52 protein-coding genes and 1 tRNA gene (2 of these 53 cut by a window edge) are annotated in these 57,171 nt (G+C 65.5%); 30 read left to right on the plus strand and 23 right to left on the minus strand.

The genetic code is table 11. The annotated features are described in order from the left end of the window. Nucleotides 1-134 carry the beginning of a DUF7562 family protein gene (locus LDH66_RS07515; protein WP_226480433.1) on the minus strand. It extends 163 nt beyond the left edge of the window, so 134 of the gene's 297 nt are visible here — the first part of the coding sequence; its start codon is at nt 132-134; its stop codon lies off the left edge, out of view. Nucleotides 135-271: 137 nt separating this feature from the next. On the opposite strand from LDH66_RS07515, the gene LDH66_RS07520 reads away from it, so the two are divergent. Then, nucleotides 272-751 (plus strand): RNA-binding protein, encoded by a 480-nt coding sequence (locus tag LDH66_RS07520; protein ID WP_226480434.1) that lies wholly within the window; start codon nt 272-274, stop codon nt 749-751. 120 nt (nt 752-871) lie between these two features. On the opposite strand, the gene LDH66_RS07525 is transcribed toward LDH66_RS07520, so the two are convergent. Then, complete coding sequence (locus LDH66_RS07525) at nt 872-1,636, minus strand: DUF1028 domain-containing protein (RefSeq protein WP_226480435.1); 765 nt, start codon at nt 1,634-1,636, stop codon at nt 872-874. A 188-nt stretch (nt 1,637-1,824) separates the two neighbouring features. Here LDH66_RS07525 and LDH66_RS07530 point away from each other — a divergent pair, with 188 nt between their 5' ends. Then, entirely contained in the window at nt 1,825-2,187 is a 363-nt protein-coding gene (locus LDH66_RS07530) for a cell division protein SepF (RefSeq protein WP_226480436.1), read from the plus strand. 241 nt (nt 2,188-2,428) lie between these two features. Here the strand turns inward: LDH66_RS07530 and LDH66_RS07535 are convergent, their stop codons facing one another. After that, nucleotides 2,429-2,623, minus strand: a complete 195-nt coding sequence (locus LDH66_RS07535) for a cold-shock protein (RefSeq protein WP_226480437.1) — start codon at nt 2,621-2,623, stop codon at nt 2,429-2,431. A 437-nt stretch (nt 2,624-3,060) separates the two neighbouring features. On the opposite strand from LDH66_RS07535, the gene LDH66_RS07540 reads away from it, so the two are divergent. The 4 genes from LDH66_RS07540 to LDH66_RS07555 all read left to right on the plus strand — a co-directional run bounded on the left by LDH66_RS07540 (nt 3,061) and on the right by LDH66_RS07555 (nt 8,022). Beyond that, nucleotides 3,061-5,448, plus strand: a complete 2,388-nt coding sequence (locus tag LDH66_RS07540) for a rhodanese-like domain-containing protein (RefSeq protein WP_226480955.1) — start codon at nt 3,061-3,063, stop codon at nt 5,446-5,448. Then, nucleotides 5,449-6,750 (plus strand): Coenzyme F420 hydrogenase/dehydrogenase, beta subunit C-terminal domain, encoded by a 1,302-nt coding sequence (locus tag LDH66_RS07545; RefSeq protein ID WP_226480438.1) that lies wholly within the window; start codon nt 5,449-5,451, stop codon nt 6,748-6,750. A gap of 182 nt (nt 6,751-6,932) precedes the next feature. Next, nucleotides 6,933-7,595: a helix-turn-helix domain-containing protein gene (locus tag LDH66_RS07550; RefSeq protein ID WP_226480439.1), complete on the plus strand. Its 663-nt coding sequence runs from the start codon at nt 6,933-6,935 to the stop codon at nt 7,593-7,595. A gap of 52 nt (nt 7,596-7,647) precedes the next feature. After that, nucleotides 7,648-8,022, plus strand: coding sequence for a VOC family protein (locus tag LDH66_RS07555; protein WP_226480956.1), 375 nt, complete (start codon nt 7,648-7,650; stop codon nt 8,020-8,022). 38 nt (nt 8,023-8,060) lie between these two features. On the opposite strand, the gene LDH66_RS07560 is transcribed toward LDH66_RS07555, so the two are convergent. Next, nucleotides 8,061-9,269 (minus strand): MFS transporter, encoded by a 1,209-nt coding sequence (locus LDH66_RS07560; protein ID WP_226480440.1) that lies wholly within the window; start codon nt 9,267-9,269, stop codon nt 8,061-8,063. 271 nt (nt 9,270-9,540) lie between these two features. Here LDH66_RS07560 and LDH66_RS07565 point away from each other — a divergent pair, with 271 nt between their 5' ends. The 3 genes from LDH66_RS07565 to citZ all read left to right on the plus strand — a co-directional run bounded on the left by LDH66_RS07565 (nt 9,541) and on the right by citZ (nt 14,146). Continuing rightward, complete coding sequence (locus LDH66_RS07565) at nt 9,541-10,596, plus strand: TAXI family TRAP transporter solute-binding subunit (RefSeq protein WP_226480441.1); 1,056 nt, start codon at nt 9,541-9,543, stop codon at nt 10,594-10,596. 46 nt (nt 10,597-10,642) lie between these two features. Next, nucleotides 10,643-12,715: a TRAP transporter permease gene (locus LDH66_RS07570; protein ID WP_226480442.1), complete on the plus strand. Its 2,073-nt coding sequence runs from the start codon at nt 10,643-10,645 to the stop codon at nt 12,713-12,715. 282 nt (nt 12,716-12,997) lie between these two features. Further along, complete coding sequence (gene citZ / locus LDH66_RS07575; RefSeq protein WP_226480443.1) at nt 12,998-14,146, plus strand: citrate synthase; 1,149 nt, start codon at nt 12,998-13,000, stop codon at nt 14,144-14,146. Nucleotides 14,147-14,367: 221 nt separating this feature from the next. Here the strand turns inward: citZ and LDH66_RS07580 are convergent, their stop codons facing one another. Continuing rightward, on the minus strand, nt 14,368-14,709 hold the full coding sequence (locus LDH66_RS07580) for a DUF8060 family membrane protein (RefSeq protein WP_226480444.1): 342 nt from the start codon (nt 14,707-14,709) through the stop codon (nt 14,368-14,370). Continuing rightward, nucleotides 14,706-15,758 (minus strand): DUF7490 domain-containing protein, encoded by a 1,053-nt coding sequence (locus tag LDH66_RS07585; RefSeq protein ID WP_226480445.1) that lies wholly within the window; start codon nt 15,756-15,758, stop codon nt 14,706-14,708. The genes LDH66_RS07580 and LDH66_RS07585 overlap by 4 nt, the downstream gene beginning before the upstream one ends. Nucleotides 15,759-15,866: 108 nt before the next feature. Between LDH66_RS07585 and LDH66_RS07590 the strand changes: the two genes are divergently transcribed. The 3 genes from LDH66_RS07590 to LDH66_RS07600 all read left to right on the plus strand — a co-directional run bounded on the left by LDH66_RS07590 (nt 15,867) and on the right by LDH66_RS07600 (nt 19,189). After that, the gene (locus tag LDH66_RS07590) at nt 15,867-16,313 is read left to right on the plus strand and encodes a gamma-glutamylcyclotransferase family protein (protein WP_226480446.1); all 447 of its coding nucleotides are present in this window, start codon (nt 15,867-15,869) and stop codon (nt 16,311-16,313) included. A gap of 255 nt (nt 16,314-16,568) precedes the next feature. Beyond that, a complete protein-coding gene (gene ilvA / locus LDH66_RS07595) occupies nt 16,569-17,780 on the plus strand; it encodes a threonine ammonia-lyase (RefSeq protein WP_226480447.1) in 1,212 nt (403 codons plus the stop codon). 185 nt (nt 17,781-17,965) lie between these two features. After that, nucleotides 17,966-19,189: a serine hydrolase domain-containing protein gene (locus LDH66_RS07600; protein WP_226480448.1), complete on the plus strand. Its 1,224-nt coding sequence runs from the start codon at nt 17,966-17,968 to the stop codon at nt 19,187-19,189. Here the strand turns inward: LDH66_RS07600 and LDH66_RS23265 are convergent. Further along, a complete protein-coding gene (locus LDH66_RS23265) occupies nt 19,174-19,461 on the minus strand; it encodes a HalOD1 output domain-containing protein (RefSeq protein ID WP_226480449.1) in 288 nt (95 codons plus the stop codon). The two genes, LDH66_RS07600 and LDH66_RS23265, sit on opposite strands and share 16 nt — an antisense overlap. A gap of 323 nt (nt 19,462-19,784) precedes the next feature. On the opposite strand from LDH66_RS23265, the gene LDH66_RS07610 reads away from it, so the two are divergent. From LDH66_RS07610 to LDH66_RS07620, 3 genes are all read left to right on the plus strand, one after another. Continuing rightward, nucleotides 19,785-20,171 carry a Rid family detoxifying hydrolase gene (locus tag LDH66_RS07610; RefSeq protein WP_226480450.1) on the plus strand — a complete coding sequence of 129 codons (387 nt, stop codon included), beginning with the start codon at nt 19,785-19,787 and terminating at the stop codon, nt 20,169-20,171. A 7-nt stretch (nt 20,172-20,178) separates the two neighbouring features. Beyond that, nucleotides 20,179-20,442, plus strand: a complete 264-nt coding sequence (locus LDH66_RS07615; RefSeq protein ID WP_226480451.1) for a DUF7981 family protein — start codon at nt 20,179-20,181, stop codon at nt 20,440-20,442. A 27-nt stretch (nt 20,443-20,469) separates the two neighbouring features. Further along, nucleotides 20,470-20,550, plus strand: a tRNA-Ser gene (locus LDH66_RS07620). Nucleotides 20,551-21,001: 451 nt separating this feature from the next. Here LDH66_RS07620 and LDH66_RS07625 read toward each other — a convergent pair. Together LDH66_RS07625 and LDH66_RS07630 are read right to left on the minus strand one after the other, a co-directional pair. Then, nucleotides 21,002-21,520 (minus strand): hypothetical protein, encoded by a 519-nt coding sequence (locus LDH66_RS07625; RefSeq protein ID WP_226480452.1) that lies wholly within the window; start codon nt 21,518-21,520, stop codon nt 21,002-21,004. Nucleotides 21,521-21,571: 51 nt separating this feature from the next. Continuing rightward, complete coding sequence (locus LDH66_RS07630) at nt 21,572-22,630, minus strand: inorganic phosphate transporter (RefSeq protein ID WP_226480453.1); 1,059 nt, start codon at nt 22,628-22,630, stop codon at nt 21,572-21,574. Between the two features lie 527 nt (nt 22,631-23,157). Here LDH66_RS07630 and LDH66_RS07635 point away from each other — a divergent pair. Continuing rightward, nucleotides 23,158-23,910, plus strand: coding sequence for an SOS response-associated peptidase (locus LDH66_RS07635; protein WP_226480454.1), 753 nt, complete (start codon nt 23,158-23,160; stop codon nt 23,908-23,910). Between the two features lie 106 nt (nt 23,911-24,016). Here LDH66_RS07635 and LDH66_RS07640 read toward each other — a convergent pair whose 3' ends face one another. Beyond that, complete coding sequence (locus LDH66_RS07640; protein WP_226480455.1) at nt 24,017-25,651, minus strand: ABC transporter permease; 1,635 nt, start codon at nt 25,649-25,651, stop codon at nt 24,017-24,019. 231 nt (nt 25,652-25,882) lie between these two features. Between LDH66_RS07640 and LDH66_RS07645 the strand changes: the two genes are divergently transcribed. From LDH66_RS07645 to LDH66_RS07655, 3 genes are all read left to right on the plus strand, one after another. Next, nucleotides 25,883-26,434, plus strand: coding sequence for a gluconate 2-dehydrogenase subunit 3 family protein (locus tag LDH66_RS07645; protein ID WP_226480456.1), 552 nt, complete (start codon nt 25,883-25,885; stop codon nt 26,432-26,434). Further along, nucleotides 26,431-28,068: a GMC family oxidoreductase gene (locus tag LDH66_RS07650; protein ID WP_226480457.1), complete on the plus strand. Its 1,638-nt coding sequence runs from the start codon at nt 26,431-26,433 to the stop codon at nt 28,066-28,068. The genes LDH66_RS07645 and LDH66_RS07650 overlap by 4 nt, the downstream gene beginning before the upstream one ends. 64 nt (nt 28,069-28,132) lie before the next feature. Beyond that, nucleotides 28,133-28,888, plus strand: coding sequence for a dolichyl-phosphate hexose transferase (locus LDH66_RS07655; RefSeq protein WP_226480458.1), 756 nt, complete (start codon nt 28,133-28,135; stop codon nt 28,886-28,888). A 93-nt stretch (nt 28,889-28,981) separates the two neighbouring features. Here LDH66_RS07655 and LDH66_RS07660 read toward each other — a convergent pair whose 3' ends face one another. From LDH66_RS07660 to prf1, 7 genes are all read right to left on the minus strand, one after another. Then, nucleotides 28,982-30,022 (minus strand): pentapeptide repeat-containing protein, encoded by a 1,041-nt coding sequence (locus tag LDH66_RS07660; RefSeq protein ID WP_226480459.1) that lies wholly within the window; start codon nt 30,020-30,022, stop codon nt 28,982-28,984. 87 nt (nt 30,023-30,109) lie between these two features. Then, entirely contained in the window at nt 30,110-32,326 is a 2,217-nt protein-coding gene (locus LDH66_RS07665) for an ArnT family glycosyltransferase (RefSeq protein WP_425492909.1), read from the minus strand. A 16-nt stretch (nt 32,327-32,342) separates the two neighbouring features. Further along, nucleotides 32,343-33,467: an extracellular solute-binding protein gene (locus tag LDH66_RS07670; protein WP_226480461.1), complete on the minus strand. Its 1,125-nt coding sequence runs from the start codon at nt 33,465-33,467 to the stop codon at nt 32,343-32,345. Nucleotides 33,468-33,492: 25 nt separating this feature from the next. Continuing rightward, on the minus strand, nt 33,493-34,659 hold the full coding sequence (locus tag LDH66_RS07675) for an alpha-1 4-glucan-protein synthase (protein WP_226480462.1): 1,167 nt from the start codon (nt 34,657-34,659) through the stop codon (nt 33,493-33,495). A gap of 7 nt (nt 34,660-34,666) precedes the next feature. Then, the gene (locus tag LDH66_RS07680; protein WP_226480463.1) at nt 34,667-35,845 is read right to left on the minus strand and encodes a lysylphosphatidylglycerol synthase transmembrane domain-containing protein; all 1,179 of its coding nucleotides are present in this window, start codon (nt 35,843-35,845) and stop codon (nt 34,667-34,669) included. A 112-nt stretch (nt 35,846-35,957) separates the two neighbouring features. Next, on the minus strand, nt 35,958-36,887 hold the full coding sequence (locus tag LDH66_RS07685; RefSeq protein WP_226480464.1) for an NAD-dependent epimerase/dehydratase family protein: 930 nt from the start codon (nt 36,885-36,887) through the stop codon (nt 35,958-35,960). Nucleotides 36,888-37,089: 202 nt separating this feature from the next. After that, nucleotides 37,090-38,349, minus strand: a complete 1,260-nt coding sequence (prf1, locus tag LDH66_RS07690) for a peptide chain release factor aRF-1 (protein WP_226480465.1) — start codon at nt 38,347-38,349, stop codon at nt 37,090-37,092. Nucleotides 38,350-38,541: 192 nt separating this feature from the next. On the opposite strand from prf1, the gene minD reads away from it, so the two are divergent. Together minD and LDH66_RS07700 are read left to right on the plus strand one after the other, a co-directional pair. Beyond that, nucleotides 38,542-39,393 carry a cell division ATPase MinD gene (gene minD / locus LDH66_RS07695; protein WP_226480466.1) on the plus strand — a complete coding sequence of 284 codons (852 nt, stop codon included), beginning with the start codon at nt 38,542-38,544 and terminating at the stop codon, nt 39,391-39,393. A 320-nt stretch (nt 39,394-39,713) separates the two neighbouring features. Further along, nucleotides 39,714-40,241, plus strand: a complete 528-nt coding sequence (locus tag LDH66_RS07700) for a DUF8159 domain-containing protein (protein ID WP_226480467.1) — start codon at nt 39,714-39,716, stop codon at nt 40,239-40,241. Nucleotides 40,242-40,354: 113 nt separating this feature from the next. Here the strand turns inward: LDH66_RS07700 and argS are convergent, their stop codons facing one another. Further along, complete coding sequence (gene argS, locus LDH66_RS07705; RefSeq protein WP_226480468.1) at nt 40,355-42,133, minus strand: arginine--tRNA ligase; 1,779 nt, start codon at nt 42,131-42,133, stop codon at nt 40,355-40,357. Between the two features lie 322 nt (nt 42,134-42,455). Here argS and LDH66_RS07710 point away from each other — a divergent pair, with 322 nt between their 5' ends. Continuing rightward, nucleotides 42,456-43,400 carry a glycoside hydrolase family 43 protein gene (locus tag LDH66_RS07710; protein ID WP_226480469.1) on the plus strand — a complete coding sequence of 315 codons (945 nt, stop codon included), beginning with the start codon at nt 42,456-42,458 and terminating at the stop codon, nt 43,398-43,400. 100 nt (nt 43,401-43,500) lie between these two features. Here the strand turns inward: LDH66_RS07710 and LDH66_RS07715 are convergent, their stop codons facing one another. Continuing rightward, on the minus strand, nt 43,501-43,734 hold the full coding sequence (locus tag LDH66_RS07715; protein ID WP_226480470.1) for a DUF7385 family protein: 234 nt from the start codon (nt 43,732-43,734) through the stop codon (nt 43,501-43,503). Between the two features lie 175 nt (nt 43,735-43,909). Between LDH66_RS07715 and LDH66_RS07720 the strand changes: the two genes are divergently transcribed. The 5 genes from LDH66_RS07720 (at nt 43,910) to LDH66_RS07740 (ending at nt 49,891) form a co-directional block, all read left to right on the plus strand. Beyond that, a complete protein-coding gene (locus LDH66_RS07720) occupies nt 43,910-44,554 on the plus strand; it encodes a hypothetical protein (protein WP_226480471.1) in 645 nt (214 codons plus the stop codon). 241 nt (nt 44,555-44,795) lie between these two features. Further along, entirely contained in the window at nt 44,796-47,759 is a 2,964-nt protein-coding gene (gene uvrA, locus LDH66_RS07725) for an excinuclease ABC subunit UvrA (protein WP_226480472.1), read from the plus strand. A 136-nt stretch (nt 47,760-47,895) separates the two neighbouring features. Continuing rightward, on the plus strand, nt 47,896-48,312 hold the full coding sequence (locus LDH66_RS07730; protein ID WP_226480473.1) for a DUF7994 family protein: 417 nt from the start codon (nt 47,896-47,898) through the stop codon (nt 48,310-48,312). 78 nt (nt 48,313-48,390) lie between these two features. Further along, complete coding sequence (locus LDH66_RS07735; protein ID WP_226480474.1) at nt 48,391-49,407, plus strand: DUF7972 family membrane protein; 1,017 nt, start codon at nt 48,391-48,393, stop codon at nt 49,405-49,407. 88 nt (nt 49,408-49,495) lie between these two features. Then, nucleotides 49,496-49,891: a hypothetical protein gene (locus LDH66_RS07740; RefSeq protein ID WP_226480475.1), complete on the plus strand. Its 396-nt coding sequence runs from the start codon at nt 49,496-49,498 to the stop codon at nt 49,889-49,891. A gap of 94 nt (nt 49,892-49,985) precedes the next feature. Here the strand turns inward: LDH66_RS07740 and LDH66_RS07745 are convergent, their stop codons facing one another. Both LDH66_RS07745 and LDH66_RS07750 read right to left on the minus strand, forming a co-directional pair. Further along, on the minus strand, nt 49,986-50,390 hold the full coding sequence (locus LDH66_RS07745) for a CBS domain-containing protein (RefSeq protein ID WP_226480476.1): 405 nt from the start codon (nt 50,388-50,390) through the stop codon (nt 49,986-49,988). A gap of 526 nt (nt 50,391-50,916) precedes the next feature. Continuing rightward, entirely contained in the window at nt 50,917-51,708 is a 792-nt protein-coding gene (locus tag LDH66_RS07750; RefSeq protein ID WP_226480477.1) for an IclR family transcriptional regulator, read from the minus strand. 165 nt (nt 51,709-51,873) lie between these two features. Here LDH66_RS07750 and LDH66_RS07755 point away from each other — a divergent pair, with 165 nt between their 5' ends. Next, entirely contained in the window at nt 51,874-52,785 is a 912-nt protein-coding gene (locus LDH66_RS07755) for a CoA transferase subunit A (protein WP_226480478.1), read from the plus strand. Then, complete coding sequence (locus LDH66_RS07760) at nt 52,785-53,540, plus strand: CoA-transferase subunit beta (RefSeq protein ID WP_226480479.1); 756 nt, start codon at nt 52,785-52,787, stop codon at nt 53,538-53,540. Before LDH66_RS07755 ends, LDH66_RS07760 begins: the two co-directional genes overlap by 1 nt. Before the next feature lie 229 nt (nt 53,541-53,769). On the opposite strand, the gene LDH66_RS07765 is transcribed toward LDH66_RS07760, so the two are convergent. Next, nucleotides 53,770-55,776: a TRAP transporter permease gene (locus LDH66_RS07765; protein WP_226480480.1), complete on the minus strand. Its 2,007-nt coding sequence runs from the start codon at nt 55,774-55,776 to the stop codon at nt 53,770-53,772. A gap of 7 nt (nt 55,777-55,783) precedes the next feature. Beyond that, nucleotides 55,784-56,842 (minus strand): TAXI family TRAP transporter solute-binding subunit, encoded by a 1,059-nt coding sequence (locus LDH66_RS07770; RefSeq protein ID WP_226480481.1) that lies wholly within the window; start codon nt 56,840-56,842, stop codon nt 55,784-55,786. Between the two features lie 188 nt (nt 56,843-57,030). On the opposite strand from LDH66_RS07770, the gene LDH66_RS07775 reads away from it, so the two are divergent. After that, nucleotides 57,031-57,171: the beginning of a CaiB/BaiF CoA transferase family protein gene (locus LDH66_RS07775; RefSeq protein WP_226480482.1), read on the plus strand. 1,038 nt of this gene lie beyond the right edge of the window; only the first 141 of its 1,179 coding nucleotides appear in the window; the start codon lies at nt 57,031-57,033; its stop codon lies off the right edge, out of view.

The following is a 57,171-nucleotide window of genomic DNA, read 5'->3' on the forward strand; positions in this document are numbered from 1 at the left end:
AGGTGTTCGAAGGTCTTGCCGTCGCGATCCCAGCGGTCACCGTGCTTGTCGTACTCGCGGGCCTCGTCGCGCGGGCGCTCGGTGCCACAGGCCAGACAGGTGACCGTCTCCGTCCGGTTCCGAGAGGGCCACATACACGGTCCGACGGCGTGGTCACACTTAGCGATTGGCACACGTTTCCCCCGTCCTGACGGTCAGGCCAACCGATTCACCGGGGCCGACCGGTCGCCGGAACGGGCCTTTTAACTCCGGACCGCGCGTTGCCCCGGACATGCAGGTCAAGTCTCGACATCACCTCCGTAGCGACGCGGTGTCCGATCTCGAGGAGACGCTCGAGGACCAACTCGGCGTCTCGCCCGAGGGCGACGCCTACGAGCGCGTCGAGTTCGAGGACACCGACTGGGAGGTCGTCCTCATCGACGGCGAGCCACGGGTCGCGTACTTCGACGAGGATCCGTTCCTGACGGTCCGCGGCGCGAACGCCTACGAGCCCGAGAAGCGACTGGTCACCGTCGACGCGGGGGCCGTCTCGTTCGTCAGCGACGGGGCCGACGTGATGCGTCCGGGGATCACCGAGGCGACCGAGGACATCTCGCCGGACGATCTGGTCGTCATCGCGGAGGAATCGCACGGCAAAGTGCTCGCGGTCGGCCGCGCCCGCGTCGACGGCGCGGAGATGGCCGGCGACGAGGGGAAGGTCGTCGATTCGCTCCACCACGTCGGCGACGAACTCTACGAGTTCACGGGATAATTCGTCCGCGACCGTCGAATCGATCGCTGCTGATCGATCGCTTCTGCCGAGTCGCACTCGCTCGAGCGACCGCGCCGTCGGAGTCCGAGTCGTGCGGGCCGTGCGAGTCGATCGAACGCCTCACTCCGAGGCCGCGTCGAGCGAATCAGCTTCGAACGCGCCTTCGTACTGCGCGAGGGTGTCCCTGTAGCCCCGTTCCGCGAGCTCGTAGGTCTCTCGGAGGTCCGCGATCGGCGTCTCGGTCGCGTCGAGCCGCAGGTCGTTGTACGGCGGTTCGACGGCGTGTGACTCCGTCGTCTCGACGACCACCGCCGCGCTCTGGACCGACAGCTCCTCGCGTTTGTCTCCGCCCTCGAGGTCGCCGGCCGCCAGCGCATCGATCAGCCGCTTCGCGAGCGGATCAGTCTCGACGTCTTCCGTGACGGCGCTCGGGCCCGTCGAGGGGTCCGTCTCGTCGTGGACCGCGTTCGCCGCGTAGGCGTCGGCGGCCGCCTCGAGGACGGCCTCGCCGGTCAGCATGTTCCCCGCGACGGTGTAGTGATCGCCCTCGCGGTGGCCGTATTCCTCGACGCACTCGTCGCCGGAGAACGCGAAGGTCGTCTCGCTGTCGACGCCGTGTAGCTGGCGCTGGGGCGCGCCGTCGTCGGCGTTGAGCAGGGCCTGCAGGGCGTCGTCGATCGCGAGGCCATCGTCGACGTACTCGATTCCGCGCTCGCCGAGTTCGACGTTGACGAGACTCTGAGTCGCGACGGCGCCCCGATCGCTGACGAACGGACAGAGCGTCCCCACGCCCGGCAACCGCGTCGTGACCGCGACGCCGAACCGGCGGTGTCGGTCACCGCTCTCGGTCTCGTACTCCTCGCGAACGCAGATGCTGAACGTCATAGTTTCCGCGTTAGATGTGGCGGATTAAAAATCTATGGACGACCGGTGCCGTCTCGGTCGTCGGACCGATCCCGTCGACCGTCGATCGCACTCTCGGCGGGTTCGACCCGTCGCCGTCCCGGACAGTCCAGCCGACGGGACCGTGTCTGACGTAAGAACTATACTGACGGCGGCGGTGGATACCGCCAATGGGACTCATGAGCAAAATTCTCGGCGGCAACCAGTCCAGGTCCGTCGAGGACTACTCGGAACTGAACCTCGAGGACGTCTCGACGGGCTCCGCCGAGGCGGCGATGCAGGTACACATCGCGGAGGTCGGCAGTCAAGCTGACGCGATCGACATCAAAGACGCCGTCTACGACGGTGACATCGTCATCGCTGACATCACGCGCCTGCGGACCGAGGACAGTACCGTCGAACACATCGTCGACGAACTCCGGCAGGTCGCCGAGGAGGTCGACGGCGACATCGTCCGAAAGGGCGAGGATCAGATGATCATCACGCCGACCGGCGTCCACATCAGCCGCGAAAAGCTGGGTCAGAAATTATAGCGGTCGTCATCGGCCGGTCGTTCGCTCCGCGGTCGACGCCGAATTGATTGCCGCGGCAGCCGCTTCTCGACAGTCAGACAGCCTCCGAATAGCGGCCGGATCCGCTGTTCTCGTTGGTAGTCACCGCTCCCGGCCGGCTTGCGGCGAACCGAACTAATGACGTCGCTCCCGCTGTCCGTTCGATCTGCATAAAATAAACCGATACTCTCGCGTCGCGTTCAGCGACGCGTTGAACTCGAATTTACGTGCGCTTGACGTTCGTCGCGCGCGGGCCCTTGGGAGCCTGTTCGATATCGAATTCGATGTCTGTGCCTTCTTCGAGATCCGGACCGCCAACATCTTCCATGTGGAAGAAAACGTCATCGTCCGCGTCGTCCGTCTCAATGAAACCGTAGCCGCCTGTGTCGTTGAAGAAATCAACGCTTCCTTTCGCCATTACAAACATACGTAGGGTCGATCGGGGGATAAGGCTTCCGAGAGTCACGCTATCACGACCGTCGGAGCCGTTCGTTCGATGTATGGAGCCAGCCATTCTTGCCGCGTTCTGTGACGATCCCGGCCGGCCGCGACTCCCGCTCGAGCGGCTTCGAACAGTCCGGTCCGTCTCGAGGGGCGAATAAAGGCGGGCCATATCAAGGGTAACGATACTGTCAGGAACGCCGACGCCTCACTGCCGCCGTTCGGGAGCGACGGTATCGCTTACCCGTACGCGTAGCTGAAAGGGGTTCCGAGCGCTACCGCCACTTACACAATGAGAACGGCAGTATCGAATCTTCGACAAGCGGGGCGAGCGACGATTCCGCATCCGCCTCGAGCGGAGGGGGAGACCGACCGCGAGTGTGCGGGTGATCGCTCGTGACTCCCGATCTCGGAATCGTCTCGCCGTCGTGGCTCGCGGCCCACCGCGACGCGGATTCGGTGGTCGTCGTCGACGTCCGCGAGGAGCGAGACTACGGGCGACTGGGTCACGTTCCGGGCGCGGTCAGCGTCCCGGCCGACCGGTTTCGCGATCCGAGCAGCGTCGCCGACGGGAAGCTCCCGGCCCCCGACGACTTCGCCGATCTGGTACGCGAGGCCGGAATCAATCGCACGGACACCGTCGTCGCGTACGGGGACGACGGCGGCGCGCTCGCGGCCCGGTTCCTGCTCACCGCCGCCGTCTACGGCCACGAGGGAGACCTCTTCTTGCTCGACGGCGGTCTCGAGGGGTGGCGCGAGGCCGAGGACCGGGCGCTCACCACTGCTGTCACCGACTCAGAGCCGAGCGCGTACGAGGCGACGCTGCGGGACGACGCGCCGATCGTCGACCGCGAGGGCGTCGAAGCCGCCGTCGAGGGCGACGCGGTCGTCGTCGACACCCGGACCGCCGCCGAGTACGAGCAGTCGCGGGTTCCCGGAGCCGTCCACCTCGACTGGGTAGACCTGCTCGAGGACGGGCGGCTCAGAGACGAGGACGAACTCGAGGACCTGCTCGCCGAGAACGGCATCACGCCGGACGAGCGGATCGTCCTCTACTGTAACACGGCGCGGCGGCTCAGCCACACCTTCGTCGCGCTCCGACACCTGGGTTACGAGGACGTCTCGTTCTACGAGGGGAGCCTGACCGATTGGGTGCGCGCCGAAGCACCGGAGTGGGACCCAGTCGAGTTACAGGAACAGGTCCGATACTACGCCGACAACGGCGGCTTCGAGGCGATGGTCGACGAACTGGGCGAGGACGTGCTCGGCCGTCTGAAGCTGATCGGGCTCTACCACCAGAAACAGCGTGGCTACTTCATGCTCCGGACGCGGGCTCCCGGCGGCGTGTTGACCGCCGAGCAGGCCCGCGCGGTCGGCGAGGTCGCCGACGAGTTCGCGAGGGCCCCCGAGGAGTATGGCGGCCCCGACCAGAACCCGGTCTTCGGCGACGGCTACCTCGACGTGACGACGCGCCAAGACGTCCAGATGCACTGGATCGAGATCGAGGACGTCGCCGAGATCTGGGACCGCTACGACGCGGTCGGCCTCTCGACGATGCAGGCCTGCGGGAACTCCGTGCGCAACGTCGTCGGCTGTCCCGCGGCCGGACTCGATCCCGACGAGACCGTCGATATCCGACCCGTCGTCGAGCGGGTGAGTCAGCGATTCCTCGGCGACCATCACTACGCCAACCTGCCCCGGAAGTTCAAGGTCAGCGTCACCGGCTGTCACGAGGACTGCGCCCGGTCGGGGATCCAGGACCTCGGGCTGACGCCGGCCCGCAAGGACGGCCGCGAGGGGTTCGTCGCGCGGGTCGGCGGCGGCCTCTCGGACGGCCCGCGGGTCGCCAGCGACATCGACCTCTTCGTCGAACCCGAGCAGGTCGACGACCTCGTCGCCGCGATGGCCGACCTGTTCGTAGATCACGGCAGCTACCTCGACACCGCGGTCAACCGCCTGCGATTCCTCGTCGCCGAGTTCGGCCCCGAGGAGTTCCGCGACGAACTCGAGACATACGCCGACTTCGAGTTCGTCGAGCCCGACGAGACCCTGACGATGGAGTACCGGGGCGACCACGTCGGCGTTCACGAACAGGTGGACGGCCGCTCGTACGTCGGCCTGAACGTCCCGACGGGTCGCATGGGCGGCGACGAGTTCGCAGATCTCGCCCGCCTGAGCGGCGAATTGGGCGACGGCGAACTCCGCCTGACGCCCAACCAGAACGTCCTCGTTCCCCACCTGGACGACACGGAACTCGAGGCGCTGCTCGAGGAACCGCTCCTCGAGCGATACAGCCCGGATCCGGGGCCGTTCACGCGCGGGATCGTCACCTGCACGGGCCGGGAGTTCTGTAACTACGGGATCATCGAGACGAAAAACCGGGCGATCAGGTGGGCACGCGAGTTAGACGACTGGGCCGAGGAGGCCGGGATCGCCGACGACCACGAGGCGATCCGGATCCACATGTCTGGCTGTTCGGCCTCCTGTGCTCAGCCTCAACTCGGCGATTTCGGGCTGCGAGGTGAGGTCTACCGCGACGACTACGAGTCCGGGCGGGCGGCCGACCTCGGCCTCGGCGGCGACCTCGGGAACGACGAGTTCATCGACTGGCTCGTCGGGAAGATCCCGATCGACGACGTTCCCGGGGTCGTCAAAGCGACGATGCGGGCCTACGACGCCGACAGCGGGCCCGACGAGTCCTTCACCGAGTGGACGCGCCGGACCGCGAACGCGGACCTGCGGGAGATCGTCACGGATCCGCCGGCGCGCGAGCCGCCAGCCATCGGGACGGAGGTGAGCTGAATGAGCGGCACGCACCGGCCGAGCGTTCCCCGGCAGGGCGTCAAGGGGGTCGGCAGCGACCCGCGCGAACGTGACCGCGACGTCGCCGAGGCCCCCGGCAAGATCTGGTTCCGGGACCTGGACGAGGCCGTCATCGAGGCCGACCGCTGTATCCAGTGTGCCTCCTGTGTCGCCGCCTGCCCCTCCGACTCCATCGGTATCGACGAGGACGAGGGCAGACCGACCCTCGTCAAGATGTGCACCGGCTGCTCGCGCTGCTGGGACTTCTGTCCCCGCAGCGGCCTGCGCTACGAGCGCCACCTCGAGCTCGCGCGCGAGGAACGTCACCTCGATGAGCCGGCGACCTACGCCGCGCGGGCGGACGCCGACGCCGCCGACGCCGGCCAGGACGGCGGCGTCGTGACCGCGCTCCTCGCGGAACTGATCGAGGCCGGCGAACTGGACGGGGCGATCGTCGCCCGCGAGCGCGACGACGAACCGCTCCGCGGCGAGGCGTTCCTGGCGACCTCGCGCGAGGACCTGCTCGACGCCGGCGGCAGCATCTACAATCAGACGATGGGGCTGGGGCAGATCGAGGAGTTGCTCGCCGATGCCGATCTCGAGAGCGAGGCGCACAGTGCCTCGGACAGTCGAGCGGGGAGTGAAACGACCCGCGAGACGGACGATCCGGACCTCGCGCTCGTCGGGACGCCGTGCGTGATTCAGGGCGCGACCGCGCTCGATCGCTACGATCACGCACCGGCCGATCCGATCGCGCTCACGATCGCTCTGATGTGTACCCGCAGCTTCGAGCACGGCCGTCTGGTCTCGCGTCTCGAGGCCTTCGACGTCGATCCCGCGGCCGTCGAGTCGCTCGACATCAGCGACGGACGGCTGCACGCAGTCGACGAGAACGGCGAGACCCTCCTCGAGGAAGACGTCGCGGCGTTCGACGCGGCGGGGCTACGCGGCTGCGACGAGTGCGCCGATTTCGTCGGCGACGCGGCCGACATCAGCGTCGGCAACGTCGGCAGCGAGGAGGGCTACACGACCGCGATCGTTCGGACTGAAACCGGCGACTCCGCATGGGAGCGAGCCGCGGCGACCGGGCTCGAGACGACGGAAATCGACCGGCCGTCGACCCTGGAGAAACTGGCCGACTGGAACCGGCGACGTGCGGAATCGATCCTCCCGCGGGAGTTCGACCCCGAAGGGAGCATCGGGATCCCCTACGAACGCCACCGCGAGGCCTACGACGGGACCGATCGCGAGCCGGAGCCGCTGAATCCGGCCCGCGTCCACCAGTACGAGGAGTGGTGTTGAGACGGCGGTGCGACACCGGGGCGAGCGTTGTCGACGGCAGCACTGAGCGGGCGCTGTCGACGACAGCACTGAGCGAGCGCTGTCGGCGGCGGCGATTCGCCGACCCCCCGCCAGTGTGAAGAATTTTCACCCGGCGGGAATTCCCGTTCGCCGTTATCCCGCGTGCGGCCGTACGAACCGATATGACGGGCTTTCGTGCAACGGTCGTCGTCGACGAACCGGCGGACTGTCCGGTGGCCGACGTCTCCGCCTCCCTCGAGGAACCGGTCGACTCGGTCTCTCGGTCGTCTCAGTCGACGGCCGAGGGAACGGTCGTCGAGGAGTTCGGCGTCGACGCCGACGCCTCGGTCGAGGGGGATCACGACGTCGAACTGACGCCGGTCCAATCCAACGACAGAGAGGCGATCTATCGGTTCGAGCGCGACGGCACCGCCGACTGCGCCTGCGAAGTCATCGAGGGGACGGGAACGCTGGTCTCGTCGGTCCGCGCCCAGAACGGAGCGTTGCTCCTCTCCTTTCGAACCCTCGAACTGGCCGAGATCGCCGAGATCGTCGACGAACTGCGCGCGTACTTCGACGGCGTCGTCGTCGAGGAACTCACGCAGGACCACGAGGGGGTCTCCGCCGATCCGGTCGTCGTCGACCGCGAGGAACTCACGACGAGACAGCGGGAGATCATCGAGACGGCCCACGAGATGGGCTACTTCGACTATCCGAAGGGCGCGAACGCGACGGACGTGGCCGAGGAACTCGGCGTCGCCCGGTCGACGTTTACCGAGCATCTGGCGGCGGCCCAGACGAAGCTGATGGACGCGATCCTCGAGGCGGAGGGGGAGCAGCAGTAATTCGCCGCGCTGTCCCAGTAACCCTTTGACGGACGCCTCCCTTCTCGAGGACATGGACGTCATTCACACGGCCCTGTGGGTATCGGACATCGAGCGGACGCGCGAGTTCTATATCGACGGCCTCGGACTGGAAGAGAACTGGTCGTTCACCGCCGACGACGGCGTCGAAAACGTCTATATCGGCGGCGAGAACGGCGAGTTTCAGTTCAAATACGATCCCGATGGCGGTCCGGAAATCGATTCGGGGACGATGGCCCACGTCGCGGTCGGCGTCGATAGCACCGACGAGACCTTCGAGCAGTTGAGAGAGCGAGAAGATCCGCCGGTGCAGACGGAGCCGACGACGATGGCCGACATCGACGTCCGCGTCGCGTTCGTCGAGGACCCGGACGGCTACGTCGTCGAACTGGTCGAAGAACTCGAGTAGGTGCCGACGGAGCGACGGAGAGCGCGCCTCGCGATCGGCTACGTCTCGGAGGACTCGGCCGCGGCGGGTTCCGCGACGGTCGGCTGCGTTCGAACGACCTGAACGAGGAGGCCGGCCGCGACCGTGACGACGGCGGCCAGGAAGAGCCACGAGGTTCGGTAGCCGACCGTGTCGGCGAGGTAGCCGAACGCGGGTGGCGCGACGAGCGCGCCGCTGGTGAGCGCGAGCTGGCCGCCGGCGGTCGCGCCGCCCATCTCGTCGGCGCGGACGAGCGTCGCCATGACGGAGTAGTAGACGCCGGTGTAGCCGAGGACGAAGAAGCCGAGCACGGAGAACGCGACCGCGGCTCCGAGTTCGGTGGTCGTCGACGCGACGACGACGAACATGACGGCACTGCCCAGCGACTGGGCGACGAGCAATAGTCCGATCCTGACGCGGGGTTCGCCGGGGAGCACGTCGCTCAGCCAGCCCGTTAGCACGCGGCCGACGCTGCCGAACAACTGGACGAGCGCGAGGACGATACCGCCGAACGCGACCGACGCGCCGATCGATTCCTCGACGTAGAGGACGGTGTACCCGGTCGTCGTGAACAGTGCCGCGCCGAGGAATAGTCCCGCAGTCGTCAGAACGAGGTAGGGCCGGTTCGAGAGCAGCGCCCGAAAGTCGGGGTAGTCCGCCGCTTTCCCGCCGCTGTCGCTCGCGTAGCTGTGAGAGAAGAGGACGGCGACGACCAGACCGACCGCCGCGGCGACGAGGAATCCGGCCTGCCAGAAGAGCGCCCCCGCGAGGCCGGTAATGAGGAGCGCGCTGATACCGCTGCCGCCGGTGACGCCGACCTGCTTGATCCCCATCGCGAGGTTCTGGCGGCCCGGCTCGATGTTGTCGAAGACGGCCTTATTCGTTCCGGGAATCGCGGTTCCGTACATCGATCCGAGGACGAACACCGCCGCGAGCAACAGTGCATACGTCGGCGCTCCCGCGACGAGAAGCGTGCCCGCTGCGAGTCCGACGAGACCGAGCGTCAGCGTCAGTCGTTCGCCGAATCGGTCCGTCAGCGCGCCCAGCGGCAACAGGAAGACGGCGTAACCGAGGGTGAGCGTGGTGACGACGACGCCGACCGAGAACCGAGAGAGACCGAACGCGTCGCGAAAAAACGGCGTCGCCGCAAAGATCGTGTAATAACAGATGCTCGCGGAGATCTGCCACGTCGTGACGAGAAGCACCGTCTTCCAGTACGACCGATCCATTGCGCAGTACTGATCGAGAACAAGTTAAAAAAGATGCTATTATGCTCGTCTATGGATAGAGAATAGACCCTAAGTTCAAGAATTATTATAGTATAGATTGAAACAACATAGATTCATCACATGTGTATTTTAACTACTTTCAGGGCCTCTAAACCATGTTCTGGTATGTGTGCCCATAACTAGGGCACAATAAGTGTCAGTTTCAGAAAGTCATGGTTGTTTAGACCATAACAACAGTTATTTATAGTGTTATTCGAAACTGAGGGGCCGTATGTGTGCCAACAGCGGTCAGCGCAGGCGAGACGTTCTAAAAGGCGCAGCGACGGCCGGCGTTATCAGTATGGCCGGCTGTCTCAGCGGCGACAGCGGCGACAAGATCACCGTTACGATCGGTGGGACATCCCAGAACAGTTCGACGCAAGCGGCGGGGCAGGCGCTCGCACGTGCCGCCAGCCAGCACAGCGACACGGTCAACGTCTCCGTACAGGTAACGGACGGCTGGATCGCGAACCTCCAGGAGTACGACAGCGACAACATTCCCGCGATGGGCGTCGATAACAACTCGATCGCGAAGGCGATGGCGGACGAGGGGCCGTTCGCGGACAACCCCGTCGAGACGCTCCCCCACCAGGGCTTCATGTTCACGTCGCTGCAGATCCACATGCTCGGTCTCGAGGACAGCGGCCTCGAGTCGACGGCGGATCTCAAAGAGGGCGGCTACACCATCTATCCCATCCAACCCGGCTTCGGGACGCGACAGCTGACGAAGGAAATCCTCGAGGACGCCGGCGTCTGGGAACAGAACGATATCAACAAGGCCGACACCAGCGACATTCCCGGCCAGGTCGAGGAAGGGAACATCGACGCAATCTGTATGTACGGCGCGAACGGCGTCGAACTCTCCGGCTGGTGTCAGGAGGTCGACGTTCGAAGCGGCGACGGCCTCTACCTGCTCGAGGTCGACGACGAGTTCCGACAGGCCATCGAGGACCACCCCGGCGCGCTGCTCGAGGAGTTCGAGCCCTACGGCTACGAGCAGGACGTGACCGATATCACGGACACGGTCACCTCGTGGTCGCTCGCGGCGCAGTGGGCGTTCGGTCCCGACGTCCCCGCCGAAGCGACCAAGGAGATCGCCCGGCTCTCGCTCGAGCACGAGGACACGCTCCGCGAGGCGGACAAGACGACGCTCGATTTCACGCCCGAAAAGATGACGGAGACGGTCATGGAGGACCTCGAGGTCCACGAGGGCGTCGCCGAATTCTTCGAAGAGAACGACGTCTGGGACGACGCCTGGACGCGCGGTGAAGCCGAGTCCGGCGAGTAATCGACGCGCCGAATCGCCCGGTTCCCCCTTTCGGTAATCCTGACCAATGGTAGCAAACGACGATAACAGCACTGACGATACCCGAGACGGCGACGACGGAGACGTACCGGCTCCCGACGAGAGTATCCTCGAGACCGACGACCCCCTCTCGGTCGCTGACGGGCTCCGAGGCAAGTTCGAATGGGCGGTGATCCTCGGGTCGATCCCGTTCTGGTTGGTGGTCTTCTGGTACTCCAAGACGCAGATGATGGATCGGGGGCGCTACGCGACCCTCTTCCTCGGCGGCGTCCTCATCCTGTATCTGCTGATCGAGCTTCCCGATACGATCGAAGAGAAAAACTGGCTCGAAACGGCGCTGATGACCGTTTCGGGCGGAATCGTACTGACCGGGACGGTGTATCTATTCGCGTCCTATCAGGAGATCGTCAACGTTCGCGCCGGCCACGCCTACGACTACGAGATCGCACTCGCGCTCGCGCTCTCGTTGATGATGATCTACCTCACGTGGCGATCGTTCGGCGTCACCTTCCTGGCCGTCGTACTCGGCGGTATCGGGTACGGGTTCGCCGGCCCGTATCTGGCGGGGACGCTCAGCCACGGCGGGCTCACTATCGAACGAACGCTCCGAATCCTCGCGATCAGCGGCGACGGGTTCTACGGCTTCCTGACGCAGCTCGTCGCGGCGTGGATCGCGCTGTTCCTGCTGTACGCCGGGCTGTTGAAGGCGTACGGCGCGTTCGACCTCATCCTCCGGATCGCCGTCCGATCCGCGAAGTACATCGACTCCGGGATCGCACAGACCGCGGTCCTCGCGAGCGCAATTATCGGCTCGGTCAACGGGAGCCAGACCGCAAACGCCGGCATGACTGGTTCGTTCACGATCCCGCTGATGAAAAAGAGCGGCGTCAAACCCGAGACCGCCGGCGGGATCGAAGCGGTCGCCTCGACGTCCGGACAGGTGCTGCCGCCCGTCATGGGTGCCGGTGCCTTCATCATGGCCTCGCTGATCACGGGCATCACGTACGGGGACGTCATCGTCGCGGGCCTCATTCCCGCGGTAATCCTCGTCGTCTCGATCTTCATCGCCGTCCACTACGTGGCGGCTCCGCAGATCGACAACCCCTCGATGACCGGTCTGTTCGACGACGCACTCAGTCGGCAGGACGTGTTCCTCGAGTCCATCAAGTACGGCGTGCCGTTGCTCCTGTTGGTCTACCAGCTCGGCATCGTGCAGGTGACGGTGATGACGGCGGCGCTGCAGACGGCCGTCGCCATGATCGTACTCGGACTCCTGATCCCGCTCGTCGACGCGGCGCTCGAAGGAGACAGTCTCGGTGCGACGCTGCTCCACACGCTCAAACAGACGCTCGAGGGCTTCCGGCAGGGCGTCATCGTGGTCGCACCGATCGCGATCATTCTGGCAGCGATCAACGGCATCGTCGACATTCTGATGGCGACCGGTGTCCCAACCGCGATCTCGCTCACGCTGATGGACCTCTCCGGCGGCGTCCCGCTGATCGCGTTCTTCCTCGCGATGGTCATCTGTATCCTGCTCGGGCTCGGGATGCCGACGACCGCGTCGTACACCGTCGTCGCCTTGCTGATCGCGCCGACGCTGATCAACCAGTTCCTCATTCCGGACCTCGCGGCTCACTACTTCGTCTTCTACGCGGCCATCCTGGCGGGACTGACGCCGCCGATCGCGACGTGCGTCGCGGTCGCGACGGGGATCGCCGGCGGTGACTTCTGGCGGACCTGCATCGAGGCGATCAAGATCTCCGCACCGCTGTTCGTCCTCCCGTTCGTCTTCGTCTACCATCCGGCGGTCGTCTCCGGCGAGTTCTCCGCGGCCGCGCTGAGCGCGGGCGCGATCGCACTGCTGGGAGCGATCGCGATCATCCACGGTATCAACTATCGCTTCACGTTCGCCCGCGGCGCGACGTTCGGTCTCAGAGTCGTGTTCGCCGTGGCCGGTATCGTCGCCATGGTTCACCCCGAACAGATGATCCAACTCGGTGCGCTCGCCCTCGTCCTCGTCCTCTACGGCGTTCAGACGACGCTCGGACAGTCGGAGCCGACCGGTGCAGTTTCCGGTGCCGGTCGCGGCGGACAGCCCTGACCGCCTTCGACGCACCGTCCTTCAGTACCGTTTCGGATCGCTCTCGTACCAGTAGCTTCCGTCACGTTTCGATTTCGCGACCGATTCCACCGTGGGAGACGACTCTAACGAAAAACGATTATAGTAATCGGGTCGGGTATCGACTGACTATCTGTTCGTTTGATCACGAAAGTACCGTTCGTCTGTAGTCGTAAAAGCGGCAAAACCAGAACATCCGGGGTATCGATCGCCGGCACCGGGCAAACGATAATACTTTTCCATTGGCGTCCGAAATCCCTGACTATGTCTGACGACCTCAAGAAAGGGCTCGAGGGTGTGTTGGTTGCCGAATCGGAGCTCAGCTCGATCGACGGTGATGCCGGTCGACTGATCTATCGCGGCTACACGATCGAAGACCTCGCTCGCGGTGCGAGCTACGAAGAGGTGCTGTACCTGCTCTGGAACGGTCATCTCCCGACCGAAGACGAACTCGAGCCGTTCGCGGACGCGCTCATGGACGAACGAGAGGTCGACGACGACGTCCTCGCGACGATGAAGACGCTCGCCGAGGCTGACGAACAGCCCATGGCCGCGCTGCGGACCGCGGTCTCGATGTTCTCGGCCTACGAACCCGAAGACGACGCCGATCCTGAAGACCTCGAGGCGACGCTTCGAAAGGGTCGTCGGATCACGGCCAAGATCCCGACCGCGCTCGCGGCCTTCGAGCGCTACCGCCTCGGCGAGGAGCCCGTCGACCCCCACCCCGACCTGGGTCTCGCCGCGAACTTCCTCTACATGCTGGCCGGCGAGGAGCCCGACGATATCGCCGCCGAGACCTTCGATCAAGCGCTCATCCTCCACGCCGACCACGGTTTGAACGCCTCGACGTTCACCTCGATGGTCATCGGCTCGACGATGGCCGACATCTACAGTGCCGTCACCGGCGGCATCAGCGCCCTCTCGGGGCCGCTCCACGGCGGCGCGAATCAGGACGTCATGGAGGTCCTCATCGAGATCGACGAGAGCGATCTCGACCACCGTGAGTGGGTCGAGCAGGCGACCGCGGAGGGGCGTCGCATCCCCGGCTTCGGTCACCGCGTCTACAACGTCAAGGACCCCCGCGCGAAGATCCTTCAGGAACGCAGCAAGGAACTCGCCGAAAACGGCGAGGACAAGTGGTATAACTACACCACCACCATCGAGCAGTACCTCACCGAGGAGAAAGGTCTCGGCGAGAAGGGAATCGCCCCGAACGTCGACTTCTATTCCGGCTCGGTCTACTACCAGCTCGGCATCCCGATCGACATGTACACGCCCATCTTCGCCATGAGCCGCGCCGGCGGCTGGATCGCCCACGTCCTCGAGTACCAGGACGACAACCGCCTCATCCGTCCCCGCGCTCGCTACACTGGCCCGCAGGATCAGGAGTTCGTCCCGCTCGCGGACCGGTAACCGGACTCGTTCCCGGCCCGTCGCCCGTTTTTTGCCGCTCGCCACACCGATCGAGAGCGACGGAACGATCGCTGCCGGGTCGCGTCGCCGTGGACCGTCCTACGCGGGACCGATTCGAATCGAGACACGTCTCGGGTCCGCACGAGGGCCACCGTCACGGCGGTGGCCTCGCTCTCGAGACGATTGCACGTCTCGTCTCCGCCCGAACGGGCGTCTTGCGGTCAGTCGTCCCCGTCGCTCAGTTCTCGAACCAGCAGCGACACGCCGATCAGAGACGTGAGCAGGACGGCGAGATTGAACGCGGCCCGTATCAGGGGCTGGTACTTGGGATCGACCCAGAGGTCGATCGCGTCGGCGACGCTCCCGTAGAACTGGATCAGCGCGAAGACTGCCAGGAGCGAACAGACGGCGAGTCCGCCCCAGGCGAGAGAGCGTCGAATTCGGTCGGAGCCGGGATCGAACCCGGTGGTGTCGGCCGGTTCAGACGTCGGATCCGTCTCCGTTCCCCGGTCCGGTCGATCGGTCTCGGCGTCGGTCTGCGTTCGTGTCGATGTCTCAGTCATTGGAACCTCCGTGCGAGCGTGATCGTCGCGAGCAGTGCGGCGGCGGTGACGGCGACGCCGAAACCGGGCGTTCCGTCGGCACCACCGTCACTCGCGTCGTGTCCGCCGGATTCGGAGCGTCCGTCGGCCGCACTGGCGTCGGAGCCACCGGTGAAGTCGCTCACCTCGAGTCCCGCGTCACCGGCCGTCTCGTTGACGGACAGCGATCCCGGGCCGAGATTGGCGACCGATCGATCCGTCCCGACGATGGTGCCGTCGCGCCAGAGGACCGCATCGAGGTAGTAGTCGTACTCCTGTGGCACCTCGAGGTCGACGGTCGGCGACGCGGTCTTCCCCGGCTCGATCGCCGATAGCTCGACGGTCGCGGAGTCGGCGACGACGTTCGAATCCGCCTGTCGAGCGTTCACTTCGAGTTCGAGGTCGGCTTCGGTGTCGTCGCCCGTATTGGTGAGATAGCTGGCGACCTCGAGGGTAGCCGCGTCGTCGGTCGTCGACGCGATGGAATACCCGATCGCGGGGACGTCCGCGAGGCTCCCGCCGGCGTCGCCGCCGAAGCGGTGGAACTCCACGTCGGTGTCGGCGTAGGCCGGGGTCAGCGCGTCGACGCCCTCGACCGTCTGGCTGGCCGATTCGGTACGCCGTCCGTCCCGGTAGACGAGCGTCTCGATCTCGTAGCTGCTCTCCCGAGGGACCGTTACCGCACTCGAGACGACGACTTCGGACTCGTCTTCCAGCGGCTCGACGTCCCGTTCAGTGGTGTCCTCGACGAGTCCGGTCTCCGTATCGGTCGCTCGGTGGACGACGGTGACGTTCGTGACGGGGTCGCCGCGGTGTTCGAGGTGCGTGTCGACGGCGAGCGTGGCGGTGCCGCCAGTGACCTCGTCGGCACTGATCGTGATCTCCGCCAGCGACGCGTGGCCGGCGTTCTCGACGTCGCCGGCCGTCTCCGGTCGGTCGGGAGCGGACACCGCGCCGGCGAGAGCGAGCGTCGTGAGCGTCCCGATCACGACCGCGACCGTCGCGACGGCCAGGAGGGACTCGCGATTCATATCAAGTTCCTTCAATTAGTCGCATAAGTGCTTTGTGTACCTCGCGCGAAACGACTCGCCACGACGTCGAGCGATACGAGCAAGAGGACGGAGCCGGAACCATCCGCCGTGCTCGTCTTCGTCTACGGGACGCTGACCGATCCGGAGCGGGTCGCGACCGTCCTCGAGATAGATCCACCGGACGCGGCGGCGGCGTTCGCCGGCCGAGCGACGCTCGAGGGACTCCACCGAGTCGACGGCCGGTACCCGACGCTCGCACCCGGCGGCAGCGTCGACGGACGACTGCTCGCGGTCGACGACGCGGGCCTCGAGCGACTCGACCGATACGAGGGCGTCGAGAGTGGGCTCTACGTCCGAGTCGCAGTGCCGGTAGTGAGCCGGAGCGATGACCGGCGAGGGGAGTCAAGCAGGACGGCCGACGACCGGTGTTGGGTGTACGTCGGTGAGCCGGATCGGCTCGGCGTCGACGCGACCTGGCCCGGAACCGAACCGTTCCGCGACCGCGTAGACGGTGTCGTTTCGCGAACGGATATCGCGGTTCGACGCCTCGAATGACGTCCGTCCGTCCCGCGTCTGACGCCGATATTTTCCCGCCGCCCGCTTGCGATTTCACTTTCACCGCGGGTGCATGAGTTTTATATGGTCGCGGGCCACTTCTCCACTCGCACGTCACACGCCGTGCATTCCCTGTATTCCCTGTCGTGCCGTCCAGGTTTGACGGCACATCCCTGTCGGGGTCTGCGAGTTCGGCGACGGGCCCGCTCGGTCTCCGACAGTAATCCTTACACCCCACGCCGAGTAGACGGGCGTATGCTGGAACTCGACGCCATTCTCGAGGCGCGCGAGCGAGTCCGAGAGACCTCTCGGCACACGCCGCTCGAGCACTCCCACACCTATTCGGCGATGACCGGGGCCGATGTCCGTCTGAAACTGGAGAACTTCCAGCGGACGGGCGCGTTCAAGATCCGCGGAGCGACGAACCGAATCGCGACGCTCTCCGAGGCACAGAAGGACGCCGGCGTCGTCACCGCGAGCGCCGGCAACCACGCCCAGGGGGTCGCACTCGCGGCCACGCGGTCCGGCGTCGACTCGAAGATCGTCATGCCCGAGCACGCGCCGATCTCGAAGGTCAAGGCGACCAAGAGCTACGGCGCTGAAGTCGTCCTCTCCGGGCGAGACTACAACGAGGCCGCCGAGCGCGCCCACGAGATCGAACGCGAGGAGGGCCGTACCTACGTCCACGCCTTCGATGACGAGTACATCATGGCCGGCCAGGGAACGATCGGCCTCGAGATCCTCGAGGACTGTCCCGACGTCGAAACGGTCGTCGTTCCGATCGGCGGCGGCGGGCTCATCAGCGGCATCGCGACCGCGATCAAGGAGCAAAAACCCGACACGCGCGTCATCGGCGTGCAAGCCGAGGGAGCCTCGAGCGCCGCGAAATCCCTCGAGAAGGGCGAGCGCATCTCCCTCGACGGCGTCGACACCATCGCGGACGGCATCGCGACCCGCAGCGTCGGCGAACGGACCTTTCCCTACATTCAGGAGTACGTGGACGAGGTCGTCACCGTCTCGGATCCCGAGATCGCAGTCGCCCTGGTCTACCTGCTCGAGCGCTCGAAGACCCTCGTCGAGGGGGCCGGCGCGGTCGCGCTCGCCGCCGTCCTCTTCGAGAAATTCGACTACGCGGAGGACGAGATCATCGTCCCCGCGCTCTGTGGCGGCAACATCGATCTGAACACGCTGACCAACGTCATCGTCCGCGGTCTCGTCGAGACCGGCCGCTACCTGAAGATCAGGACCGTTCTCAAGGACCGACCCGGCGCGCTCGAGGACCTCCTAGACATCTTTACCGCCCACCGGGCCAACATCTACGCGATCCACCACGACCGGACCTCCCGCGAGGTCGAGATGAGCGACACCGAAGTCGAGATCGAACTCGAGATGCGCGGCCCCGACCACGTCGATAGCTTCCTCACGGATCTGCGCGACGCGGGCTACGAGGTCGACGTGCTGGCCTGAAAAAATCGAGGAGCCGTCTCGGAGCGGTCGAATCGAATCGCTTCTCCCGCTGATGTCGCTTCGTACCACATCGATCTCGAGACAGACGGAAACGGTCGAAAACAGATCGTATACGGACCATATCGCCACTCTCCATTTCTGTATCACCTCATTGTTAATTATCTATCGCCAGAGATACCGCGTCCATGCAGCGTCGAAAGCTCCTCGGCAGTATCGCAGCCGCAGCGATCGGATCGACGGTATCGACATCGGCATCGGCATCGGCGTCGAAGGGTTCGGCGGACGGAACCGCTTCGAGTTCGGCACGAAACTCCGATATTCTCCCGACGGGGACCGAGCGAATCGCGGAAACGTTCTCCGATCAGCTCGAGCAGGAACTCCATCACGGCGCACAGCTCGCCGTCTACCACGACGACGAGCTCGTGGTAAATCTCGCGGGCGGCACGACCGGCCCCGATGGAGGCGCGGAGCGGACCGATACCCGTCACATCCTGTTCTCGACGACGAAGCCGTACACGGCGGCCGTCGTCCACCACTTGGTCGATAAGGGCCTCGTCGACTACGACGACTACGTCGTCGAGCACTGGCCGGCGTTCGCGAGGGGAGACAAGCGGAAGAAGAACGTGACGATCCGCCACGTCCTCTCGCACCAGTCCGGCCTTCACTCGATTCCGGCGATCGACGATAATCCCGAAGTGTGGGGAATGCCCGACAGGAAAGAGAAACTCGTCGAGGAGGCCGAGCTCCTGTATCCGCCGGGGACGCGCACGGATTACCACCTGCTGAGTTACGGATGGATTATCGACGGTCTCACCCGAAACGTCGTCGGCAGACAGATCGACGAGATCGCAGAGGACGCCATCTTCGAGCCGCTCGGGATGGACGACACGGGAATCGGACTCGAGGGGGACCATGGCGACGTCGCGACCCTCGTCGGGTTCGAACCGTACAGCCAGATCACCGAGCCCGAATCACCGGGGTACAATGCCTACGTCGCCGATCTGTTCAACAGTCCGGGCGTCCAGCACAGCGTCGTCGGTGCTGCCACCGGTATCGGGACGGCCCGTGATCTGGCACGGTTCTACAACTGCCTGCTGAACGACGGCGAAGACGTCCTCAGCGAGCGCGTGACGCGTGCGTTCACCTCGGTGGAGGTCGAACAAGTGGAGGACGGCGAGTACACCCGTCGCGGCCTCGGCGTTCGCTTCGGCGGCAACCCCGGCGACGACTTCGGCGTGACCGCGTCTCACGGCGTCTACGGACACGGCGGACTCGGCAGCATCATGACGTGGGGCGATCCCGACAACGACATCGCGTTCGCATACGTCACGAACGGAATCCGCGACGGCTACGAACACAGCCAGCGCGTCGCCCGGCTCGGTGACACGGTCCGTCACGAACTCTCGTAACGGCGACCGTCGGCGTTACTTCTCGCGAAGATCACTGGTTCGACAGTAATGTACTTGCCGTGCCTGATCGTCACGCGCGAGTCGCTGAAAACGAACGAGACGCGGCCGTGTCGATCGGTGTTCCCATCGCTATCGAACGCGGCCTCTAACGCGTCCGAATCGACCGTTTCGGAGAGTGGCGGAAGCGAATCAACTGGCTTGTTTTCGTAATCACTCACCGCGCGGATAACCGCGATAGTGAGTGAGTTCTTAGCGTCCACCTCGCGCTCCATATCACTAGTTATGGTTCGAAACGGATAACACGGAACGGTTTTCACGAACGGGGACTTTTCGATTGATGGAGTTACAAACAGACACTTTTTCTGGAATTTCGTTTAGTGACTGTGGTGATGTAGTATTCTGTCGGCGACTGGGTTGTGTTACTCCGGCCGAGATGATGAACGAGTGACCCCGATAGTTCTGGGCAATTGATAGCGACTCAATCCCTCATTTCGCCGGCGGTACGTTCTCTCGTCCGGCGTCTCGACATCCCGCGGACGGTACCGCGGATGCGAGTCCGCCTGCTTTTAAGCCGCCGCGCCGCGAGGAATCGAGCGTGAAACGAATCATCGAGACCGACGACGCGCCCGCCGCGGTCGGTGCGTACAGTCAGGCGACCAGTAACGGCTCGCTGGTGTTCACCGCCGGCCAGATTCCCATGACGAACGACGGCGAGGTGCTCGCCGACGAGTCCATCGAGAACCAGACCGATCAGGCCCTCTACAACCTCGACGCCGTCCTCGACGAAGCGGGCGCGTCCGCCGAGGACATCCTCAAAGTCACCGTCTTCCTTGAGGACATCGACGACTTCGAGGCGATGAACGAGGCCTACGCCGACTACTTCGACGACCAGCCGCCGGCCCGCAGCGCCGTCGAGGTCGCCGCGCTCCCGAAGGGCGTCGGCGTCGAGATCGAAGCCGTCGCGTCCGTCGAAGCGGAGTGAGGTCACCGTGAGCGGCTATCCCGCCGGGAAGATGGGGATCGACCCGCGGACCAAATCAGCCGTCCTCTGGGGCGTCATCGGCTGCCTGTCGTTTCTGGTACTCGTTCAGAGCTACGCCCTGCTCGCCGAGCCGCTCGTGACGATCGCGCAAGCGCTTGGGCTCGCACTGCCGGTCGGTCTCGGTGCGGGAACCGGGGCGTACCTGCTCGAGCCGCGGCTCGCGTCGTGGGCGGCCGATCGCGGACCGGGAAACGAATCTCGTAAGCGTTAAACGACGGACGCGGCTATGATGACCTGAGCCAGGATGGCCGAATGGTAAGGCGCACGCCTGGAAAGCGTGTTCCCTTTGGGATTCAGGGTTCAAATCCCTGTCCTGGCGTTTTTGCCGAAATCGACCGACGAGCGGAGCGAGTCGCGATTTCGGTGAAACGCGAACGAAGGAATTTGAATCAGACCAGTCGCAGCGCTGAGCGAAGCGAGGCGATCGTCTGGGCGTGGTTCAAATCCCTGTCCTGGCGTTTTCTGTCGCGAGCAATCCGCGAGCGACGAAAACCCAATAAGGGGATTTGAACACGCGAGTCGCACGCGGTCGAACGGAGTGAGGCCGACCGTCTCGTATCTGTTCAAATCCCTGTCCTGGCGGATACCGTCACTGTAAGTCAGTGAACACATTCGCCGCGACTGCGCGGCGAATGCGTGTAACCGTTACAGTTGACGGTATATTCTGTCGCCAACACCGTGAGCAACGGATAGCTTCCGGATGGCCGACTCGCGACCCAGCATCGGCCACTATCGATCCGACAGGGAGACGGATCCTCGAGTGCGCGACATCATCGGCGGTCCTCGGCGTGTTCGGCGACGCGTTCGTCGATCTGCTCGTCGAGATCGCCGATTTCTTCCTCGACCTGCGCTCGAACTTCATCGCCGATCCGGTCGTCGACCTCGTCGCCGACCTGCTGTTCGACCTCGGCGGCGACTTCATCTTCGACTCGTTCTTCGACTTCCGCCGCGACTTCGTCCGCGACCTGGTCGTCGAGTTCGGCAGCGACCTCGTCCGCAACTTGGTCATCGACTTCCGCCGCGACCTCGTCTGCGACCTGTTCGTCGACTTCCGCTGCGACCTGCGTCTCGGCCTCTCGAGAGACCATCTCTTCGAGGAGCCGCTCGTAGATGGTCATTTTCTCCCAGATTCGAAGCAGGTAGCCGACGACGAGTCCGCCCTCGAACGCCGCGATCCGCGGGTCGACGCGGAACGCGAGGACTGCGAAGCCGGCGATGAAGAGCAATCCGTACACCAACTCGATGTGGAACTGCGTCTGCTTCCCCTGAAATCGACTTCGAACTGCCATCGAACCACCCCTACTAGCTGTTCTCATCGAGCGGGCAAAAACGTGGCCGCCTCACAGGGGGAGCTGGAACCGCCGCGTGACGCTGAACAGCAGGAACGCGGCCACGCCCGCGACCGTCGGCGTCGCGATCCACGTCGCCACGACCCGCTTGACGGTCGTCGGATCGAACAGCTCGAGTTGGTCGGCGGCCCACGTCGACTGTTCCTCGGCAGTGAGCCCCTCGGGCCGAGCGATCGCCTCGAGCGGCACCCTGCGACTCGCCCGGCCCCAGCCGAGACCGATCACGCACGTGGTGAGCATGACGGCAAGGCTCGCCGGGATGCCGGCCCAGCTCAGTCCAGTGATGATCGACGCGGCGATCAGTTCGACGACGAGCGACGCCTCGAGCGAGAGGTCGGTGATGTCCTCGCCGACGGTTCCCATCGTCCGAGGGCCGAGAACGAACGCGCCCGCACCGATTGCCACGCCGCCGAGGGCGACACCGGTGGTCATGTCCATCCGTCCGGATCCCACCAGCGGCGCGACCGCGTTGGCGACGTTCGATGCGCCGGCCGAGAACGCCATATAACACCCGATACCGATCACGGCGAGTTCGGCGAGCCGACCGCGATCCTCGGCGTCGAAGTCGAGCCGGGCCACGATATCGTCATAGAGGTAGCGGCCAATGAACGCGCAGATCCAGAAGGCGAGAATCGGCGCGATGAGCCACCAGATGAAGACGACGCCGACGGTTCGCCAGTCGAGCACGCCGAGCGCCGCTCCCATCCCGACCACCGCGGCGACGGCGGTGATGCTCGTGCTGGTCGATACCTTGAGGACGTTGCCGAGCAGGATGCCGAGGCCGATGAACAGGAGGATACCGATCGACGCACCGAGGGTGAGAGAGTCCCGGGGCACGAACTCCGTTCCTAACGTGTCGACGACGTTGGTCCCGAGGGTGAAGCCACCGAGCAGTACGAACGCGGCCATCAGTCCGGACGCCTGCCGCATCGAGAGGACGCCGCTTCCGGTCGCCGGACCGAACGCCGCTCCGGTCGACGAGCCTCCGATGTTGACGCCGACGAAGACGGCCACGGCTATGCCGACGATGTATATCACCGACAGCGCCATACGTCGGTTCTATGACGCTGCATCTGCAAAAGAACGCCGGTCGACGGGTCGGAGCCGCGATAGTGCGACCGAGTGACGGGCCTATGAACCGGATCCCGTCGACTCGCTGACGACAGCAGACAGCGACGGCTCGTCCGGCGAACGACGGCGAGGACGACGAGGACGAGTTTCGAAAGGGAAGGGTACGGAAGTGGAGCGCGTTACCGCTCGAGTTCGACAGGGGCGTCGGTCGCGATCCAGCAGTCGGGGTCATCCGGATCCCTGAGTTCCAGGCTACCGCTTTGACACACCACCATTTCGTATCGGTCGTCCATGCTGACCCCGACGGTGACTCCACCGAGATCGGATATCGTAACGGGGGGCGTACCGGCCGCTCGAGTCGGAGTAAGCGCGTCATACTACTGTGTGCGGGCGTCGTCCGGTCTGTTATTTCGAGGCGTCGAGCGAGAGATCCGCCTCGAGCGACCCCGGTCGTCCGACCGACCGCGACCGGACGAGCCTTTGTGCTGGCGGCCCGACGGTCGGGTATGTGCGGTCGCTACACGCTCGTCGCCGAGCAGGACGATCTCGAGGCGCGGTTCGACGCCCGGTTTCGGGACGCGGACTTTCCCCCGCGGTACAACATGGCTCCGGGCCAGGAGCTCCCGGTGATCACGAACGAGGAACCGGAGACGTTCCAGCGCCTCGAGTGGGGGCTGGTGCCCTCGTGGGCCGATGACGACAGCGGCGGGCTGATCAACGCGCGGGCCGAGTCCGTCGACGAGAAGCCGAGTTTCGAAGCGGCCTACGAGCGCAGGCGGTGTTCTCGCGAGTCGAGCGAGCGAGAGCGCGACACGCCTTCGGCGGGTCGGTGTCTGGTTCCCGCGGACGGCTTCTACGAGTGGGTCGAGACCGACGAGGGGAAACGGCCCTATCGGGTCTCCTTCGAGGACGACCGGGTGTTCGCGATGGCCGGCCTCTGGGAGCGCTGGGAGCCGGAGACGACCCAGACTGGCCTCGACGCGTTCGGCGGCGGCGTCGACGACGAGAGCGAGCGCGGCCCGCTCGAGACGTTTACGATCATTACGACCGAACCGAACGACCTCGTCTCGGAGTTACACCATCGGATGGCCGTGATCCTCGCGCCCGATGCCGAGCAGAAGTGGCTCTCCGGCGACGCCGGTCGGGAGGTGCTCGAGCCGCGTTCGGCCGACGGGATGCGAGCCGATCCGGTGTCGACGGCGGTGAACGATCCGGCGACGGACGAGCCGTCGCTGATCGAACCGCTCGAGGGGGCGTGACTGAGACGGGCTGCCGTATCGAGTTCTCGGCGACCCGTCCGCGGGTTCGCTGGCACTGACTGACAGCGATCCGTCTGACGGCGCGCGGAAACAGCGGGCGGGCGGCTCAGAGTCCCTCGCGCCCGCCTTGGGTGAGGAGGACGAGCAGCGAGAGGCCGGAGACGGCGAGCAACAGCAGGGCGGGGATGACGGCGTACTGGAAGAACGCCTCGCCCTGTGCCTTCCAGATGATGGTGACGAGGGTTTCGAAGCCGGTCGGCCGCAAGAGGAGGGTCGCCGGGAGCTCTTTCATCGTGGTCAGGAAGACCAGCGCCGCCCCGGCGGTCACGCCCGGCGCGATGAGCGGAAGGGTCACCTTTCGGAACGTGCGAAGCGGCGTCTCGCCCAGCGTGTGTGCGGCCTCGACTAGTTTCGCGTCGACCTGGAGCGTCGTGGTTCGGATCGAGCCGACCGCCTGAGGCATGAATCGGATCACGTAGGCGAACACCAGCAGCGGGATCGTCTGGTAGAGCGCCGGCAGAGCGGTCAGGCCGTACGTCTGGCGGATACCCTCGTAGGCCGTGGCGAAGGAAACGAGCGCAAGCCCGAGGACGATCCCCGGCACCGCGAAGCCGACGTAGGTCGATCGCTCGAAGATCGTCGACAGCGGCGAGTCGTGTCTGGCCGCGACGTACGCGACCGGCAGGGCGACGAGCACGGCCACGAGCGCGGCCGCACCGGCCACGAGCACGGAGTTGACCGCGTACTCGAGTTCGAACGCCAGTGACGGCCGCGCGTCGGGATCGGCGGTCACGAGCCAGAGCCCGAGGATCCAGAGCGGAACCAACAGCGCGATGCCGGTGACGCCCGCGGGCAGCAGTGTCGCCGGCCACCGCCACGCGCCGAGTTCGACGACGGGCTCGCTCGCGCCCTCGGAGCCGTCGCCCTGGACCGTCCGGTCGGGGCGAGCCCACCACTCGAGGACGAGGACGACGAGCACGATGACGAGCAACTGGAGCGAGAGGAAGGCGGCGTAGTCCCGGCCGAAGGAGCGGTATTCGAGGAAGATCTGTTGCGTGAAGACGGGCAGTTGCATGATCGCCGGCGTCCCGAAGTCGGAGACGGCGTACAGCGCCGCGAGCAGACTCCCGGCGACGATCGCGGGGCGGACCTGCGGGAGCGTCACGCGGCGGAAGGCCGTCCACGTGTCGTGGTTCAGGGTTCGAGCGGCGTCGAGGAGCGTCGTGTCGAACGAGAGCAGCGCGGCCCGCACCGTCAGGTAGACGTAGGGATAGGTGTAGAGCGTGATGACGAGCGTCGCGCCCGGTAACCCGTAGATCTCGGGCAATTCTTGGATGCCCAGCGGCTCGAGAATCGACTGGAACTCGCCCTGCGGGCCGAACGCGGAGACGAAGGCGAACGCGCCGATGTAGCTCGGGACGACCAGCGGGAGGGCGGCGACGACGGCCCAGAACCGGCGGAAGGGAAGGTCCGTCTGGACGGTGAGCCACGCCAGCGGGACGCCGATCAGCGCCGACAGCACCGTGACGCCGGTCATGAGCAGGAGGCTGTTCGTGACGACCGTCGCGGTCTGCGGACGGACGAGCATCTCCCAGAGCCGACCCGTCTCGACGGTCGTCGCCTCGAACACGAGATACGTGAGCGGGAACAGCACGCTCACGGCGATGACGCCGGACAGGAGCAGCAGTCCGAGCGGCGGTCCGTCGGTCGTCTCGCGTCGGCGTGAGAGGAGTGATCTCATAGAGCGCTCGTCTGAAGTGATGTGGTCGTGTGTCGCGCGTAGTAGGCCAGTCGGTCGGACGCGGCGGAATAGCTGACGGTTCCCGTCCGCTCATCCGGGTATTCTCGGGGATGACGGTCGATCATGTTCGTCGACTCCGGCCGACAGTAGTCGCAGTCCGCGACGGGTCGGGAGTTACTCGAGCGTCTCGTTCCAACGAGTATAAGGTTTAGGTTTGCCTAATCCCCTTGCATGGAGCTGACCAGGCGAGACGCGGTCGCCGCGCTGGCGGCGCTCGGCGTCGGCGGGGGGACGCTGTCGGGCTGTGCGGCCCCGACCGGATCCGCCCCCGACGGGAGCGACGGCGATCCGTCGGCCGATATCGACACCGAGCGGATTCGCGAGACGCTGGTCGCGGTCGCCGAGGTCGTCTACCCCAGCGAGGTCACCGGCACGGCGACGTTCGTCGAGGCCTTCCTCGAAGGGCGACTCGAGGATCGGTCCCACGCGGCGAACGTCGACGCCGCCGTCGCGGAACTGAACGAGCGCGCCGAACAGTGGTTCGGCGATACGTTTTCGGCCCTGTCACCCGACGACCGGGATCGGTGTCTGCGGGAGGTCGGCGCGGATACCGCGGCGGAAGATCCCGAGGGGCGGCCCGCCGAACGGATGCGCTACTACGTCGTCAACGAACTGCTGTTGGCACTGTACACCTCGCCGACGGGCGGCGAGTTAGCCGGCATCGAGAACCCGATCGGTCACCCGGGCGGACTCGAGAGCTACCAGCGGGGGCCCGGCGCGTGAGCGACGGTCGACCGCCCGCCGAGTCGGCGGAGCCGATCGCCGACGGGGACGCGGATCGGACGCCGGTCGCGGACGCCGACATCTGCGTGATCGGTGCGGGTCCCGCCGGCGGAATCGTCGCGGATCGGCTCGCCGAGGCCGGCCGCGAGGTCGTGATCCTCGAGGCCGGGCCGCGGTTCGATCCGGCCGACAGACTTGCCAGACAGGAGCGGGCGATCAGACCGGCGTACGGCCGGCAGGACGTCTGGGACGGCGATCCGGAGCGCGACGCGTACTCGGCGTCGGGCGAGCGACACTACCCGCTGAACCGCGCTCGGGTCAAGGGCGTCGGTGGGTCGACGCTCCACTGGCAGGGAATGGTGATGCGCCTTCACGAGGCCGATTTCGACTCTCAGAGCGTGCGCGGTGTCGGCGCAGACTGGCCGATCGACTACGAGGACCTCCGACCGTACTACGCGCAGGCCGAGCGGGAACTGGGAATCGCCGGTGCCGCCGACAACCCCTTCGCGCCGCCCCGCGAGGAGCCCCATCCGATGCCGGCGTTTCCGCCCTCCTACAGCGACGGCCTGTTCGCCGAGGCCTGCGACGAACTCGAGATCGCGATGCACTCCGTGCCCAACGCGCGCAACTCCGAGGGCTACGACGACCGCAGCGCCTGCGTCGGCTACGGCACCTGCCGCCCGGTCTGTCCCTCCGGCGCGAAGTACGACGCGACCGTCCACGTCGAGCGCGCTGAGAGCCAGGGCGCGACCGTGATCGATCGCGCGCCCGTCCAGCGACTCGAGCACGACGCCGACTCGATTTCGGCGGCGGTCTACGCCACGCCCGACGACGAGACGCATCGACAGGAGGCCGACGCCTTCGTCGTCGCCTGCGGCGGCGTCGAGACGCCCCGCCTCCTGTTGCTCTCCGAATCGAGTCGGTACCCCGACGGACTGGCTAACTCGAGCGGTCTCGTCGGCCGGTACTTCATGGAGCACTGCTTCGCGGGCACGTTCGGCGTCCTCGACGAGCCGACCCGGCAGAACCACGTCGGCTTCCACACCAGCGAGTCCCACCAGTTCTACGACGACGCCGACGCGGAGTACGCCCCCTTCAAACTCGAGTTCTTCAACTTCGCCGGTCCGTCGCCGGTCGGGATGGCGCTGACCGGCGACGACTGGGGCGACGACCTGCTCGAGCGAATCCGAGACGGGTACGGCGACCACATCGCGGTGGGCGCGCTGGTCGAACAGCTGCCCCGCGAGGACAGCTACGTCGGACTCGACCCCGACAGGACCGACGATCGGGACAACCCCGTCCCCGACGTCCACTGGACCGTCGGCGATCGGGCCCTGCGGACGATCGAGCGAGCGAACGAGATCCAAGAGGACATCTTCGACGAACTGGGGGCCGAAATCACCAGACAGGACGGTCCCGAGCACGTCGTCCCGACCAATCACCACATGGGAACGACTCGGATGGGCACCGACCCCGACGAGAGCGTCGTCGATCCCGCGCTGCGAACCCACGACCTCGAGAACTGCTGGATCGCCTCGAGCAGCGTCTTCCCGACCGCCGGAGCGATGAATCCGACGCTGACGATCGCGGCGCTCGCGCTGAAGGCCGCGGATCACGTCCTCGAAAGTCTGTAATTGCCGCCGCCGATATTTTAGGCAAACCTAAACGCATAAATACGGCGGGCAGAGAGTACCGCCAATGAGTAGCGGAGAACGAACCGAGACGGCGGAGAGAAGCGATGAGCTCGACGAACAGTACACCTTCGACGACGTCAGCGTCGTCATGGGGACCTACAACGAGGAGGAAGCGATCGGGAAAGTGCTCTCGGATATCGAGGACGTCACCGACGGGAAGGCGGAGGTCGTCTGCGTCGACGGCTCCTCGGACGGGACCCCTGAAATCGCCCGCGAACACGGTGCGACGGTCATCGAACAGGAACCGCAGGGGTACGGCGTCGCCGTCCGCGCGGCGATCTTAGCGCCCGATCGGCCGATCGTCGTCACGACCGACTGCGACGACACCTACCCGATGGAGCAACTGCCCGAGTTCCTCGCCCTGATCAACCGCGGTCACGACGTCGTCAGCGGCGATCGGCTCTACCACGGTGCCGACGCGATGCCCGGGTTCAATCGCTTCGGCAATCAGGTCTTCGCGGCGATCGCGAGCCTGCTGATGGGCACTCGCGTCCACGACACGACCACCGGAATGCGAGCCTACCGGCGCGACGTCGTCGAATCGATCGAGTGGACCGAGAACACCGGCCTCTCGGCCGAACTCCTGATCCGCCCGCTGCTTCGGGACTACGACGTTCGGGAACACCCCATCGAGTACCGCGAGCGGGCCGGCCAGACGAAACTCGATCCGCTGAAAGGCGGTCTCGAAATCGCGCGCTCGATCGTCAAGGTCTCGCTCGAGGAGCGGCTCCGAGAGCTGCCACACCGGCCGTCGCAGTAGCGATTCCGCGAGCCGACAGATTGCGTATCGTATTCCGGTTCGACCCCCCGATCGACGGCCTCGAGGGACGATTCGGGTCGGGACGCTATCGGTCTAGTAATGGACGCTTCTCGTCAGGACGAACACCAGCAGCGCCATCAGGAGCGATCCCAGCAGGGTCTCGACGCCGGCGATAGTCCGCGCCGCCCCGCCGACCGGCTGGATGTCACCGTATCCGAGCGTCGCGAAGGTGATGACGCTGAAGTAGAGGCTCGTGAGGAACGCCCGAACGAGGGCGCGGCTGGATGCATCGGTCGGGTCTTCGATCCGGTACGTGACCGCACTGTCGGCCCCGACCTCCTGAATGCCACCGGTCAGCGGATAGAGTCCTGCGCAGACGAGGATCAGGAGCAGCGACGTCGCTACGACCCGCCACGGGCTCGTCCCGTACAGCATGATCCAGCGTGAGCCGGCGAGCTTGAACGCCTGGAGATAGTTTCGGACCCGCCAGGCCTGTCGTCGGCGGAAGTCCATCTCGCGCAGGTAGTAGGTGTGAACCCGCTCGGGGAACGCGTTCTCGTCGTAGAGTCGCTCCAGTTCGCGGTAGACCCACTGTGCGGAGTCGGCTCGTTCCGCGAACTGCTCGGTCGACGCCCGTTCGATCCCGTCCTCGTACGCCGTCCGCTCGCCGAACGACGTCTCGAGGTTGATCCGAACGTCGGTCAGCCCCGCGCGATAGAGTTTCGACCCCCGGAAGTCCGCGCCGCGGAGGTCGGCGAAGACGAACACCGCGTCGTGAAGGTTCGCGTCCCGGAACGACGTTCCGTGCGCATCGACGTCCCGAAACGTCGCTCGGCGGAGGTCCGCCTGCGAGAGATCGGCGCCGTCGAGGACGGCGTCCGTGAAGTCCGCTCCGACGAGGGACTGGCCGGCGAGAAACGACGCTCCGCTCAGCGACGCTCCTCGAAAGTTCGCCCCGTCAAGCCGCTTGCTCGGCTCCGCCCGCTCCCGTTCGTACGCCGCCGTCGGAACGACGGTTTCCGTGTGCCAGATGCACCAATCGGTATCCTCCCACGCGGTTCGCCAACAACAGACCGCGCCGGCGTCGTTCACTCCGCTACTGTTCGTGACGTAACCGCAACGTCGTTGGGTCATACGGGTTCTGGCGAGAAGTCGGTCCCTAACGTTGGTGCCTGATCGACCCGGCGGACGCTCGCCGACCCGCCGACGGCCGGAACGCGTCTACGACGCCGAGTCTCGCTCCTCGAGTCGCGTCTCGAACGTCTCCCACCGGCTGTGTGTCTCCGGCCGGTCAGGGAGGTAGGTCCCCTCGGTGCCGCAGTCGGTGACGAGCCGGCAGCCCGCCCGCTCGGGCGGCCAGATCGCTTGGACGCCGTCCTCGGTCGCGCGGACGGTCACCTCCTGTCGGTAGGTGTACGTCGCGCCCTCCGGCTGGACCTGCGTGATCGTCAGCACGATCTCGTCGGCCCCGTCGAACGACACGGCCTCGTTCGGCGATCGGTTTAGGCGAACGCTGCCGCGGGCGTCGGTAGCGTTCGCCCCTGCGTCGCTTCCGTTCGCCGCGTCGCGCTCGAGGGCCCACCCGACCGACAGTTCGCTGCCGGGGTCGGCGACGGTGTAGTCGGCGACCTCGCCGTCGTTCTCGAGGCGGACCCGCACCCGATCGATCCGATCGGCGATCCCGACCGTGGTGGCCCCCTCGAGTCGCTCGCCGGATCGGACCGAGAGCGGTTCGATCTGGGCGACGATCTCGTCGTCGGGTGTGGCCGTCCACTCGCCTTGATAGCTGTACCGGTAGTGGCTCCGGTTCGGATAGGCGTCGAGGACGGCGAAATCGCGTTCCGGGGACCCTTCGAGCGCGTAGACGACCTCTCCGTCGAGGCCGCCGTCGTTCCGGAGCGCCTGGAACGGGTGGTTCTGCCACTGGCCGTAGGGAGCCGGCAGGAAGACCAGCGCGTTCTCGAGGTCGCGCTCTTCGAACGGTTCGTAGGCGGACTCGAAGCGCTCCGTGTGGACGGCGTTGCGCTCGACCGGCTCCGAGAGGAGAGCGGCGTTCGCCGCGCCGGCGACGAGGAGGCTCGCGAGCAGGACTGCGAGGACGACGGCTCGAGCCGCCCGCGGCGAAGCGACGGTCGCGATCCGGCGTCGGACTGCGGCGTCGCGACACCGTCGAACGGCGGCGACGACGCCGAACCCGGCGAAGATCGAGAGGGGGACGAGCAGGTCGAAGTGATAGAACGGCCCGAACTTCGAGAGGAGCCCGGTGGTCGGGTCGGCCATCCCCGCGTGGACGTTGTAGTTGCCCCAGAACGCGAAGTTCCCGAGCGTGACGGAGACGAAGAGTCCGGCCAGCAGCAGGCCCGCGGTTCGGTCGCTCTCCCAGTCGTCCGCTCCGTCGGCTCCGGGGACGGGGAGCCACCGCCACAGCGCGACGGCCAGTCCGCCCAGCGCGGCGACCGTTCCGAGGAGGCCCGCCGTGAACCAGCGCGTGGCGAAGTACCAGAGCGCGGCCCCGTTCGCCTCGAGGGCGACGGCCGGCGTGTACTCCAGCGAGTGATCGAGGAGTTCGCGGTGGCCGAACCCGGGTCCGTCGAGGGGGGCGAACGCGGCGTACGGGAAGGTGAGCGGGGAACCCGTGACGCGAGCGTTGTACGCGAGCGTCAGCCCGACGAAGGCGAGTCCGACCGCGGCGGTGGCGGCGTTCCGTCGAACGGGGCCCGGAAGGGGTCGAAGTCCCTGTTTCCACCACCGGTCCCGAACCGAGTGCAGCACCGACCGGCCCGCGTGACAGATGAACGGCGCGGCGAACAGGACGGCCGTGTACGGCCGCGCGAAGAAGGCCAGTCCGATCGCCGTGCCGGCCGCGACGGCGTCGCGGAGCCGCCCCCTGCGGACGCCGCGGAGGTACCACACCGCGAAGAGGAGGTTCAACAGCGTCGTCGGCGCGTACGGGAGGAACACCGACGACGTCAGTAACGTCATGGGAGCGGCGGCGAAGACGGCCGCGGCGACGACGCCGACCCATCGGTCGAACACCATCGATCCGAGGGCGTAGACCAGCGCGGCGTTGCCCACCGCGACGGCGACGAGCGTCACCCGCGGCTCGCCGAACAGCGCCATCGAGACGGCGTACATCGCGGGGATGACCGGCGAGTACTTCGAGTAGAGCCGGCCGCCGTCCTGCACGAAGAACCACGGCCGGAACGCGTCGGCGAGCTCGCCGGCCCGGAGCGTGAGCTGTCCCTCGAGCAGCATGGCTGCCTGCAGGAGGTAGACCCCCTCGTCGTCGTTGCTCGAGTGATGGGGGAAGAGCTCAATCGCGAGGATCGCGACTGTGAGGCCGGCGAGACAGACGACGGCGAACGCTGCGAGGTGAGCGCGGCGCGGTCGCTCGCCGAGGGCGTCTCCCGATCGAACCTGCCGAATCGGATCACGGATCACGAGGACTGGCGGGTTAGATGCTGATACCGTCGACGCTGCGCATCAGGTCCAGCGTCGGCTGGAGGTCGGACAGTTCGGACGGGTCGAGATCGGGGACGTTCAGTTCGTTGGTCGGCGGCAGTTCGCCGACGGGTTCGCCCTCCTCGATCAGCGGGTATTCGAACGTCTCCACCGCGAAGAACTCCTGGACCTCCGCCGAGAGCAGGTGGCGGACGAAGTTCTCCGCCAGCTCGGCGTTGTCCGTACTCTCGATGACGGTCGCGCCCGCGACGTCGAACGTCGCGCCCGCGTCGCCCTCGGTGAACACCGTCTCGATCGGCGCGTCCGGGGACCCCTCGAGGACCCGCTGGATGTAGTAGTGGTTCGTGAATCCGGCGTCGATTTCGCCGTCCGCGACGGCCTGACAGACCGCCATCTCGTCGCTGTACGCGGTGATACCGTTGTCGACGACGGCTTGAAGCCACTCGCGAGTCGTCTCCTCGCCCTCGAGCAGACGCATCGCGGTGACGAACGACTGGCAGGAGCCGTAGGACGGGGCCCAGCCGAGGTCGCCCTCGAAGTCGGTGTAGGCGTCGATGCTCGTGGGCATGTCGCTCTCGGAGAACGCCTCCGAGTTGTAGGGAATCGTCCGGACGCGGCCGGAGGTCCCGACCCACTCGTCGGTCCGGAACTCTCCGGGGACCATCTCCAGCACGTCGTCCGAGAGGCTCTTCGACAGCCCCTCGCTTGCGACCTCGCCGAGCGCGGCCGAGTCGACCGTGAAGAAGACGTCCGCGTCGGTGCCCGCACCCTCCTCGGCGATCTGGTTCGCGAGGTACGAGGAGTCGGCGTATCGGGGGCCGTCGACCTCGAACCCGTCGTACTGGTCCTCGAGGCTGCTGATAAGCGTCCCGACGAGGAACTCGTTTCGTCCGGAGTAGATGTGGAGCTCGCCCTCGAGGTCGGGCAGCTCCGCCATCGGCGTCCCGCCGGGCTGGCCGCGGCCTGCACGCCCCGAACCGATCTGGCTGAAGACGTTCTCCTCCTCTTCCTCTTGGTTCCCGATCAACCCTGTGCAACCGGCCAGGCCGGCCATACCGAGCCCGGCCGACCCGGCGAGAAACGTCCGCCGGCCCGTGAAATCGCGTTGCTCCGTCATGTGGTTTAGGCCGGCCTAAATGTACTTATAGGCGTCGATTCCCCGCGACCGGCGTCGCTCGCTCGAGGGCCGAGAGACAGTCGAGCCAGTCGCGCATGTGTTCGCCGACGTAGTTGAAGAACGCACCGTTGTTGTACGCCTCCCAGTCGCCGTCGGCGAGTTCGTCGGCCATCGCCTCGAAGACGTCGGCGTAGTCGTCCGCGTCGCCGCCGACGTCGTCGATGATTCGCCAGAGGTGTTCGTTGAGTTCGAGCCCCGGCACCTCGTTGTTCAGGTCGTCGAAGGTGCTGCGGGGAGCCTTGTTGTGCTCGCAGAGCGGCGCGCCGTTGTAGATCCGCTTGCCGAGCACGTCGCAGGCGCGCTTGAGGAAGACGCCCGACCAGATGTCGTCGAAGCGGCCGACCTCCCACTCGTTGTCGTCCATCGGGAGCTGGTAGAACGCGGGGATGACCTCGCGTCGGAAGGCGAGATTCATCGAGCAGACGGTGAGGTAGTTATTGCGCGCGGCGACGAAATCGTCGCCGAAGTCGTCGCTCGAGGTGCGGGTCTGGGCCTGGCCCTCGAGGTCGCCGTCCATCAGAATGCGGACGGCGTCGAGGTCGGGAACGTTGGTCCACAGCCCCTGCGAGGCGACGACCTCGCCGCCGCCGATCTCGGTCGTCCCGGTCTCGACCGTTTCGTTCATCGCCGAGTACGGGTAGCCGCGCGGATAGAGGCCGTGCTCGTCGGCGTTCTGGTAGAGGACGTTGACCCACTGTTCGTCCGAAGAGACTTCCTCGACCTCGCCCTCGAAGGCCAGGTTGTCCATGTGCATGCCGAAGAAGTCCTGGTCCTCGTGGGGGAGCGTGTCGTCGTCGATGAAGAAGCCGTAGTCGAACTCGTCGTGGGCCCACATGTAGAGCAGCCCGAAGCTGGTCTCGGCGTGGCTCGCCGCCGGCACGACGTGGCCGTACTCGGCGACGTCGCGGTCGGCGTACCACTCCTCGCGGCGGCTGCCGTCGAAGACCTCGCCCGAGACGCCCTCCTCGGCGAGCATCGCCTCCATCTCGTCGGTCTCGCAGAAGTCCTCGGTGACGAGCACGACGTGCAGCCGCGAGAGGTCGAAGCCGTGGTTTCGCGCGTTCGCGAAGTACGAGCGCATGCACTCGTACTCCCGGATCGTCGGAACGATGACGCAGATGTCCTGACTCATTGCCCCGTTATTTTTTAGGTTTGCCTAAAAGCTTGCCGGTCTCCCGCGTCGCTTCTGGGTTCGATTCCGTCGCATCCGAAAGCGAAATACCCAACGAGGTGACCGAACCGGCACCTCCGACCAGCGTCACGCCGTTTTTCAGCGCGTGATCGACGATCGCCGCGGCCAGCGCCGTGCTCGCACCGATCGGGGTGAGCCCGACCACGAGCGCCGTGAACGCGGCCTCGTAGAGCCCGACGCCGCCCTGAGACAGCGGGAGGACCTTCGCGAGGTTCCCGACGCTGACCGCCAGCGTCCCGACCGCAAGCAGCGTGCCAAATGCGAGCCCACCGCCCAGCGCCGCGAGGACGAGCACCGCCGTGAGCACGTCGAGCGCCCACACCAGTAGACTCCCCGTCCCGATCCTCGCCAGCGCTCGCGGCCGACGGGCGACGATCTGTACGTCGCCGGCGAATCGGAGCGCGGCCTCGAGCACCCCCTCGAGTCGCGGCCGACCGTCCGCTCGCGTCCGGAGCCACGCGCTCAGTCCGTGATCGGCCCGGGCGGAGGTGACGACGGCGAAGCCGACGCCGACGGTCGCCGTGCTCACGGCCACTGCAGCGAGAAGGGCGGTCCGCGCGCCACCGGCCTCGGCGGCGATCTCGAGCGGGCCGGCCTCGCCGCCGAGCGCGAGCCAGGCCGTCGCGAGCCCCGCGAGCGCGGCGATCGTCGCCAGATCGAACACCCGTTCGACGGCCAGCGACGCGAAGCCGGCGGTGTAAGGGACGTCGCGATGAGTCTTCATCACGTATGCACGGACCGCGTCGCCGGCCCGCGCTGGAATCGCGAGGTTCGCCGTCTGACTGACGAAGACGGCCAGCGTCGGAACGATCGTCCCGCCCCGGTACCCCATCGCGGCCAGCACGTCGCCGTATCGGCGACCCCGGAGCGGCCACGAGACGGCGTAGACGGCGATCGCAGCGCCGATCAGGAGCGGGTCGGCGCTCGCGATTTCGGTCGCGACGGTCCGGACGTCGATCTCTCGGAGGGCGACGAGCAGGCCGACGAGAACGAGTATCGTTCCCGCGATCGTCAGTCGGCGGCGAGTCAGCGCCGCGGCGAGTCGCTCGCTCGCTGACTCACCGCGTTCCGCGTCCGGCCCGCGGTCGCCCGCTCGCGAACCCGATCTCTCGCCCCCGTCGTTCATGCACGGGTCCTTCGGACCCAGATATTTAAGCCCACCTAAAACGCCTCCGGACGGGGGAAACGGTCTCTCTCGAGTACATTTCTGCCGGATGAAATATCCGCAGCCGTCCCGGTCAGCGCAGTTCGTCGATGATCTCGCGGGTCGACCGACGGACCGCCTCGTCGCTCGAGAGCCGGGGCTCCCAGCCCAGCGCCGAGAGCTTCTCGATCGAGAGGCGCATCTTTGGTACGTCGCCGGTCCAGCCGCGCTCGCCGCCGGTGTACTCCCGGTCGGGATCGACGCCCAGTTCCTCGGCGACGATGGTCGCGATTCGGTCGACCGACGTGGTCGTCCGCGTGCCGAGGTTGTAGGTGTTCATCGCGTCGTCGGCGTGCTCGATGGTATGACAAATCGCGTCGAGACAGTCCTCGACGTGTAGATAGGACTTCTCCTGACGGCCGTCACCGAGAATGGTGAGGGTCTCCGGGTTCTCCTGAAGCTTCTCGATGAAGTCAGGGATCACCGCCCCGCGCAGGCGCGGTCCGACCACGTTCGCGAAGCGGAAGTTCCAGACGGTGAGATCGTGGCTGTGGGCCCGCGCGGAGAGTAACCCTTCGTCCGCGAGTTTGCTCGCCCCGTAGGCACTGATCGGCTCGAGCGGCGCGTAGTCCTCCGGCGTCGGTCGCGGTGCCTCGCCGTACACCGTCGAGGAAGAGGTGTAAGCGATCTCGGTCACGTCGGCCTCGGCCATCGCCTCAAGGATGTTCCGGGTCATCCGCGTGTTGTCGTCGAACTGGCCGTGAGGCCGGTCCGTGTCGACGTGTTTCGACGCCGCGAGGTGGACGACGAGGTCGATCTCCTCGAGGTGGCCCTCTAGCGCGTCGGGGTCGGTGAGGTCGGCCTCGAGGAAGTCGGCGTCGTCGGGCACGCGGTCGCGGTCGCCGTTCGAGCAGTCGTCGACGACGGTGACGTCGGTGCCGTCGGCGAGCAGGCGTTCGGTGAGATGGGAGCCGATGAATCCGGCTCCGCCAGTGACGAGGACGTTCCGGCTCGAGATGGACATGGGCGGTGATTCACTGACGGTGCGGTAAGTAGTTGGGTTTCGGCTTCGGAGATACCCAGATTCGAAGGGGTGCGAAACGGTTGGCGCGGATACGGTGACGACGAGTGTCCTGCTTATCGTGGAAACGGGGAATCGCCACGCCCGTGGCGTTAGTAGAACGTAAGAGGACAAGGGATCGAGCGATGCTGTCCGAACGGAAACCTTAGACGCCGGTCGAGTACCGCAGGAGGCCGGCAAATCCGCCGAAGGCGTTGAGGAGCTGTTCGCCCTTCTCGAAGTCCGTCGAGATGAACTTGGTCTCGGTGCCGCGCTGTTCGGCGATATCGATGAGGTGGTCGATCGCATCCTCGCGGTCCTCCTCGGTTCCCTCGACCTCGGTACCGCAGTCGGTGCAGGTGTGGGTCGGCGTCGACTTGCGCCGGTCGACGACCTCGCGTTCGGTGGTGCCACACTCGGGGCACTCGTAGGTGATCACGTCCTTTCGGAGGTCCTCGCTGATCAGGAGTCGATCGACCGACCCCATCATGAGGTTCCGGCGGGTCTGCTCGAAGCCGTAGGTCGCCAGATCACCGGCGTTGAGTTCCTCGAAGAACTCCTCCATCACCTTCTTGTCCTTCATCACCTCGGCGTCGGCCAGCGCGTCTTCCGCGTTGTCGACGAGGTCTTTCAGGCCGGACTCGTCGGTGTAGGCGACGTCGAACTTGCCCAGGACTTCGTCCTGCAGTTCGTGGTGGAGGTAGTCGCCGTCCAAGAACTCGTCTTTGGTCGGCGATGGACCGCCGACGAGAATGCCGTCGATCTCGTGGCGTCGCGGCACGAACAGGTCGTTGGCCATCCCCGCGACCTCCTGATAGAAGTTGTCGATGGCCTCGAGGCGCAGCCGAGCGAATCGCTGGGCGGACTGGCCACCCTTTCGCTGCTTGCCGGGGACCAGCGAGGAGGCGGATTTGACCGGCTCGATGCGCTTGCCCTTCAGCCAGCCGACGTTGGCCTCGCGTCGGTCGAGGACGATCAGGCCGTAGAGGCCCTTGTCGGCGAGCATCTCCTCGAGCGGCTCTGTCAGGAAGTCCGAGTCACAGTGATAGCGGAAGGATTCGATCGGCTGGGGCGGACTCTCGAGGACCTTGGTGACCATCTCGGTTCGGCCGCCGCCGGAGTCGACGGCACCGGAAAAGAGCACGATGCCGTTGTCCGGCGGATAGGTGTCGTAGTATCGGAGCCGGTCTTTGATACTCGTCAGCGCGTCCTGGACGGCCGTTCGGGTCTGCTTGGACTTGATGTTGGCCGCTTCGCTGTGTTCCTGCGTGACGTGTTGGACGACGTCACTGATCTGTCTGTCGTCGGGAATGTAGATCGTCACGAGCTGCGTTCCGGAGCCGTCGTAGTCCTTGAGGTCCTCGATGACCTTCCGGAACTCGTACTTTTTCCGGTCCGAGTGCTCCTGCTCGCCCTCCTGGCTCATTAGCCGTATAAAACGGGGCTGTGGGTAAGAATCCTTTGACACACCCGCCGGGTGCCAACGGCTGCCGGTGGAACGTCGTCGCGACCGGGTTCCCGTACCGGAATCGTCTCGGCGACGTGTCGGTCCCTCGTTACGAGTCGGGAGGTGACGATTTAAGGTGATGCCGTTCCACTGTCCGGACAGTATCTACGTATGTCCCACGAGACGGTATATGCCATCGCGAGCGGGAAAGGCGGTGTCGGGAAGACGACGACGACGGTCAACCTCGGCACGGCGCTGTCCGAGGCGGGCGAGCGCGTCGCGATCGTTGACGCCGACCTCGGCATGGCGAACCTCGCCGGGTTCGTCAGCCTCACCCCTGACTCGACCACCCTCCACGACGTGTTAGCCGGAGACGCATCGATCGACGACGCCACCTACCGACTGGCGGACAATATCGTCGCCGTCCCGAGCGGCACGAACCTCGACGAGTACGCCGAAACCTCCCCCGAAGGGCTGCGGGAGGTCATCGAAAAGCTGCGGTCCCAGTTCGACTACGTCTTTCTCGACGTCGGCGCCGGCATCAGCCACGAGACCGTCCTCCCGCTGGGACTGGCCGATGCCGTCGTCCTCGTCTCGACGCCCGAACCCGCCGCGGTCCACGACACGAAGAAGACTATCGAGTTGACCGATCGCTCCGGCGGCGAGGTCGCGGGCCTCGTCCTCACCCGCACCCGCCCGGACGGCGACGTCTCCCACGACGAGATCGCCGACCGCCTCGAGGTGCCCCTGCTCGGTGCGATCCCCGAGGATCCGGCAGCCCGGGACAGCGTCTACGCCGGCACGCCGTTGGTCGTCTTCGAGCCTCAGGGTCCCGCGGCGGTCGCCTATCGGCGGCTCGCGACGGAGTTGACCGGTATCGAGATCCCGGTTCCGGAGGGCAGTGACGAAAGCGACGAGACGGAGAGCAAGGCGACCGCGACCGGTTCGGCGAGCGACGACGGTCGGGAGGCGGCACACGACGACGTCTCGAGTGCGATCACGGAAGCGGAATCGGATCCCTGATCCCGTCTCGGTTCGACCGCGTTTCGTCGCCTGAAACCCACACACTCGTCGGTAATCGGTGCCTTCCACCCTCGAGTCGTCCGTCGTTCGGTTTCGATGAGCCGAATGCGGCGATTATCACTGAGACGTGACCGTCATCGGAGCCTGACAGTCATCCCGACCGTATCGACGCTACTGACCCGGAACGCACTCCTTTCGATCCGTTTGTCACTCCCTTCCGACGTCGACACGGCGGGTAGTCGGACCCGAATTTATCGGTCCTGACGACAGAAACGGTAACGAACTGATTACTAATCATGACGGTTCTCGATGGGTCGTCCATGGAGCGACGAAAGATCCTCCTCGGCAGTGGCGCAGCGCTCGCAACCGTGCTCGCGGGTTGTTCCAGTGACGAGACAGACGACGACTCCGAGTCAGACACCGATGACAGCGAACCGCTCAACGACGACGGGGGCGGCGACACCGACGACACTGACGACACCGACGACAAAACGGCGATTCCCGGCCTCGACCGCGACAAGCTGAAGATCGACAGCGACAAGCTATCGATCAAAGACGTCAACAAGGACGACGACGAGATCGACGTCGTCGCGACGACGACGACGACCGATCCCGAGACGCTGCAGGCAGAACTGGAGTCCCTCGGAGAGACGATCGCCGCAGCGATCACCGACTCCGAGAAGTTCGCGGCCGAAATCAACAGCGTCACGTGGGTGCTCGAGCAAGACGGCGCGAAGGTCATGTCGTTCTACGTCGACGTCCAGTGGGCGCTCGCGTACATCAACGACGAGATGAGCGAAGACGAGTTCGTCGAGACCATCCTCGCGACGAGCGACGAAACCAAGTAACTGGTCGCTCAGTTGCGCTGACCGGCGTGTTCTTTCGGCCCCACCCGCGAACAGCCGTCGGGCTACCCGGCGTGCGGACGCGGTCGTGACAGCGTCCGTCGCCGATTCCGGTCCTACATCGACTGCGGCGCGGCCACGCCCAGAATCGAGAGCGCGTTCGCGACCGCGTGCTTTGAGGCCGCGACCAGCGCCAGCCGCGCCTCGCGGACCTCGGGGTCGACGTCGTCGGCGAGCACCGGACACTCCCGGTAGAAGCCGTTGAACCGATCGGCGAACTCGCGAGTGTACGTCGCGATCTGGTGTGGCTCGAGATCGTCGGCGGCCTCGTCGACGACCGCCGGGAACCGCGCGATCGTCTCGAGCAGGTCCCGTTCGGCCTCGGTCTCGAGCAGGTCGGCGTCGACGGCGGTCTCGACGTCGGCCATCCCGGTCTCGGGATCGATCCCCGCTTCCTCGAGGATGCCACAGCAGCGCGCGTGGACGTACTGAACGTAGGGTGCGGACTGGGCCTCGAAGTCCAGCGCGCGCTCCCACTCGAAGGTGATCGCCTTCGTCGGCTGTTTCGAGACGATGTCGTAGCGGACCGCGCCGATCCCGACCTGATGGGCGATGCGTTCGATGTCGTCCTCGTCCAGATCGTCGTCGCGGATGCGGTCGTCCAGTCGGTCCTCGACCTCGTCGCGAGCGCGGTCGATCGCCTCGTCGAGCAGGTCGTCGAGGTCGACGCCGGTCCCCTGACGGGTACTCATCTTCCCCTCGGGGAGGTTGACGTACGAGTAGAGCACCTGCCGGAGCTGGTCCGTCTCGTTGCCCAGCAGCTCGAGGGTCGTTCGGACCTGTTTGGCCTGCAGCTTGTGGTCCTCGCCCAGCACCGTCACCGCGCGGTCGTAGTTGTCGAACTTCCACTCGTGGTGGGCCAGGTCGCGGGTGGCGTAGAGCGAGGTGCCGTCCGACCGCAGGAAGACGAGGTTCTTGTCGATGCCGTGGTCCTCGAGCTCGAGCTGCCAGGCGTCTTCCTCGTAGACCGATTCGTCGAGTTCTTTGAGCCGGTCGACGAGGTCGTCGGTCGCGCCCGAGCGCATGAACCGCGTCTCCTTGACGAATTCGTCGAACTCGGCCGGCAGGCGGGCGAGACACTCCGTCATGCCACCGAGCACCTGATCGACGACCTCGCTGACCCGCTCGTAGGCCTCGTCGTCGCCCGCCTCTAAGCCCTGCATGATCGACTCGATCTCGGCCTCGGCGTCCTCGACCTCGGCTTCGGGCGCGTTCTCGAGGTAGGCGTTGCCCTTGCGGTAGTAGCGCACGAGGTCGTACTCGATGCGGTCGCGCTCGGGCGGCTCGTCCAGATCCTCCTCGTCGAAGGTCTCGTAGGCCCAGGTGAAGACGGCCATCTGTCGGCCGGCGTCGTTGACGTAGTAGTGGCGGTCGACGTCGTACCCCGCGAAATCGAGCAGGTTCGCGACCGCGTCGCCGATGATCGGGTTCCGGGCGCGGCCGACGTGGACCGGTCCCGTCGGGTTCGCGCTCGTGTGTTCGACGACGACCGACTCCTCGCGGTCCGCGAGCGACCCGTAGGCGTCGTCGGTCGCCGCCTCGAGCGTCGTCGCGAGATAGGCGTCGCTCGGCAGGAAGTTGAGATACGGTCCCTGCGTCTGGATCTCGGCGACGTAGGTCAGTTCGTCGGCGTCAATCTCGTCGGCTATCCGTCCGGCGACCTGCGGTGGCGGCGCACCGGCCTCGCCGGCGAGTCGGAACGCCACACTCGAGGCCAGCACGCTCTCGACGTCGTCCGGCGGTTCTTCGATCCCGAGATCGTCCGTCGGGAAGTCGAGTTCGGAGAGCGCCCCCTCGAGGGCGTCCTCGACCTCCGCGCGTAGGGAGAGGAACATACCCGCCCGTATTCAGGGCTCGAGTAAAGGAATGTCGGGTTTCGTCTCGAGAGCAAGTTCGAGAATGACCCGTCACCGAGAGAGGGGAGTCGGCTTCCGTAGAGAGCGACTCGTGAAACTCACGAGAAGTCCGGCTCGAGGAGTTCTCCCGCAGTATCCGAGAGCGGATCGAACGGTTCACCGCGAGAGAGCAACGCTTTCTCGGCATCGATCGAAACAGACGAAAAGCGGGTCTGTCAAAACCCTCGGAGCAGTACGGAGTGGTCGAGAGCGAGGAAACAGAAACGGATAGGGGCCCCACCTACCAACCGCTAGGATAGATATGGAGGCATACTTGTTCGTTCACTTCAAGGAGAAGCGGACGCCGGACGGTGAGCAGGTGTATTTCGGGATCAGTACGGACGGATTCCACTGGGAGGAGGTAAACGGGGGCGACCCCGTCCTCTGGAGTTATAAAGGCGATAAGGGGGTCAGGGACTGTACGATCACCAGAACGACGGACGGGAAATTCGTGATAATGGGGACGGATCTCAGCCTGGCGTACGGGATGCCCAATCAGTATCGCGGTTCGTGGGACGAGATCAACCGCAACGGGAGTAACTCGCTGGTGCTGTGGGAGTCCGAGGACCTGACCGACTGGTCCGAACAACGGATGGTCGAATTCGGAGACGGGGAGTTCGGCTGCCTCTGGGCGCCGGACATTACCTACGACGGGGAGAACGACGAGTACATCGTTCACTGGTCGTCGTCACACCGCAGCAACGACTACGGGGACAAAGCGATTTATTACGCGAGGACCGACTCGTTCGACGCGTTCTCGGACCCGGAACTACTGTATCGGAAAGCGGACAGCGGCGTCATCGACTCCGCGATGTACGCGGAAGACAGGACGTATTACTGTTTCGTCAAAAGCGATGCGAATCCGACCGGAATTATCCTGCTGAAAAGCGAGCGGCCGACCGGGCCGTTCACCCGGGTTACGGCGTTCGATCGCACCATGGAGGGACTCGAGGGCGGGCGATACGAGGCACCGACCGCCGTGCGACTCGATGACGGACGGTGGTGTCTGTTCTTGGATTACTACGGCGGCAGTCCGGAGACGCAGGGCTACGTTCCGTTCGTGGCGGATTCGTTAGCGGAGGAGTTCGTGCGCGCCGACGACGAGTTCTCGTTCCCATACGGGTTCAAACACGGCACGGTGCTTCCGATCACGACCGAAGAGTACGAGCGACTGAAAGCGTACGAGAAGGATCCGTCGGAGCGGTAGGCGACAGCCCGCTCACCTCGCGTATTCGGCATGGCCGCTGCACCGTCTCTCCGTATGAGGCTTTTAACAGAGGTGAAATCGGTGAAACAGCACCGGAACGCTACTTCTTGTGCGTGAAAATGACCGCCTGATCGTCCGCTGATCCCACGCACAGATCCAGTTGTTTCGAGAGGTTGAGACTCGCCGGGTTCTCCTTACAGACGACGAGATCGTCGAACTGGGAATCACAGGCCGGGCAGGCGACCGCCACCGTGTTCTGATAGCTCCTGATCGCCTCGTTTTCCTCACGAAGCGTCAACGAGGACACGAGTTCGTCGAGATCGATATCGTCCATACGTCCCCTTTCTGAGCCAGTACTCATAAAAATAGGCGAACGAAGCGACCCGATCGTCTCGCAGACCGATTTATCGTGCCCGCCGAACTGCGATTCCGTCGTGTCACGGTGCAGAGAACCGCTGGAACCTACCGATTGAAGAAGGTCGGGCCCGCCACGTGACCTGTAACACGGTATGACTTCGGGATACGCCCTCGAAACCGCGACCACGCTGCTGACACTCGTTCCTGCGAGCGTCGCCGCCCGAAGCGACCTCGAGGACGTCGTCACGAATCCCGCGACGCTCGAGGAACTGGCGCTCGCGGTCGGGCTCTATGTCCTCGCGACCGTCGTCATCGGAGCGCTCGTTCTCGCGGTCTCCCAGTCGTCCGTTCGGCGGATCGAAACTCGAATCGTCGAAGAACCGGTGACCACGGGCGTGATCGGTATCGGTGTTCTGGTCGGCGGCGTCGTCGCGTTCGCGGTCCTGACGGCCGCCGCGTCGCTCCTCGTCGCGATTGGCGCACCGGAACCGGTCGGGACCGTGCTCGAGGCGCTGACGGTCGCGTTCCCGATCGCGCTGACGATCGCCAACACCGTCGGTGTCATCGTCCTCGGCTCGAGACTGCTCCGGTGGGTCGGTCGCGGACCGAACCCGTGGCTCGCGCTCGTCGTCGGCGCGATCGCGGTCAACGTCCTCTATCTGATCCCGGTGGTGAACATCGTCACTGTCCTCGGCCTCGTCGCCCTCGCAACCGGTGCGATCGCCGGCCAGTGGTGGCGCGATCGCGGGAACGAGTCGTCCGATTCGACGCCGCGCGAGCGGTCGGCGGACGACTGACTTCGGGGACTCGAGCGAGCCGGTACGCCGGTTGTCGCCCCGCCTTGTCGATTCGTGTTGGCGTCGATCCGTGCCGGTGTCGATTCGTGCCGGTGTCGACGATAACGATCGGACGACGTGTGGCAACTGATGACGTGGCATTGCCCTTTCAGACTCGTTAAGTCCTTGCGGCCACTGACTCAGATACAATGAATCTGGAACCGCGTCGACAGGAGAGACAGTGTCTATTTGCGACCGAACGATGAGTAAGGATTACATCGACGTACGCGGCGCGGAGGAGCACAACCTCAAGGACATCGACGTCACGATCCCCCGAGAGGCGTTCACCGTCGTCACCGGCCTCTCGGGCTCGGGGAAGTCATCGCTGGCGTTCGAGACCGTCTACGCGGAGGGCCAGCGCCGGTACATCGAGAGCCTCTCGGCGTACGCCCGGAACTTCCTCGGTCAGATGGACAAACCCCAGGTCGAGACCGTCGAGGGTCTCTCGCCCGCGATCTCGATCGATCAGAAGAACGCCGCGAACAACCCCCGATCGACCGTCGGAACGGTCACGGAGCTGCACGATTACCTGCGACTGCTCTACGCCCGCGTCGGCACGCCTCACTGTCCCGAGTGCGGCCGCGAAGTCGGCGAGCAGAGCGCACAGAACATGGTCGAGCGCATCCTCGAGCTCCCCGAGGGAACCAAGGCCAAACTCGCGGCACCCGTCGTCCGCGACCAGAAGGGGGCCTTCGAGGACCTCTTCGAGGAACTCGTCTCCGAGGGGTACGCTCGCGTCGAGATCGACGGCGAGGAGTACGACCTCACGATGGACGACCCCGATCTCGACGAGAACTTCGATCACACCGTCGACGTGATCGTCGACCGCGTGAAGGTGTCCGCCGAGGACCGCCCGCGGATCATCGACAGCGTCGAGACGGCGCTCGACGAGGCCGAGGGCGTTCTGAAGGTCATCCTCCCGGACGCCTCCGAAGAAGTCGCCGCGGACCTCGGCGAAGAGGCCCGCCGGACCGGCGCGCTCGGCGAGGAGACCGAAGAGAACGACCGGTTCGTCGTCGAGTTCTCGAAGGATCTCGCCTGCACGCACTGCGGGATCGATATCCCCGAGATCGAGACCCGGTCGTTCTCGTTCAACTCGCCCCACGGTGCCTGTCCTGAGTGTGAGGGCCTGGGCGAGACCAAGGAGGTCGACGAGGACCTCGTCCTGCAGGACGAATCCAAGCCGCTCAAGCACGTCTTCGAGCCCTGGAGCTACAATCGATCGTACTATCAGACCCGCCTCGACGCCGTCGCCGAGCACTTCGGCGTCTCGCTGTCGACGCCGTTCGACGACCTCGAGGCGGACGTCCAGCAGGCGTTCCTCTACGGCACGGACGGCGAAGTAGTGTTCAAGCGCAGCACCAAGAACGGCACCCGCCGGAAGCAGAAACACTTCGAGGGCGTCATCCCGAACTTGGAGCGCCGGTACCTCGAGACCGACTCCGACTCGACCCGCGAACACATCGAGGACTACATGTCGGTCACGGAGTGTCCGGCCTGTGACGGGACCCGTCTGAAGCCCGCCTCGAGAGCGGTGCTGGTCGACGGCACCGCCATCACGGAGATCAACGCGATGAGCATCGGCGACGCTCGCGACCACTTCGAGTCGATGGAAGCCGATCTCACCGAGCGCGAGAAGGTCATCGCCGAGGAGATCTTAAAGGAGATCCGGGCGCGGCTCGGCTTCATGTGCGAGGTCGGCCTCGACTACATCACGCTCGATCGGGAGGCCTCGACGCTCTCGGGCGGCGAGAGCCAGCGGATTCGCCTCGCCACGCAGATCGGTTCCGGTCTCGTGGGAGTCCTCTACGTGCTCGACGAACCCTCGATCGGACTCCACCAGCGGGACAACGACCGACTGCTCGACACGCTCGAGGAACTGCGCGACCTCGGGAACACCCTCCTTGTGGTCGAACACGACGAGGAGACGATGCGCCGGGCGGACAACGTCATCGACATGGGGCCCGGCCCCGGCAAGCGCGGCGGCGAAGTCGTCGCTAACGGCTCCGTCGAGGCGGTCATGGACACCGAGGGATCCGTCACCGGCGACTACCTCTCCGGCCAGCGCCAGATTCCGGTGCCCGACGAACGCCGCGATCCGGAGGGCGCGCTGACGATCCGCGGCGCGCGCCAGCACAACCTCAAGGACCTCGACGTCGACATCCCGCTGGGCTGCTTCACCGCCATTACGGGCGTCTCGGGCTCCGGGAAGTCCACCCTCATGCACGAGGTGTTCTACAAGGGCCTCGCCCGTCAGATGAACGACAACACGTCCGTGATTCCGGGCGACCACGACGCCCTTGAGGGGCTCGATCAGATCGAGACCGTGCGACTGATCGACCAGTCGCCGATCGGCCGGACCCCGCGATCGAACCCCGCGACGTACACCAGCGTCTTCGACTACATCCGCGAGTTATTCGCCTCGACGAAGCTCGCGAAACAGCGGGGCTACGAGAAGGGGCGCTTCTCGTTCAACGTCAAGGGCGGCCGCTGCGAGGAGTGTGGCGGCCAAGGGACCGTCAAAATCGAGATGAACTTCCTGAGCGACGTCTACGTCCCCTGCGAGGAGTGTGACGGCGCGCGCTACAACGACGCCACGCTCGACGTTACCTACAAGGACAAGACCATCGCCGACGTCCTCGAGATGTCGGTCGAGGAGGCCTACGACTTCTTCGAGTCCTCGAGCCAGATCCGCCGCCGGCTCAAACTCCTGAAAGACGTCGGGCTCGACTACATGAAACTCGGCCAGCCCTCGACCACCCTCTCCGGCGGCGAGGCCCAGCGGATCAAGCTCGCCGAAGAGTTGGGGAAGAAGGACTCGGGCGAGACGCTCTATCTGCTCGACGAGCCCACTACCGGGCTCCACAGCGAGGACGAGCGCAAGCTCATCGACGTCCTCCACCGGCTGACCGACAACGGCAACACCGTCGTCGTCATCGAGCACGAACTCGACCTCGTCAAAAACGCCGACCACGTCATCGATCTCGGCCCCGAGGGCGGCGAGAACGGCGGCGAAATCGTCGCAACTGGGACGCCAGAAGACGTCGCCCGTCTCGAGGACTCTCACACCGGGCGCTACCTCCGGGACCTGCTGCCGAAGATCGACCTCGAGGGGCCGCGCGGCGAGCGGGTCGAGCCCGTGACGGCCCCGATGGACGACGACTGATCGGAGCCGATCGGTGTCACGCAACGACATCGGCGACTCGAGCGGACCGCCCAACGGGCCGCAACTCGAGCGCGCCGGCATCCGTTCGCGCTCGAGTGGGAACGACTAACCGCGTTCCGGCGAAACCGACCGCTCGATGAGCGGACTGAAGACCGTCGTTCGCAACGGGTTCACCGGTGGCGGCGCTGCGACCCTGCTGTTAGCGGGGCTGTTCGTCGCCGGTGGCGATCCGAACGGAGCGGCGACGCTGCTTCTCGCCGGCTGGCTCGCCGTCGTCGGCGTCGCGTTGCTCCTCGCCGGCACCCGCGAGCGAGTCGTCGTCGCCGGTCGGCCCGTCGGCTGGCCCCGCGTGGCTGCCGTCGGGATCGGTACGCTCGCGGTCGGCACGGGAGTATTCGGGGTCACCCGGCTCCGCTCGCTCGAGGTTGCAAGCGGTCCGTGGCTGCTCACTGCCGCGATCACGGTCTTCGCGATGGGGTATCTCTCCTGGTTCGCCCGCGAGTGCTGGACCGGTGGCCGGCAACTGGACGACGAGCTGTTCGCCGTCGGGTGAGTTCGATCGCGCGGTCCGTCCGTTTCAACGGGTGGCACTGCCGCCCGTTCTTTTCACCACCGGCGTTGTCGGGTCGATATGAGCGCACGCGACCGGGAGCTGTCCACGACCGCGGACGGCGAAGAGAGCGAGTTGACGTACCAGAAGATAACCGAGTCGCCGCTCAGGCGCTGGCTGATGCTCGACGGTCACCGACTGGCCATCGCCGGGCTACTGACCGGGGGCCTCTACGCCGCCGTCATCGCGCTGTACGTCGCCGGGCTGTTCCCCGTAAACGACGCGGGAGCCGTGGTCACGCTCTACGGTTCGCTCGTCGGCGGGACGCTGCCGTTCATCACGATCGTACTGGCGATCAATCAGCTCGTCCTCTCCCAGGAATTGGGCTGGACGCCGGATCTCAGGGATCGGTTCGACGGCATGACCGAGTTTCAGCGGGACGTCGAGGAACTGACCGAGTCGGGCGTCAGTCCGGCGTCACCGGCCGCCTTCTTGAACGTCATCGTCACCGCGACGGTCGACCGCGCCCGGCGGCTTCCCGACGCGCTCGCGGACGACGCCGACCCGGACAAGTGGGCGGAAGTCGAGCGGTTCATCGAGACCTTCGAGTCGGACGGAAAGACGGTCTCGAACGCGCTCGAGGACGCCGAGTTCGGGACGTTCGAGGCGCTGTCGGCAGTGCTCGGCCACCACCAGGGGAACTACTACCACGCGGCGCGGACGTTCCGAGACGAGTGGGACGACGTCTTCGACGAGACGGAACCGCTCGAGGAGTTGATCGAACTGCTGGGCTTTCTCGCGGTCGCTCGCCAGACGTTCAAGACGCTGTACGTCCAGCACGAACTGGCCGTCCTCTCGCGAATGCTCCTGTACGTCGGCTTCCCCACGCTGGTCGGCGGCGGCCTGCTGCTCGTCTCCTACGGACGGATCGCCGACGCGGTCGCAACCGACTGGCTCCTGCTGGCGATCGCCGCTGGCGGCGTCGTGCTCGTCTTCCTCCCCTTTATGGTCCTGCTGAGCTACGCGCTCCGGATCGCGACGATCGCCGCGCGGACCGCCGACTTCGGCCCCTTCGTCCCGCGGTCCTCGAGCGAGTAACGGCCGTTGCCCGTCCGACTCTCGCCGCCGAGACCGCGCGGAATCGACCGGGCGTACAGCCAAGGGGAACGCCGGACAAGGAACACGTATGCCAGAGGACACCACACCGACCGAGGCGACCGAGGAGCCGACCCCCGTCGAGGAGGCCCGGACGGACTCGTTCGACCTCGAGCACGCCGAACGCGTCCGAATCGGCGTCACGCGCGGGGAGACCGACCTCGAGTTGGGACCGCCGCGGGACTACCCGGACCGAGCGGACGTGTCGGTGCGGCCCGAATCGGCGGACGATCACCGCGTCGTCCTCAGTATCGACGCGATGGCGGGCGACCACGGGACGGGGCACGCGGACGTCGAACTGACGCCGGCGGAAGCCCGCGCGTTACGCGATCGGCTCGACGATATCGTCCGCTGGATGGCCGAAGACGACGGCGTCGCCGCTCGTGCGACCGAAACGACCGACGGTTCCGACTCCGATCCGGGCTAACGGCGATGGGCTTCGAGTCCGCGTCTCGGACGCTCGCTCGAGCGGCGGCTCTCGATGCCTCGAATCGTTCCGCAGTGGCGGTCGGACCCAGCGATTACTCGGGGCTCGGCGACTGCACGCGCGAGAGGTACCCCGCCAGGTCCGACGTGGTGACCATCCCGATGACGCCCTCGTCCTCGTCGACGACCGGAATGTGGTGGAAGCCGCGTTCGACCATCACGTCCGCGGCGTCGCGGATGCTGTCCTGTGCGGACGCCGTCACGACGTCGCTGCTCATGTACTTCGAAACCGGCGTCTGGTCTTTCGGCTTCTGTTCGGCGACGATCCGGACGAAGTCCGTCGTCGTCAGGATTCCCTCGAGCCGGTTGTCGTCGTCGACGACGACGACCGATCCGATCCCGTTTTCGAGCATTTCCTGTGCGGCATCCTCGACGAGCGTGTCCGGCGTCACCGTGTGGAGCGACGTGGACATGACCCGAGCGACGAAAATATCTTCCATACCCCATAGTACTCGGTAAACAATATAAGGATTGTCGGACCGATTCGGTCCGAAACGCTCACACGGATGGAATTGTGTGCAGTCCGGCCCGATCGAATCTGACTCGAGCGACGGAATCCGTTCCGTGATCGACCTTGAGGGTCTGGGTCGGACTCGAGCCGAAAAGGCGGAGGGATTACATATCGCTTCCAGAACTGGTTCTCTAATTAGGCAATTTATTTATATTTATCGTAGAATCGCCAAAGGTGCGTTTCTATCGACCAGATATCGACCCTCAGCGTTTCACACTCGATTCTAACACCCCATACGCTGTTCGAATGGAATCCATCGGGAAACGCTAAATAGAAACGATAAACGCTCTGATCCGGCGCAAGAGGGCCTCTATTCGGTGTCAAACGATATATGATATAGATGGGGAGAACCACATGTGTATCCAACTAAATTATTCTCCTAATCTGGTAGCTAACCGCTTCGAACGCGAGGAACGCGGTCGTTGGGGATGAGAGAAGTCGCCGAGTGAGCCGTCTCAGGAGTGGGCGAGGTTCAACTCGAGTTCGTTGATGACGCTCCGGGTCGTGTCGGGGATCTCGGACTCGAAGCGCTCGCCGCGCATGCGGTGGCTCGGGCCTGCGACGGCGAACGCACCGATGACCGCCCCCTCCGGGCCCGTCAGCGGTACGCCGACCGCGCGGAGTCCGCGCGTGCTCTCGTCGATGTTGAACGCGTACCCTCGCTCGCGGATCGCCTCGAGTTCCTCGAACAGTTCGGCTTCGCTCGTGATCGTCTCGTCGGTGGCGGCCGGCAACCCGTGGCGGGCGACGATCTCGCGGACGCGCTCGTCGGGCAAGTTCGCCAGGATCACCTTCCCGCCGGCGACCTGGTGCATGTAGAACCGCTTTCCGATCCGGGCGCGGCTGAAGACGCCTTTCTGCCCCGCCTTTCGGTCGAGGACGACGGAGCGGCCGCGCTGTTCGATCGAGAACTGGACCGTTTCCCCGGTGAGATCCGCCAACTCTCGGACCTTCGGTTCGATGTACTGGAGCCCCTCGACCTGATGGAGGGCGTAGCCGCCGACGTCCAGGAATCGGAGGCCGATCCGGTAGGTATCGCCCTCCTTGACGACGTAATCGTGCTTGAGAAGAGTAATTAGGTGTTTGTGGACCGTCCCCTTCGATTTCCCGGTCGCCTCGGCCAGCTCCGAGACCCCGGCCCCGTCTCGAGCCTGTAGCTCGTCGACGATCGCGAGCGAGGTCTCGACGCTCTTGATGGTCGGTGAACCGGGTTCGCGCTCCCGATCGCCGGCGTCGTTTCGGGACATGACGTGTATCATAGCGCCCGCACGCCTAAAAGGTTCACCGATGAGAAACGATCGGAGAAACTATTTCGTTCTCCGAGGGACCCCGTTCGTCTCGATTCGAGTCGCCGTCCCCGTAGAAAAGAGACGACCTTATACGAGTGCCCGCGGAGAAAGCGTATAGAGCCGATGGCACAAGTGACAACGATGGCGTCCGCGATCGACGACGCCGTTGACGACGGAGACAGTCTGTATCTCGCCGGGTTCACCCATCTGATCCCCTTCGCGGCGGGACACGAGATCATCCGCGGCGAGTACGACGACCTCGAGTTGATCCGGGCGACGCCCGACCTGGTGTACGATCAGCTGATCGCGGCGGGCTGCGTCTCGAAGGTCACCTTCTCGTGGGCCGGCAACCCGGGCGTCGGAAGCCTCCGCGCGTTCAGGCGAGCGGTCGAGGACGGCGTCCCGAACCCGATCGAACTCGAGGAGTACACTCACTACGGGATGGTGGCGGCGCTCCACGCCGGCGCGGCGAACCTCCCGTTCATGCCCGTTCGGACGTTCGCCGGCTCGGACCTGATCGAGCACAACGACGCGATCAGGACCGTCGAGAGCCCGTACGGTGACGACGAGATCCCGGTCGTGGCGCCGATCAACCCCGACGTGGCGATCGTCTCCGCACAGCGGAGCGACGAGGACGGGAACGCTCACCTCTGGGGCATCCCCGGCGAGCAGAAGGAGGCGGCGCTGGCCGCCGACACGGTCGTCTGCTGCGTCGAAGAGCTCTGTCCGACCGAGACGATCCGGAGCGATCCCAACCGGACGCTGTTCACCGCGGACGCCGTCGACTACGTCGTCAGGGAGCCCTACGGTGCTCATCCCTCCTACGCACAGGGCTACTATCAGCGGGACAACGACGCCTACATCGAGTGGGAGGAGATCTCGAAGAATCACGAGGACGTTCTCGAGTGGCTCGACGAGTGGGTCTACGGCGTCGAGAATCGACGGGAGTACCTCGAGAAGCTCGGCGCGAAGCGGCTGCTCGATCTCGAGGTCGACTCGCAGTACGCGACGGCGATCGATATGGGTGACTACTGATGGAGTACACGGACACGGAACTCATGGTGACGGCGGCGGCGGAACAGCTCGAGGACGACGACTCGGTGCTGGTCGGGATCGGCGTCCCGAACCTGGCCTGTAACCTCGCGAAGCGCAACCACGCGCCCGACCTCGAGATGATCTACGAGTCGGGGACGATCGGCTCGAATCCGAGTTCGCTCCCGCTGTCGATCGGCGATCCGGTGCTCGCGTCGGGCGCGACGAGCGTCGAATCGATGCTGAACGGCTTCTCGTACTACCTGCAGGGCGGTCGGATCGACGTCGGCTTCCTCGGCGGCGCGCAGGTCGACCGCTACGGCAACATCAACTCCACCGTGATCGGCGACTACGACGATCCCGCGGTGCGCCTGCCCGGTAGCGGCGGAGCCTGCGAGATCGCCAGCAACGCCCACCGGACGATCATCGTCTCGCCGCTCGAGGAGCGGCGGTTCCCGGCGGAAGTCGACTTCGTCACGAGCCCCGGCTATCTCGACGCCGAGACGGACCGCGAGGACCTCGGACTGCGCGGCGGTCCGGAGACGGTGATCACCGACAAGGCGCTCATGGGATTCGACGACGACGGCGAGATGGTCGTCGAGAGCCTCCATCCGGGCGTCACCGCCGACGAGGTTCAGGCGTCGGTCGGCTGGAAGATCCAGTTCGCCGACGACGTCGCGCAGACGCGGGAGCCGACCGACGACGAGATCCGGCTCATCCGCGAGGAGCTCGATCCCGACGGCGTCTACCTCGACTGATCGCGGGAAGTGGTCGTCGAGCAGTTCTCTTTTCGCGCCGCTGACGATGAGATCGACCGCGCGGAGTCACGGAGCCGCGGGCTTCCGACCGGCCGTCACCGCATCGACGACCGGAGGGAACGGTGACCGATCAGACCGGTCGGTGCTCGAGCGATGACGAGGAACGACTCTGAGACGGAGAAACGGATTCGGAATTTCGAGCCGAAATCGCGCGGTAGTCGGGACGGCTTCAGTCCCCGCGAGCGACGGTGTCGACGCCGGTTCCCCGCGGAACCACCGTCTGGAGTGCGATGAGGATCATCGCGACCAGGACGGCACCGAGTCGCGGCAGCAGCGTCGGCCACACCATCGCGAAGACGCCGAGGGCGACGTACATCGCCCGGGCACCGTAGTCGACCGGCGACGGGATGCCGAACGGGCGGGGGGCACAGTTGAGTCCGTGGGTAATCGCGATCGCACCCAGCAGGACGACGAGCCCCGAGCCGGCGGTCGTGAGCCCGAACCCGCCCGTCACGATTTCCGGATTGTAGATGAACGTGAACGGGAGAACGAACAGCGGCAGGCCGAGCTTCAGCGCCTCGAGCGACGTCTTCCAGAAGTTCGACTCCGCGATACCGGTCGTCACCACCACCGCGATGGCGATCGGTGGCGTAATCCCCGAGAGGATGGCCGCGTAGAGCACGAAGAAGTGTGCCGCGAGCGGCTCCACGGCGAACTCGCCGGTCAGCGTCGGCGCGATGAGCAGCGCGACGATGGTGTAGGCGGCGACCGTGGGCATGCCGAGTCCCAGCACGAGGCAGACGGCCATCGCGAGGATGACGGTGAACAGCAACACGCCGCCGGCGACGCTGACCATCGCCAGCGAGAGCTTGCCGGGGAGGCCGGTCGCGTTCAGCAGGTCGACGATACCGTTGACGGCCGCGATGATGATAACGATCGGGGCGATCGAGACCGCGCCGAACTTGAACCCGGAGATCGTGTCGGTCAGGGCGTCCCGGCCGGTCTCGGCGAGATCCACGTCGCTACTGACGAGGCCGAGGACCAGGGGAACGCCGGCACCGGTCGCGATCATCGCGACGCAGGTGTACAGTGCGGACGAGAGGACCGTCCACTGCGCGATACCGAGCGTGTAGAGGAGCACGGCGAACGGAACGCCGAACCGGATCGCCTCGATCGCGGGATGGTACCCCTCCGGGATGTCGCCGATGCGGCTTTCGATATCGATGCCGCTGTCCGGTAGCTGCTTGATCGCCATGTAGTGGACGCCGATGGCGACCGAGATGTAGAACACCAGCGCCGGGATGATACCCGCGACGAGGACGTCGACGTAGCCGATGCCGGGAATGAGCGATGCCATCACGAACGCGGCCGCGCCCATGACCGGCGGCATGATCTGGCCGCCCGAGGAGGCGACCGCCTCGATGCCGCCCGCCGAATCCGACCGCATCCCGCTCTCTTTCATCAACGGAATTGTAAAGGAGCCGGTCATCGCGGCGTTGGCCGTCTGCGCGCCGTTGATCGAGCCGACGATCAGACTCGAGGTCACCGCCGACTGGGCGACCCCCGAACGGAGATACTTCGCCGTCTGGAAGGAGAGTCGCATGATGAGTTCGAAGGCCCCGTAGCCGCGCATCAGGCCTGCGTACAGGAGAAACAGCGCGACTTTGACGGCGACGACCTGCGTGATCGAGCCGAAGAAGCCGTCGAACTCCATCGTGAGCACGTTGACGATCTGTTCGGTAGCGACGCCGCCGTGGCCCAGCAACCCGGTGATGAGACCCCCGAACCGGGCGTAGAGCACTGCCAGTATCATCACGGATGCGAAGGCGGCCCCGAACGCTCGGTAGGTCAGATAGAGGATCACGAGCGCGAACAGCCCCCCGATCAGGTACTCGTGGTCTAACGCGTAGCCGACGCGGGTCGTCTCGAGCACCTCGTAGTTCAGCCAGACGTAGCTGGGAACGGTGACGCCGACGAGCGCACAGAGCCACAGCCCGATCCGTTCGAGGCGTTTGCCCCCCTCGAGGTCGGCGAGCTCTTTGATGACGTAGACGAGTATCCCGCCGGCGAGGAAGACGGCCCCGTACTTCGCTCGCGGGGCGTCCTGTCGCACCGCATACAGCAAGACCCGCGCCCAGAACAACAGGGCGACCACCGTGACGAGGTTGTTCAGCAGGTGCTTGCGCCGGAAGTCCAGCGGCGACCAGACGGGCGGTTCGCTCTGGGTCTCGCTCATGCTCGTTCTATTCGCTGGTCTCGCCGCGCGTGTAGGCGCTCATGTCGACGTCTTGCTCCTCGAGGAAGTCGTACGGGCCGGGGTGGACGGGGACGTCCTCGAGGTAGAGCGATGCCATCGACTCGGGGTCGCTGTGGTCGAGATACGCCGGTTGGCCCTCCTGAATGGACTCGACGTTCTCGTGACTGATTCGCGCGAGTTCGTAGCCGACGTCCCGCGAAACCTCGCTACTGAGCCAGAACTGGAAGTCGGCGCCGTAGATGTCCACCTGCTCCTGCTCGAAGCTCTGTTGTTCCCAGCCGTACGGTTCGATCTGGCTGTGACTGGTCCCGCGAGTGCTGTTGACGCCCTCGATGAAGCTGTCGGTGAACTCGACGAGCTGGAGGTCCGCTCGAGCGTCGACCTCCGTCGCCCAGCCCGCGAGGTTCGCGAACCCGGAGCCGTAGGCGATCAGCGCGTCGACGTCGCCCTCTTCGATACGGCCGGCCACTTCACCGGTCCCGGCGTTGACGATGGAGTCGCTGCTCTCGAGATCGCTCCAGAGGCCGGCGTTCGTGAGAACGGTCTCGGCCTGCTGGCGGAGTCCCCACTCCGGCGGCAGCGGCCAGAAGTTACTCCCGACGAGGTCGTCCGTCGTCTCGATGCCCGACCCCTGCAGCGAGAGGATATGCATGTGCAGGGGTGCGATCGAGAACATCTGCTGGGGGAGCGTGTCCAGCGGCCGCTCCTCGAACGGCGGCAGGTCCTGCTGGGCCGACGCAACGATGAAGTTCCCGGCGGTCAGCGCCTGCAGGTTCCCCTGGGCGTGCTGTCTGAGACTCGGCGGGTCGCCGCCGGTCTCCTGGTTCTGCCACCGGATCTCCCCGGCGGGCTCGGTGTCGCCGGACTGTTCCTGGACGACGCGCTGGAAGGAGTTGCTTGCCTGCCCGGTCGTCGTACTGGAACTTGGAATCCCGACGCTGAGAGAGGTCGTACTGCCACCGTCACCGCCGAGACAGCCGGCCAATCCGACCGCCCCGATTCCACTCACTGCTTTCAGGATATCCCGTCGTCTATTGAGACGCATACAGCCTAAAGGTGTATCCATAATAATTAAACCTTCGGGAAAAGGTCAGCTATAGAGGAAGATAAATGCCGATTATCGGGACAGATGCCCTCGGCCGGTCGAACCGAGCGGTCGGGTGGAGTCGGTTCGGCCCGTGATCGGGGGTTCCGAGCGGAACGTATAAACGGAGGTCCGTCTATGACGGAGATATGCGGCCTCTAGAGGACGTTACCGTTATCGACGCGACACAGGCGCTCGTCGGACCGATGGCGACACAGACGTTCGGCGACCTCGGTGCGGACGTGATCAAGATCGAACGGCCCGGGTACGGTGATCTGACGCGCACCTAT

The sequence above is a fragment of the Natrinema amylolyticum genome, assembly GCF_020515625.1.
Taxonomy (GTDB): Archaea; Halobacteriota; Halobacteria; order Halobacteriales; family Natrialbaceae; genus Natrinema; species Natrinema amylolyticum.

Coding starts and splice junctions, on each gene's coding strand:
- LDH66_RS07535 (WP_226480437.1), bottom strand. CDS start 2,623: ATGGCGAAAGGAAGCGTTGATTTCTTCAACGACACAGGCGGCTACGGT.
- LDH66_RS07530 (WP_226480436.1), top strand. CDS start 1,825: ATGGGACTCATGAGCAAAATTCTCGGCGGCAACCAGTCCAGGTCCGTC.
- LDH66_RS07625 (WP_226480452.1), bottom strand. CDS start 21,520: ATGGCAGTTCGAAGTCGATTTCAGGGGAAGCAGACGCAGTTCCACATC.
- LDH66_RS07700 (WP_226480467.1), top strand. CDS start 39,714: ATGGAGCGACGAAAGATCCTCCTCGGCAGTGGCGCAGCGCTCGCAACC.
- LDH66_RS07675 (WP_226480462.1), bottom strand. CDS start 34,659: ATGAGTCAGGACATCTGCGTCATCGTTCCGACGATCCGGGAGTACGAG.
- LDH66_RS07600 (WP_226480448.1), top strand. CDS start 17,966: ATGCAGCGTCGAAAGCTCCTCGGCAGTATCGCAGCCGCAGCGATCGGA.
- LDH66_RS07740 (WP_226480475.1), top strand. CDS start 49,496: ATGCCAGAGGACACCACACCGACCGAGGCGACCGAGGAGCCGACCCCC.
- LDH66_RS07635 (WP_226480454.1), top strand. CDS start 23,158: ATGTGCGGTCGCTACACGCTCGTCGCCGAGCAGGACGATCTCGAGGCG.
- citZ (WP_226480443.1), top strand. CDS start 12,998: ATGTCTGACGACCTCAAGAAAGGGCTCGAGGGTGTGTTGGTTGCCGAA.
- LDH66_RS07685 (WP_226480464.1), bottom strand. CDS start 36,887: ATGTCCATCTCGAGCCGGAACGTCCTCGTCACTGGCGGAGCCGGATTC.
- LDH66_RS23265 (WP_226480449.1), bottom strand. CDS start 19,461: ATGGAGCGCGAGGTGGACGCTAAGAACTCACTCACTATCGCGGTTATC.
- minD (WP_226480466.1), top strand. CDS start 38,542: ATGTCCCACGAGACGGTATATGCCATCGCGAGCGGGAAAGGCGGTGTC.
- LDH66_RS07630 (WP_226480453.1), bottom strand. CDS start 22,630: ATGGCGCTGTCGGTGATATACATCGTCGGCATAGCCGTGGCCGTCTTC.
- LDH66_RS07765 (WP_226480480.1), bottom strand. CDS start 55,776: ATGAGCGAGACCCAGAGCGAACCGCCCGTCTGGTCGCCGCTGGACTTC.
- LDH66_RS07555 (WP_226480956.1), top strand. CDS start 7,648: ATGGACGTCATTCACACGGCCCTGTGGGTATCGGACATCGAGCGGACG.
- LDH66_RS07585 (WP_226480445.1), bottom strand. CDS start 15,758: ATGAATCGCGAGTCCCTCCTGGCCGTCGCGACGGTCGCGGTCGTGATC.
- LDH66_RS07560 (WP_226480440.1), bottom strand. CDS start 9,269: ATGGATCGGTCGTACTGGAAGACGGTGCTTCTCGTCACGACGTGGCAG.
- LDH66_RS07730 (WP_226480473.1), top strand. CDS start 47,896: ATGAGCGGACTGAAGACCGTCGTTCGCAACGGGTTCACCGGTGGCGGC.
- LDH66_RS07645 (WP_226480456.1), top strand. CDS start 25,883: ATGGAGCTGACCAGGCGAGACGCGGTCGCCGCGCTGGCGGCGCTCGGC.
- LDH66_RS07670 (WP_226480461.1), bottom strand. CDS start 33,467: ATGACGGAGCAACGCGATTTCACGGGCCGGCGGACGTTTCTCGCCGGG.
- LDH66_RS07680 (WP_226480463.1), bottom strand. CDS start 35,845: ATGAACGACGGGGGCGAGAGATCGGGTTCGCGAGCGGGCGACCGCGGG.
- LDH66_RS07640 (WP_226480455.1), bottom strand. CDS start 25,651: ATGAGATCACTCCTCTCACGCCGACGCGAGACGACCGACGGACCGCCG.
- LDH66_RS07565 (WP_226480441.1), top strand. CDS start 9,541: ATGTGTGCCAACAGCGGTCAGCGCAGGCGAGACGTTCTAAAAGGCGCA.
- LDH66_RS07770 (WP_226480481.1), bottom strand. CDS start 56,842: ATGCGTCTCAATAGACGACGGGATATCCTGAAAGCAGTGAGTGGAATC.
- LDH66_RS07720 (WP_226480471.1), top strand. CDS start 43,910: ATGACTTCGGGATACGCCCTCGAAACCGCGACCACGCTGCTGACACTC.
- LDH66_RS07655 (WP_226480458.1), top strand. CDS start 28,133: ATGAGTAGCGGAGAACGAACCGAGACGGCGGAGAGAAGCGATGAGCTC.
- LDH66_RS07550 (WP_226480439.1), top strand. CDS start 6,933: ATGACGGGCTTTCGTGCAACGGTCGTCGTCGACGAACCGGCGGACTGT.
- LDH66_RS07520 (WP_226480434.1), top strand. CDS start 272: ATGCAGGTCAAGTCTCGACATCACCTCCGTAGCGACGCGGTGTCCGAT.
- LDH66_RS07580 (WP_226480444.1), bottom strand. CDS start 14,709: ATGACTGAGACATCGACACGAACGCAGACCGACGCCGAGACCGATCGA.
- LDH66_RS07660 (WP_226480459.1), bottom strand. CDS start 30,022: ATGACCCAACGACGTTGCGGTTACGTCACGAACAGTAGCGGAGTGAAC.
- LDH66_RS07710 (WP_226480469.1), top strand. CDS start 42,456: ATGGAGGCATACTTGTTCGTTCACTTCAAGGAGAAGCGGACGCCGGAC.
- LDH66_RS07760 (WP_226480479.1), top strand. CDS start 52,785: ATGGAGTACACGGACACGGAACTCATGGTGACGGCGGCGGCGGAACAG.
- argS (WP_226480468.1), bottom strand. CDS start 42,133: ATGTTCCTCTCCCTACGCGCGGAGGTCGAGGACGCCCTCGAGGGGGCG.
- LDH66_RS07735 (WP_226480474.1), top strand. CDS start 48,391: ATGAGCGCACGCGACCGGGAGCTGTCCACGACCGCGGACGGCGAAGAG.
- uvrA (WP_226480472.1), top strand. CDS start 44,796: ATGAGTAAGGATTACATCGACGTACGCGGCGCGGAGGAGCACAACCTC.
- LDH66_RS07570 (WP_226480442.1), top strand. CDS start 10,643: ATGGTAGCAAACGACGATAACAGCACTGACGATACCCGAGACGGCGAC.
- ilvA (WP_226480447.1), top strand. CDS start 16,569: ATGCTGGAACTCGACGCCATTCTCGAGGCGCGCGAGCGAGTCCGAGAG.
- LDH66_RS07715 (WP_226480470.1), bottom strand. CDS start 43,734: ATGGACGATATCGATCTCGACGAACTCGTGTCCTCGTTGACGCTTCGT.
- LDH66_RS07525 (WP_226480435.1), bottom strand. CDS start 1,636: ATGACGTTCAGCATCTGCGTTCGCGAGGAGTACGAGACCGAGAGCGGT.
- prf1 (WP_226480465.1), bottom strand. CDS start 38,349: ATGAGCCAGGAGGGCGAGCAGGAGCACTCGGACCGGAAAAAGTACGAG.
- LDH66_RS07750 (WP_226480477.1), bottom strand. CDS start 51,708: ATGTCCCGAAACGACGCCGGCGATCGGGAGCGCGAACCCGGTTCACCG.
- LDH66_RS07755 (WP_226480478.1), top strand. CDS start 51,874: ATGGCACAAGTGACAACGATGGCGTCCGCGATCGACGACGCCGTTGAC.
- LDH66_RS07545 (WP_226480438.1), top strand. CDS start 5,449: ATGAGCGGCACGCACCGGCCGAGCGTTCCCCGGCAGGGCGTCAAGGGG.
- LDH66_RS07745 (WP_226480476.1), bottom strand. CDS start 50,390: ATGGAAGATATTTTCGTCGCTCGGGTCATGTCCACGTCGCTCCACACG.